The following is a 51098-nucleotide window of genomic DNA, read 5'->3' as shown; positions in this document are numbered from 1 at the left end:
GCGCAGGCAGGGGAAATCAAAGGTAAAAATACCTTTGATTCGCCTGTTCCGGGCAGTTTGCCTGGAAAGAACGGCAGAAATGCCGTTGTTGAGGGACCACGGGCACAGGAGTTGGCCGCTTTCATTTTTTGAACATTTCACCCGGACCTTCCCTGCATTTCCAACCCTTCCCCCAGCCATGTTATACTATGCTGAAAATCGGGTGGCGTGTAAGGCTTGCCCTGGAGTGGGATTCCATTATGCCGAAAGAAAGGTGATATTGTTCATGTGGAGTGTTATTATACTTGCCGTTGTGATTATTATTGCCGGCGGCTTGACTTATGCAGGGTTCTTTTTTTACGGAATCGCAATCAAGCGGGCACCCAAGGAGTTCCTGGCCAAAACCCCTGATCTCAAGGCGGACCCGCCGGTTGCCGGGCCTTCCTGGGGAGAAGGTGCAGACTGGGTATCCCGCCACAGCTTCAGGAAGATTGAGATTACTTCTGACGATGGACTTACACTTCGTGGCTATTATCTGCCGTCGGAGCGCGCCGCAGGGCGGACTGCTATTATAGCCCACGGCTATTCCGGGAAAGGCAAGGATATGGGGGCATGCGCCAAAATCTATTACGAGACCATGGGTTATAATGTGCTGCTTCCCGATGCCCGCGGCCATGGCGACAGCAAAGGGGAGTACATCGGGTTTGGTTGGCCGGAACGCCGGGATTACCTGAGGTGGATTGAGTATCTCCTCGCAGAGAGCGGGCCGGAGGCCCAGATTGTACTGCATGGGGTATCCATGGGAGGAGCCACTGTGATGATGACGTCCGGGGAAGAGCTTCCCCCACAGGTCAAAGCCATCGTAGCCGACTGCGGTTATACCTCTGTCAAAGCGCAGCTGTCTTACCAGCTGTGGCGGATGTACCATCTGCCGAGCTTTCCTTTTGTCCATATGGCGAGCCTCATTACCCGAATCAAGGCAGGGTATTTCTTCGGAGAGGCTTCGGCGCTGAAGCAGGTGCGTAAAGCCCGCGTGCCGATATTGTTCATACATGGCGATGCCGACAAGTTCGTACCATTCTATATGATGGAGGAGCTGTATCAAGCGTGCAGGAGTCCCAAGGATAAGCTTGTGATCCACGGTGCCGGGCACGGCGTAGCTTATGATACGGATAAGGCAGCGTATGTAGGAAAGGTAACTGATTTTGTGACCCGGTACGTCCAAATATAAGAAAGTAAAAGTTTCACATGATACTTTAACCTTATATTTCTTGCTGAAACGGACACCTGAAAGCGATACGGAGTATCGCTGCTTCGGAAGCATATGCTTTTTCAGAGGACGGCGTAGCCGTTTCTACTTGATTGATCCGGAAAAAAGTCCCCTGAAACGTAGACGCGCCCGATATCCGCAAACTGCGGTTACCGGGCGCTAATATGTTCCACACATGGGACTGCATTACTATCTGCCAAATGCAGCGAAGCCATGTCTTCTCCGTATATTTAATCCTCCGCCGTCCGTGAGCAAGACGGGTGTCTTAATTCCTTGTTATTTCCAGCAGCCGTGTGGCGAGAATAATCCTTCCAAAACGACAAAAGCCCTACCTCTCTTTTGTCCTTACGGCTCCGTGGCCGCGCCAGTGTGAATCGGAAAACTATGTTCGAATTTAATCTCATAAAAAGGAAGAGTACTGCAAGAAAACGTAAGATTTTGTGTCCAAAATGCCGATAATAGATAAACGGGCAACGTATCGGCTTGACATCTTCTTGATGGGGATAATATATACAGTAAACAAATGTTCCTTAATCATAGCACGGGATGTAAAGAATTGCAAATAGTATAGCTGAATGGGCAGGCTGGAAACGGGGGATCTGATGAATTTATACGGAGGTTTTTTGAAAAAGCAAATTCGTAACTACATATTCGGCTCCGTAGTTGCCGTGCTTGCAGTGGGGAGTCTGATCCTGCTCTCTTCACTTGAAATAAGCACCATAGAGTACTTTCGGCTGCTGATCATACTGCTGATCTCGTTCGCCATTATGGCTGTCGTGGAAATCAGTGTCTTTATCAGGCAAATCCGGCCGATCCGGACTGCACTTACGGAGCATAGACCCACACTTGCTAAGCTGGAGGAAGCCTACTTACATACTCACCGGCTGCCGAAGCTTGCGGTGCAGCGGATATTGGGTCCGCATTTACTGGGGCTGTCTCTGCCTGCTTCGATTATGACCTTATGGATGATTCGTACGGGATTAATCAGTCTCCCCTACTTCTATCTTGTGCTTGCGGTGGCCGGGGCCATCCTGGTAGCGTGTATGCATGCGTTGATCGAGTTTTTTCTGACCTCCTCGGCAATTATTCCACTGATTAAGAATTTCAGAAACCGGGCCTTGGAATTGCACATGGTTGATTTTTCTCTGGAAGGGCATGTGTTTGTACCGATCCGTCCCAAATTCCTCATTACCTGTATGCTGATCGGCACCTTCCCGCTTGTGCTTTTCATTATGGCAACCCAGATCCGGCTGGAAACACTGGGGGGGAGGGCGGCTGAGAGTATGCGGAGCTACTGGGAATGGGCCGGGCTTGTGCTGCTGATCGGCACCCTTTTTTCTTCTATAGCAGCCTGGCTGCTGACCCGGAGCGTGCAGCATCCAATCAACGAATTATACCGGGCCATGAACAATATCAAGGACGGACGGCTGCTGCAGGTGCAGGACGAATACTCGGATGAATTCTCGAAGCTTGTGGCCGGGTTTAATATGATGGTCCGCGGACTGCAGGCCCGGGAACAGCAGAGCAGACAGCTGCTCGACAGCTATTTCACCACCCTGGCTGTAGCACTGGATGCCCGTGATCCATATACCGCCGGGCACTCGCTGCGGGTTGCCGAATATTCGGTCATTATTGGCCAGCTCGCCGGACTTACAGGACAGCAGCTGGATAATTTGCGCAAATCGGCCCTGCTGCATGATATCGGCAAAATCGGTGTGCGGGACAGCGTGCTCTTCAAGGAGGAGGAGCTCACGGAGGAGGAATTCGACCAGATCAAAAGTCATCCCGTCCTTGGAGAAAATATTCTGCGGCAGATTGAGCCTGAAGAGAAAATGGCGCCTTACCTGGGCGGTGTCCGTTCCCATCACGAACGTTATGACGGCAAGGGATATCCCGACGGCTTGGCCGGAACGGCCATTCCCCTGCATGGCCGGATAATCGCCGTGGCCGATGCCTATGACGCCATGACCTCGGACCGGCCTTACCGCAAAGGAATGGACCATGACCGGGCGCTCGCTATTCTGGAGCAGGGAAGAGGCACCCAGTGGGACCCTGAATTTGCCGGGTTGTTCCTGGCCTACTTCGGAAAAACTGGTAAATCCGATACAGCGGATTATCCGGGCCGGGCAGGATAGCAGGGCAATGGATGCGGGGGATGTAAAGCGGCTTTATCCTTATATTTCTTATTAAAGCGGATGCCATCCAGTTAATATTCGGTATCCGCTTCTGCTTGCGTGCCTATTTTGTGAACTGCTTCCTAAAACCGACAAATCCCGAGCACATTCATTGAAGGATTGCAGGCGGACCGTTATAATTAATAAGTCTGGATTTTAATTAAAAAATAAGGGAGATCATTATGAAACGCGCAGATGTGCTGCTGATTTCCATCGTGCTCATTGCCGCGCTCGCTTTTATCGTGCCGAGATGGCTCTCGAACGATGACAAGGCGGGACCGGATAATAAACTTGTAGCCAATATAACGGTGGATGGCAAGCTGTATAAGACAGTGAAGCTTACAAAAGAGGAACAAACCATTGATATCCGCACGGAGCGTGGTTATAACATTTTGAAGGTGCATGATTACGGGATTGAAATGTACGATGCAGACTGCCCTGACAAGGTATGCCTGGGCTTTGGCCATATTACCCGTCCCAAGCAGACCATTGTGTGCCTGCCGCACCGGGTGTTAGTAGAAATAGCAGGCGCGGTGCCGGGGGAGGATGATATAGATGCCTATGTCCAGTAGTGAATCGGCAACAGCTCTGAAACGGACGGTCATAGTGGCGATTTTTGCCGCAGTAGCTGTAGTGCTCAGTCTGGTGGAGGCACAAATCCCGCTGGTCGGGGTCGGGCTGATGCCTGGGGCCAAGCTTGGTTTCGCTAACATTATGATTTTGACTTGTATTTTCTTTTTACGGGGCCGGGATGCTTTTGTCCTTGTTATTCTGAAGACATTGCTTACCGCATTCCTGCTCGGCACTTTTTCCAGTCTGCTCTTCAGCCTGTTCGGCTCGCTTCTCAGCTTTGTGGTGATGTTCCTGCTGGTGAAATGGGGGGGCAAGAAATTCAGTGTGATCGGAATCAGTATTGCCGGCGGACTGGCCCATAATACCGGGCAGCTGTTCGCGGCAGCCATAGTATTCAAATCCACAAGTATCTTCTATTACCTGCCGGTGCTGCTTATTACCGGGATCGTGACGGGGATTGCCGTCGGCTTTGCGGTCCGCTATCTGGTAGCGTCGCTGTCCAAAATATCGCTGTTTGAAGAGTTTTTGGGCTGAGCCGAATCATCAGCGGAAGGATGACTAACATGAGTGAAGCATATCAAAATGTGGAGGATGCAGAAGAGGTGCAGGCAGTGATCAAGCTGGAGGGTGTATCCTTCGGCTATGATCCGGAGCATCCCATTCTCCATAATATCTCTTTATCCATTCCCCGGGGACAGTGGGTTAGCATAGTTGGGCCCAACGGCTGCGGCAAGTCCACACTGGTCAAGCTGATGAATGCCCTGCTGCCGAAGAGCGGCGGTGAAATCACTATTTGCGGCCATCAGCTGGGTGAGGAAACGATCGGAGCCATCCGGCAATGCATCGGCATGGTATTTCAGAATCCCGATAATCAATTTATCGGGGCGACGGTTGAGGAAGATATATTGTTTGGCCTGGAAGGGCTGTGTTTGTCTTACGCTGAGATGGAGGAACGCCTGCGTGCCTATACCGTGAAGCTGGGGATTGAGGATCTGCTGTCCAAGCATCCGGGCGAGCTGTCAGGCGGACAGAAGCAGCGCGTAGCTATCGCATCTATTCTAGCCATGAAGCCAGGCATCGTCATCTTTGACGAGGCCTCTTCCATGTTGGATGAGGCGAGCCGCGATGAGCTGCTGCGCATTCTGCAGGGGATGCGGGCGGAAGGGCAGTATACCATCCTGATGATTACGCATGATGCTGATGAGATCCTGGCATCGGACCGGGTGCTCGCTCTGCATGGCGGCGGTCTTGCCGCCGATACTACCCCGCAGAAGCTGTTCCGGAATATAGAGCTTTTGGAGAAATGCCATCTGCTGGAGCCTTATCCTTGGCGCCTTGCCCGTGAACTGCAAAGCCGGGGAATCAGGGTGGATGTTCCCGCCAGTGAAAAGGAGCTTATAGATACACTATGGCCATACAACTAGAGCAAGTAAGCTATACTTACGCCGATAATAGTTTATGGAAGCAGACGGCGCTGCATGAGATCACCCTCGGCATTCCCAAAGGTTCATTAACCGGGATCGCAGGTGCGACCGGCTCCGGCAAGTCCACGCTGCTGCAGCTCTTCAATGGCATTCTGAAGCCGACGCAGGGGACGGTGCAGGTGCTGGATGTTACGATGCGCGCCGGTGAGAAGTCGCCGAAGCTGCTCCCGTTGCGCCGGCGGGTCGGCCTGGTCTTTCAATTTCCGGAGCAGCAGATGTTCGAAGATACGGTGGAAAAGGACCTGTGCTTCGGACCGCTCAATTTCGGCATGAGTCCGGAGGAGGCCAAGGAGCGGGCGCGCAAGGCCATGCTCGAAATGGGCCTGGACCTCGGCCTGCTCACGCGTAACCCATTCCGGTTAAGCGGAGGGCAGATGCGCAAGGCGGCCATCGCCTCGGTGCTTGCTATGGACCCGGAGATTGTTGTGCTGGATGAGCCGACCGCCACGCTGGACCCGGTCAGCCGTGCTGAGCTGATCTCCCAATTGGAGCGTCTCTGCCGGGAACAGGGGCGGACGATTATTATCGTAACCCACCGGATGGACGAACTGCTGCCTTATGCCGACCGCTGGATTCTGCTGAAGGACGGGAAGATCGCTTTTCAGGGCAGCGGCGGGGAGCTGGCGGCCGATCCGGACATCCTTGCGCGCTGCGGTCTTGGCGTACCGCATTCTCTCCGGTACTGGCGCGGGATTGCCGGCCGTTTCGGGCTTGCAGGAGAGAAGCCGCGGCTTACGCCTGAGAGCCTTGCCGAGCTGATCGCTTCCCTGCCGGGGGCAGGCACTTCGGGCAGACCGGAAGAAGAGGGGGGATGCCCATGAATGAGCGGCTGCTGCTGGGACGCAGTATTGAGACCGGCTCATGGGTGCATAAGCTGGATGCGCGTTCCAAGCTAACGGGGATGCTGCTGTATGTAGCTGTAATACTGCTGTCGGATTCATGGCCCTCCATGGCGCTGCTGGCTGCGTTTTCGATTGCGGTCATGGCTTCAACGCGTATTCCGCTAAAGTATTTCATCAAGGCGGCCAAGCCTTTGCGTTATTTGATGCTGTTCATCTTCATCGTACAGCTACTATCGGTCAAAGCGGGGGATGTGCTGTGGTCCGCCGGCTCCTTCTCACTGCATGAGGGAGGGCTGCGCCTGGCGGCTTTTTCTGTGATCCGCATGTTGTTTCTGATTACGTTCACTGCGCTGCTTACCTTTACCACAACACCGGGCAAGCTGAATCAGGGACTGGAGGGAATCCTGTCGCCATTCAAGAAATTGGGGCTGTCGCCGGACCGGATTACGCTGATGATCAGCATCGCCCTGCGGTTCATTCCTACGATTCTGGATGAAGCGCAGATTATTATGAAAGCCCAGGCCTCCCGTGGAGCGGACCTGCAGGAGCTGCCTCTCAAAGAGAAAGCACGGATGCTGGTGTCGCTGCTTGTGCCGGTGATCTCCAGCGCCTTCCGGCGGGCTCAGGACCTGGTCTATTCCATGGAAGCCAGAGGCTTCCGCATGGATGCCCCGCGCAGCCGGTATCACCGCCTGAGGTGGGGCGCTGCCGATACTGTTTTTGTCGCTATGTTCGTCATCATGGGAGTTGCAGTTGCATTATTGTAATATTTTAGGGGGAATAGGGAATGGCAAGATTTTTTAACGGTAAAGAAATTGAACTGCTCGCACCTGCGGGAACGTTTGATATTTTCCAAGCAGTAGTAGAGTCGGGCTGTGATGCAGTGTATTTTGGCGGTCCTGTACTTAATATGAGAATGATGCGCAAAGGCTATAATCTATCGCATGAAGAAATTATTGAAGCCCTTGCTATGGCCCATAAACTGGATAAAAAAGTATATATCACCGTAAACAATCTTTTCAGCGAAGACGATGTGGAGGAAGCCAGAGCTTACCTGAAGTTTCTGGACGAGGCCCGTCCGGATGCGTTGATCGTTCAGGATATGGCCGTGCTGGAGCTGATCCGTGAGATGGGGCTTACCGTTCCTGTCCACGCTTCTGTCATGATGAATGTGCACAATCTGGAGATGATTTATGCTCTGCGTGATCTAGGAGTAAGCCGGGTGGTGACCTCGCGGGAAATGGATCTGCAGACGGCCAAGCTGCTGGGTCAGCAAAGCGGCATGGAGCTGGAATACTTCGTTCATGGCGATATGTGTTCTGTACACGGTGCGAACTGCTACTTCAGCTCCCAGGTCTTCGGCATGAGCAGCAACCGGGGCAAATGTATGAAGCCTTGCCGGTGGGATTACCGGATTAAACGTGACGGGTATGTGTTCCCGGCGGAATATCCGCTGGCCGTCAAGGATATGTTCATGTATGAGCATCTTCCGGAGCTGATCGAATCGGGGATTACCTCTTTCAAAATCGAAGGCCGGATGCGCGATAAGGAATTCATGGTCTCGCTGGTAAACAGCTACAGTGACGCGATTGACCGTTATATCGAAGATCCTATCGGCTTTGACCGCACAGTGGACTCCAAGGAGCTGTACAAAAACCGCAAACGTGATTTTTCCACTGCCTACGCTTTTGGCAAACCGGGTCTGGCGAATATTAACCGCCGTTACGAAGGTACAGGCAAGTTCTACAGCACAGGCAAGGTATTCAGTACACCAACAGCCGAACGCGAGCTGTCCGAGTCCCGTGTGCTGGAGCTGCGCGAACGTCTGGCCCAGGCAGGGAAAGCACCGAAAGCAAAACCGGAACTGGCTGTGCGTGTAAACAACATGGCGCAAGCCCGGCTGGTCATCGAAATGGGCGCAGACAGCCTGTATCTGCCAGGAGATGTATTTGAACCGGACCGTCCGTTTACGAAGCAGGATATTAAAGAGCTTGGAGCGGTTAAGGGACAGACCAAGCTGTATCTCGGATTGCCGCGGATGATGAACGAGCTGCATTTTAACCAATATGATCACTTGCTGAACGGAGAACGCCTGCCTATTGACGGGCTGATAATTACCAATCTGGGAGCGATTCGGCGTTACAGAGCTGCGGGTTATCCGATGATCGGCGATGTTAATTTGAATGTCTACAATCACCTTTCTGCAGGGCTCTACGCCGGACTGGGGCTGGAAAAGCTTACGGTATCGCCCGAGATGACGATGGAGCATTTTGCCGCCTTCACTTCACGCTGTGATCTGCCGCTTGAGGTTGTTGTCCACGGGACACCGGCATTGATGTACATGGAGCATGATCTTTACGAAAATACCGAGGTGATGGAGCCTATCGCTGAAGAGGATAACCGCTATGTCAGCAACGATGTGCTGGTGCTCAAAACCGACAAAGGCGAAAATCCGGTCTACCGCGACCAATACGGCCGCTGCCATCTGCTCTTCTCCAAAGAACTCTGCTACTTGCCTATGCTGAAAGAAATGAGCGGACTGGGCATTGCCAGCTTCCGGATCGAAGGTGCCACATACAGCACGGAAGAGCTGCGGACAATCATTGCTGCCTACCAGGCTGCCATAGGCGGTACTGATCAGCAGGAGGATTTACTGGGCGGGCTTACGCCTGTTTATGCAGGTTATACGCTGGGATCTCTGCAGTTTAATTAATATATTTAAATTTTAAAATACTAGGATAGAGCGTATAATAACAATAAGTGGTAGACTGATAAGTTATTTTTTTCACAAGTTATGCCTGAAGGAGAGGGAACCCATCATGAAGCAAGAAGAGACGGTCATCGGAAGAACAGCGGTTGCCGCCAAAAGAAAAGCTTATTTCTATCCCTGCACTGCACATTTTTACCGCGATGCACCGCAGCTTGTACGCGGCAGCATGCAATTTGTCTATGATGAGAACGGCAAGCAATATACGGACTTTTTTGCCGGAGTATCGGTTGTCGCCTGCGGGCATTGCAACCCGGTGATTACGGCGCGTACTATTGCACAGCTTCAGCAGCTCCAGCATACCTCAACGGTCTATCTTACGCAGCCGAATGTGGACTTGGCCGAGCGGCTGGAGGAGGTACTGCCGGGGAAGCTGCGCCGCAGCTTCTTCGTCAACAGCGGGTCCGAGGCCAATGAAGGGGCGCTGCTGCTGGCCAGAATGCACACCGGACGCAAAGGCTTTATCGCTCTGGAGAGCGGTCTGCACGGACGCACCAATCTGACGATGAGCGTAACCGGACTGCAGATGTGGAGAACGGATCAATACCTCGATGAAGCTGTGACGTTTATTGAGCGGCCTTATGATCCTAAGCTTACGCTGGATGAAGCTGCAGCCGTTTCTCTAAAGAGTCTGGAACGGGTGCTTAAGGAGAAGGGCGATACGATTGCAGCCATGATTGTAGAGCCGATTCAAGGGAACGGGGGCATGATTATGCCTGCCCCTGCGTATTTCCGCGAAGTCAAAACGCTGCTGGAGCAGTACGGCGTGCTGCTGATCGACGACGAGATACAGACGGGCTACGGCCGTACGGGTGCGATGTTCGCCATGGAGCATTTTGGCGTGGTGCCGGATATTATCAGCATGGCCAAAGCGCTGGGCAACGGGGTCCCGGTAGCTGCCTTTGCGACAACGGATGAAATTGCGGCGTCCTTGAACCGGCCTTCGGCTTCGACGTTCGGGGGCAACCCTGTATCGGCGGCTACGGCACTTGCGGTACTGGATTATATCCGTGACGAACGTCTGCCGGAGCGTGCGGCTGAGCTTGGTTCGCACCTGAAGAAAGGCCTTGAATCGCTTCAGGAACGTTATCCGGGAATGATCACTGATGTGCGCGGAACCGGACTGATGCTGGGTGCGGAACTGGCGGGTCCGGACGCTGCCGGATCAGCTGAACTGACCGACAATGTGCTCGAAGCGATGAAGGACCGCGGTTATCTGATCGGCAAAAACGGCATAGGCCGCAACGTCCTGGCCTTCCAGCCGCCGCTGGTCATTACCTCTGAAGATGTCGACGGGATGCTTATTGCCTTGAATGAAGTACTGCTGCAAGTTTCCACAGAAAAGGAAGAATAATATGATCTTAAACGCTGTCAAAACCTCTGCGCTTAAGCTGAAAATGTTCAGCGAGCTGGTGATGTTTTCCCACACGCTGTTTTCCTTGCCCTTTGCCATCATCTCGATGGTCTGGGCGGCGGGAGGCTGGCCGTCCGGCCACATGATGCTGTGGGGACTGATTGCTCTAATCGGGGCGCGGAACGGCGCCAACGCCTTCAATCGTCTCGTCGACCGTACCTTTGACGGGAAAAATCCGCGCACCGCGCACCGGCATCTGCCGCAGCAGCTGCTGGCGGAAAAGGAAGTTATCTTTTTCATCATCATCAACTATGCCTTGTTCATTGTCGCCTCCGGCATGCTGAATCTGCTCTGTCTGCTGCTGTCGCCGGTGGCCATCGTCCTGATCTCCAGTTATTCCTATACCAAACGCTTCACGTTCTTAAGCCACCTCTATCTTGGCTTCGTAATTGCTTCGGCGCCGATTGGCGCCTGGTTTGCAGTAACGGGGAATATTGCGTTCACGCCGTTTGTAATCGGGACGGTGGTTATGCTCTGGATCGCCGGCTTTGATATTATCTATGGCACGCAGGATATCGATTTTGACCGCCGGAATGGCCTGTGGTCGATCCCCAGCTTCTTCGGACTGGAAAATGCGCTGCGCATTTCCAAAGGGCTGCACTTCATCATGATCCTGCTGCTGCTGTTCCTGTACCTCTGGCGCGATCTGGGCTGGATGTACCTGGTCGGCATCGGCATCGCCACCCTGCTCTTGATGACGGAGCACCGGATTATTAAGCCGCATAACCGGCGGCTGATGAAGGTGGCTTCCTATAATTTGAATCAGGTGATCAGTATGGTGATATTGCTGTGCACGCTGATTGATTATTTTTATGTTAGCTAGGGTGGGGGAAATCGGTTAGGAGAGGCTCCGCTCCGAGGAATGTTTGGACTTCCGGCCGCTGCCCGTCTGCAGATGTTTTCGATTAGATCGCGGCTTTCCTGGGCTATGTAATGCGTTGTTTGAACTCGGCCCATGCAGGCCCCTGTTCAAAGGTGAAGCATTTGAGAGGAATCCGCTTTACTCGCGGCCCATGGAATAACACAGCTGAAAATCTGCTATATGAGTTGGACTGAGAACTTGAAAGCTTGGGGAACACCATGAAGCTCATCAGGAACTGAAGTTAAGTGGAAAAAGTAAAACTAATCTCGCTGGAATCATGGCTATAGAAGGATATAGTGGGAATTTGTACACCTAATTCATGCCTATTCATCCTATATGACCACTTTCAGCCGAATTAGTGTTACTCTTCATTAAACTCACGGGCAGAATAGTTATAGCAGTCTTCTACCCTTGTTTTCGGTTGGGAGATGTTATAGTTGCAACATCGGCATAGTATCTCTGGGATATAAAGAAACTGAAGTATATTTAGATGAGATGAGGTTATAACAATCGAAAGCAAAGTGCCTTTATTTATCGTAACAGGTGCAAGTGGGTCTGGGAAGACATACGTCATCAAGGAACTGCGGAGGATGATGCCTGATTTTGATATTTTTGACCCTGATAATCTTGTTGAATTTATTGGACACGATTGGGAGAAAATGCGAAATATTTGGCTGAGAGTTGCGCTAAATATCGCTCAAAGTGGACGCATGACTATAATATGCGGAACAATGATGCCTTGGGATATTGAAAAATGTGCAGACGTTCCTTTTTTTAAGCATGTATATTATCTAAACCTACATTGTGATGAAGAAACTCGCGAAAAACGTCTACATCTAAGAGGTTGGCCAGAGGAAGAGATTCAAAACCACATAAACTTTGCAAAACGATTGCTTGAAATTGCTGATGAGGTCTATAACCCACCTATGCCTACTATTGATACAACGGATACTGATGTAACCGAAGTTGCCTCTCAGATAAAAGATTGGGTTCAACAATATGCTTGAAGTAGAGGGAACTTTAGTTAAATAAACCAAAGGGTAGCTTGCGATCTGGCAGCTGCCCTATTTTTCATTTAGCTAAAGGGCAGCATACACTCATGTTCACTGATCCTGACTGGATGCGCCAAGGCGCCGCGAGTGCTCTGATCGAAGACATTGGGCGGCATGCGTGTAGAGGTGACCGCCAACCCGAACGCGATAAGGTTTTACGAATCCGTTGGCATCGTCGCCAGCAGTTTCGCCAACACACAAGGTGGGCCGGCGCCGCGGATGCACCTAGATGTTGAATCAACGGTCGCGTCCGGCAAAATACTGCAGCAAGGTCTCAAGATCGGCATGTGCCGGGTAGCTGGAGAGCCGTTGGATAATTGCGGCAGCCTGATCGAGATAATCCTGGCTGACCTCCTCGGTACGGGCCAGGGCGTCGCTGCGGTTAATCAGAGCCAGCACATGAGCCACCTCTTCCTCTGAAGAGGCAGGGCCAATGGTGCGGATGATTGGCGCCAGTTCAGGGTCCTGCAGGGCAAAAAGTACAGGAAGGGTAACCTGCCCATTGCGGAGGTCGCTCCCGGCAGGCTTGCCAAGCACATCGGCGGACTGAGTGAAGTCAAGCAGATCATCCTGGATTTGAAAAGACATGCCCAGCGCCTCGCCAAAGTTATAGAGCAGGCCCGCGACATCTTCCGGGCTCTCTGTAGAAAGTGCGCCCACCCGCAGGCAGGTGGCCATCAGCATGGCTGTTTTGTTGCGGGACTTCTCCAGGTACTCATCAAAAGTAAGATTATAGTCGTAGGCATGCTCCATTTGCTGATATTCTCCCAGGCACAGCTGGGCTGTAGCCACGGAAGACAAGTCATGGACATAACGGTTTTTGTCACCGGTATATTTGCTGAGCAGCTCAATCACCCGGGCAGACATATAATTCCCGATATGGACTGCGGAGAGCACACCAGTCTTGGTATGCAGGGCAGGAGTGCCCCGCCGCAGTTCGGCATTATCAATAATATCGTCATGAATTAATGAGGCAGCGTGAATAAATTCCGCAGCAGCAGATAATTGAAGCGTTCTCCGTCCTGAGGGCTTGCGTCCAAAACGGCTGCCGACGATGACCATCAGCGGCCGGAGACGTTTTCCCCCGGAGCCGGTCAGCTCCAGAATGCTCTTCGCGAGCTGTGACTTTTTGGGTACGTCTTTATCACGGGCCACAATATTCTGAATTTCATGGTTAATTTCGTCCAGGTCTATATTTAAGGCTTCATGCAGCTTCATCGTTTGGGTTCCCACCTGTCAAATGGCTTTGCTTGTGCGGCTTTGCGGCCTTTGCTCCTGAATCAGGAACTCTTCAATGCCCGCCGCCGGATTTTGATCCGCGAAGTCTCCATTTGACCGCGCGATTTGCATTTTTTTAATCGAAGGCGCCAGGTAAGCAACCAGGTCCAGTTCACGGTATTTCACCGCGAGTTGCAAATAAAAGCTGTACAAATAATCTCCATCCAAAATGTTGCGGGTCAGGTCAGGATGATGTGGGGCACATTCCATATGGCGCTCAGCCGCCACAGTAAGAATGATATAAATACCTAGCAAATGGACTTTGCGGTCATATTCCAGATCATGACGTTCCAGTACCGAGAACAACTGCTCACATTCTGCCGGAGAGAGATGCAACTGAATTCCGGCGATCGGTGACATTTCAGCCTGAAGCAACCGGAAGCTGTCTTCCATTAGTTTTCTGTTCACAAGATTCTCTCCTTCTTGTCGGTTTTGCCGGAAGCAACCATAGCCTTGATTATCCCTACAAAACCCTTTGTTAAAACCAGACCCGGGACGGTTTCAAGAGCCCCTGTCGGCTGAAGAAGTATACTATTAATCTGTTGATCAAGCCTAAACCTTAATAAATAAGGAGAGTAATGTGTCCATGGACACATTACTCTTAAGAACATCATATTCAGCTGCAGCAACATAAAAAACACATAAGTTGCTGATATACTTAATTAAACGGCGTCAGAAACGCTAAACAGCAGGGGGTATCAGTCGGTATATAAATACCAACGCCGCACAAGCGGGATTCGTTTCCAGTGCTTCTTGAGCCAAGGCAGGACATAGTAGTCCAGGCCGAAGACGCTGCCCGATCCGCCGATGCATGCGATAGCTGCTCCAACGTACCAGAGCATTTCTGTCGCTGCCATCTTGGTGGACCATATCATGACTGCCATGGCAATGGTGGCAAGTGAAGAAATGGCAGTGAAGAGACCTACGATAAGCATAATGCCAAAGACGATTTCGGCACAAACCATGCCGATTTGGAACCATTTAGCCAGGAAGGTATAACTTCCGTCATTGTTGTAAAACATCAGATCCATGAACCAGTTCGTAATGTCATACACAAAGCCTGGTACTGGAAGAGCCGATACAGCTTCTTTGGCAGTGGAAACTGCGGAAGCCGCAGACTGTGCATCTACTGTTGTTTTTACAGCATCTACAGCCACACTCGCTGATGAAGCGGCATCCGTAGCGAATGGGGCAGCAGGAATCAGGAAGATCTTGTCCGGATCCACCCAGATCTTTCTGAGTTTATCGATCCCTTCATATAACCACATGCCCCCGAGCAGCATACGGAGCGGAACGAGCCAGAAGTTCGGCGAACGCTTGGAGAAGTAGCCGCCGACAAAGCTCTTGCGGTTCTCCACGTGGAAGAACTCATGCATCATATAAGTCCATACTTTGTTAAAACCTACCACTTGCGACAGGTAGAACATATTGATAAAATGCTTGGACAGCATAGCCATGAAGCCTGTAAGCATGAAGAGCTTGCCTGGAAGACCTACGTTAGCTACACCATAGCGGCTTCCGATGGAGACCATCGTACCGTGGAATCCCGGTTTGTACGCTTTTTTGGCAGTACCGCTGATGTCGGCGGCGATATTGCCGGCAACGAGCGGAGCAGCCTGTTCAGCATTTTCAACCATCTGTGGAACCGGACGGGTTTCGCCTTCAGGAATAAAGAAGATGTTGTCCCCTACAACGTAGACGTTCTTATGGTCAACACTTTCCAGATGTTCATTGGTAACGATGCGTTTGCGTCCCTGCTGCTGTACTTCAAGGCCGCCGACGATTTCGGAGCCTTCGACACCGGCAGTCCAGACAATGGTCTTGGCGTCAACGACATTCTTCTCACCGAGAGCCACACTGCCTTCGCCTACTTCGGTGATTTTGGCACCGGTCACGATTTCGACCTTCAGCTTGCGCAGGCGGGCTTCAGCCTTCTGAATCAGCTTATCCGGCAGGATAGGCAGAATCTTCGGCGCCATATCAGCAACGATCAGCCGCACTTCGGATGGATCAATGAAGAATTCTCTGCACAGCTCATCGCGCTGCTCGGCCATTTCCCCAACCAGCTCGACACCTGTGAAACCGGCACCGATGATGACGAAGGTCAGCATTGCGCGGCGGACAGCAGGGTTCTTTTCTCTGGCAGCTTGGGTGTACATATCGCGGATTTGACGTTTGAGAGCAACCGCGTCATCGTAGGACCAGAACGAGAAGGTGTTTTCTTCAGCTCCGGGAATTCCGAAGAAAGTCGGTTTGCTTCCTGTGCCGATTACCAGGTAATCATAAGCATAGGTTGCCTTGTCGGATTTCAGCTTCTTGTTTTTGAAATCAATATTGCTGATCTCATCCAGAACAACATCCACTTTCAGACCGGCGAAAATTTTCTTCAAGTCAACTTTGATTGAATCCTCAGGCGCACGATTCGCAGATACCTCATGCAGCTCAGTCAAGAGAGTGTGATAAGGATTTCGGTCGATCAGCTTGATTTCTACATCTTTGTTGTTCTTATACTTCTTTGCCAGTTTCTTAGCCGTGAGTACGCCGCCGTAGCCGCCGCCCAAAATGACTATTTTTTTCAAGAGAAACTCACCTCATTCATCTGATTAGCTGCAAAAGGTAAGCGAATATTATTTCGCGCCTTCAAGTGCTTTTTCTGCAAGTGTAAAGTATTCGCCAACGTGGATAGATACACCGGAGATGGCGTCGGTTTTGCCTTCAGCATCCAGCTTAGGGGCAGCGCCTTTGTTTTCAAGGAAATATTTTTCGGCAAGGGCGATTTCTTCGTGCCATTCAGCAGAAGCGCCGCCGGCTTTCATGCCGTATTTGCCATCGATTGAGTATTGCTTCTTGTCGTCTCCTGCAGCATTCACGCCGCTGAAGTTAACCGCAACGATATTGCCATTGGCAACAGTAAGAGCAACAGTGGATTTCCAGCCGGATTCTTTATCCATTTCGCCTTCTGCGGAGTATCCGCCGTCTTTGTAAGGGCCAGCTTGTGCAGGGCCTGCAGCGAGAGCAGCTTGAGCGGCAGTAACAAAGTCACTTACTCCAATAGAAACGCCGGAGATTGCATCCGTTTTACCTTTATCATCCACAACAACTGCTGCCGGATCTTGTTTTTCAACCAGGAAAGCTTCCGCTTTCGCTGCTTGTTCATGCCATTCTGCCTGGCCGCCGCCTTTGGATACCAGTCCGTATTTACCATCTTCAGAAACTTTTTTCTTCAGGTCGCCAGCTGTCTTAGTATTGAAAGCATCCCAATCCGCTTTTGTGATTTTTCCGCCTTCAACAGTCAGCAGGACAAAGGATTCCCAGCCTGTTTCGGCGTCAACTGGTGCTGTTCCGTAATATGTACCATCTTGATACTTGCCTGTTTCAGCAGTGCCGGCATCGGATGCAGCAGGTGCAGTAGTCGCGGCAGGTGCAGTAGTCGCGGCAGGTGCAGTGGATTCAGCAGGAGCATTGGTTGGTGCAGCGTTGTTGTCCTTGTTGTTGCCGCATCCAGCGAGCAAAGTACCCAGTACAAGAGCGCTCGACAAAATTAGAGAAGCTTTTTTCATTTTAGTATGACCTCCAAAGAAATAGTTTAAAATATATATATTAAAATGTAAAACATTTTAATAATTATTGGAAGTGATAAAAATCACTTTATAAATGACATTTGTCACTTTTGAATCGGTCTTAAGTCCCTTTTTGTAGCAGACATATGACATATATCGGCATACATTAGAAAAAAATTTAATCATCTCGTTTCATCTTCGATGGCATTCTAGCACAAGAAAGATATTAGTCATGTGAAAATAATCACTTAAAGATAATGTATTTTATTTACACTTGAATTATATCAAATTTTAAAATATATGGATACCGATTTTAAAAGACTATTATGTGACAAAAAACGACGGCTTGGCCGTTTCTACTCCCAGATGGTATCCGATTCAATTTTGAGGATTGGGGGTAATAGTTTTTTAGACATGAGCCTCTAGTCATACTTCATAAGACACCTAAGGAGATGAGCATGTATGGACAGCAACGTTATCAAAGGAAAGTGGATGCAGCTTAAGGGTGAAGCCAAGAAGCAGTGGGGACAGCTGACAGATGATGATCTGGATGTCATTGACGGCGAGAAGGACAAGCTGGTCGGCAAGCTTCAGGAGCGTTACGGCCATACCAAAGATGATGCGGAAGCGGAATACCGCAATTGGGAACAGTCCATCCGCCACTAATATAAGTAAATACAACCTCGGAACAGGATAGTCACATATGCAGGAAGAGGCGATGTCTATGTATAAATCCCATGTCGTAACCGGCAGAATTATCGAGATACACGCTGACCGGGTACTTACACAGCAGGGAGAGATGTCATGCACCTTTCATCCCCGGTACTATATGCTGCCGGATGTAGAGGCATGGACACCTGAGAAATGTGACTTGAAAGAGGAGCCTGTAATGGTATTGCATGAACAGAGTGGAGGCAGGAGCCCCAAAAGGCGCTGGAGTGATATAAGGCCCTGGTTTCCGCAGCAGAAGAAGAGCGCAAATCGAATCTGATTTGCGCTCTTCTTCTGCTGGAAATGCGCAAAAGAGAAGCATAGGTTCGCGTTTTTTTTCAGAAATCGTTTAAGTATTTCCTCTATAAGGAAGAAAAGTAATCACTTTGTATGTGAATAAGCGAACATATGTGCTATGATGGGGTCGCGCGGCGGCAGCGACATAATCGCCCATTCCACAAGCGTTAACCTAGGAATAGGAGTATTCTATAGGACTGTGATTCCATGTATTGGTCCTACTATTATGGTACTATGATTCATAAGGATTACATTTCTGTAATCATTGAAGGAGTGATGCTATGGAATACCTGAAGATTTTTTGTATGAATACGGCTCTGCTTATTACTGTCGCTTACATGGCGAATTTAATATACAAACATACGATTACGCATGCCCCGAAGCCTGTCAAACAGGTGAGCTGGGTTGTGCTTTCCGTTTTTGCCGGCTGGATCAATATATTTTTTGGATACAGGCTGGATGAGCATGTGATCTTTGATTTGAGATTTTTGCCGCTGATTATTTCCACCATCGCCTTCCCCCAGCCCTTCAGTCTTATCATCATCGGAGTGGGCATAGGTCTTAGCCGTCTGGTCTTCGGAATGAATGAGGCGGCGGTGGCAGGTGTGCTGAATTTATCGATTCTGGGATTCGTCTGTGCCGGGCTCAGCTTCTGGGTGCGCCGCACGCCGGCCACAATCATGGTCAAGGGCCTCATTGTAATTATGGCTGTGAATCTGATGAATGCGGTGAATATCACTGTTTTTGGAGTTATCCCCGACCAGGAGTACATAACGAAGATCCTGCCCGTAACGCTGCCTGCGGGGCTTGTGCTCAGCATGCTGTTTGCACTGATTATCCGTGACTTTCATCTTGATCTGCAGCGCACCGGCCAGCTGGTAAGGGCGAATGAGCTGCTGTCTGCACAGGCCGAGGAGCTGCATAAGAATAAGATTGTACTGGAGGAGCGGGCGAAGCAGCTGATGATGGCCTCCCAGTTCAAATCGGAGTTTCTGGCAAATATGTCGCATGAGCTTAGAACTCCGCTGAACAGCATTATCAATTTGTCACAGATTATTGAAGACAACGATGAGGAGCTCAGCAGGGAGGAAATCACTGAATATGGTGCAATTATCCACCATTCAGGAGATGATCTGCTATCGCTTATTAATGATATTCTTGATCTGTCCAAGGTAGAAGCGGGCAAGCTGGATGTTGTTCACGAGGAACTCAATGTCAGTGAAATCCCGGAAATGCTGGCGCTGCAGTTTACAGTGGAAGCCAAGCAGAAAGGGCTGGATTTCAACATTACGCTGAGTGAGGATGTGCCGCATGTCATTCACTCCGATCCCCAGCGGGTGCAGCAGATTCTCCGCAATCTGCTCTCCAATGCCCTGAAGTTTACTATGAACGGCTTTGTCTCGCTGAATGTCCGGGTGGTGGAAAAGCCGGAGGGGCCGGCCCAGAGGCGCTGGGTGGTCTTTGATGTGCAGGACAGCGGTATCGGCATTGCTGCCGACAAGCACACGGTAATCTTTGAGGCTTTTCAGCAGGCAGACAGCAGCATTAGCCGGACGTATGGAGGAACGGGGCTCGGGCTGTCCATCAGCAGTGACTTGGCCAAGCTCCTGGGCGGTTACATTACACTGTCCAGCAAGGAGGGGCAGGGGAGTCTTTTTTCCCTGTATTTGCCGTTGTGAGTCACTGAAACTTGAGGGTGCGCAGAAATCCAACTTAATTTGTGATTTTGGCTTATTGACAGGAACTTGATGCGGAGTAGAATGAAGCAAAAGCCGCATCGAAGGAGTGTTATCACCCCCATGAACATCATGAGAAACAGACTTGGCGGCGCCCGCCCGAAAGGTCTCCGCAAAGCCTCGGTACATCGCAAGAATCTGCAGATTGCTACGTTTGAGGGGATCCCGTCAACGATATTTCAGGTGCTGCTCCAAGGGCAGTTCCTGACTGGCTTTCTGTTATATTTAGGAGCCAGCTCCAGCCAGATCGGTTTTGTAATAGCACTTACTACATTGGTTAATGTAGCACAGATTGGTGTGGCTTTTCTGATTCAGAAGCTCCCGAGCCGCAAATGGGCTATGGTGACGTTTATCGGCCTGCACAGGGTGCTGTGGAGTTCAACCGGACTGGTACCGTTTATTTTTCCACAAGAACATTGGGTTACTGCATTTATCGTTTTGTATACGATTGCATTTATTGCGAATACGGCGGGTGGCGTACTATGGAGCTCGGTGATCAGCGATCTGGTTCCTGCGCGGGTACGGGGCCGATATTTTGGAATCCGCAATACCTTTCTGAATGCCCTGGGAAGCCTTGTGATGTATGGAGGCGGTTTAGTGCTTGACCGTTATCCCGGCGGGCACGGGTTTCTGATTCTGTATATTGTGGTCTGGATCTTTTCCATATCCAATGTCATCGTGTTTTTCTTCTATCCGGACGTGCCGTTTGAGAAGTCGGAAGAGAAGGATTTTCTGCCGATGCTGAAGAAACCGCTTCATGATACGCTGTTTATGAAATCGACACTGTTTCTGTCCGCATGGCTGCTGCTGCAGAATCTGACGGTGCCGCTCTATTCCTATGTCATGCTGCAGCTGCTGCACATCAATTATGAGACCTTGTCACTGCTGAACGTATCGCAGACGATTTTTATGATGGCAAGCTTCTATGTATGGGGCAACCTGAATGCTAAATACAGCAATAAGCGGCTGCTGCTCTGGACACTGCCGATTATCGCGGTATCCTCACTGCTCTGGGGACTGCTGTCTGTACTGCCCATGCTGCTGGTGCTGTTTGCCGCGCATATTGTGTTCGGCATGGGAGTGGGGGGCTTTAACCAGCTGGCGTTCAACTTCATCATTGGCGATACGCCGAAGAAGGAACGTCCGATGTACATGGCGATGTATGCAGCGCTGACGGGACTTGCTGCGTTTTTTGGACCGCTGATCGGCGGGCAGATCTATGAATGGATACATGAATGGCCGCACTGGACACAGATATACGGGATGCAGCTTATCGTAGGGGCGCTGATGCTGGCTCTTGCCCTGCTGCTGGGCCGGCGCATACTGAAGGACTAATATAGAGGAAGGTCAGGCCTTCCTCTAACTTCGGGAAGGGAGACCGTTCAATGACTAGAATCGCGGTAGTACTTGGGGCCACGGGTCTTGTAGGCAGTGCGCTTACGGAGGATCTGCTGAATGGGGACTGGGCGGAGGTGCGCGTGCTGGTGCGACGCCCGGTGAAGCTCCGGCATCCCAGGCTGAGGCAGGTGATCATCGATTGGGAGCGGCTGGCGGAATATAAGGAACAGTTTGCCGGGGCTTCTGCCGTCTTCTGCTGCCTGGGCACAACCATCAAAAAAGCCGGCTCGCAGGAGAACTTCAAGCGTGTGGATCTGGAGTATCCGCTTGCTGCCGCCGCACTGGCCAGAACATGCGGGGTGAAGCAGTTTTTGGCGGTGTCGTCGATGGGAGCCAATGTCAGGTCGCGGGCTTTCTATTCCCGTACCAAAGGAAAGCTGGAGAACGGGCTTGGTGTCATCGGTTTTCAGGGACTGCATCTGTTCCGTCCCTCGCTGCTGCTCGGAGATCGTGAGGAATCCCGCCCCGGCGAACGGGTGGCTGCCATAGTCATGAAGGCGCTGGACTTTGCGATGGTTGGCAAGGCAGCCAAGTACCGGGCGATTCCGGCGGCTAAGGTTGCCAGGGCGATGATGAATATCGCCCAGGCAGATACGGGGGGCGTGCATATCTACACCAATGAAGTGATTCATGTAATCGGAAAAAGTTGAAGTCCAGGGTTTGCAATAAGCTTGGTGTAGGACGTACAATGGGACATAAATCATACGTACATAGCGGATTCATTGTCTTGTACAGCAAACAGGAGGAGAACATGAGTAAAAAACAGGTAGCAACTGAAAAAGCCCCTGGTGCCATCGGCCCATACAGCCAGGCGGTCATCGCCGGGAACTGGGTGTACACTTCAGGCCAGCTTGGGCTGAACCCGGAAACAGGAGCCTTGGCAGAAGGTGTAGTGGAGCAGGCCCGTCAATCGCTCAGCAATGTTAAGGCAATTCTCGAAGAAGCTGGCGCATCCCTCGAACATGTTGTGAAGACAACGGTATACCTTAAGGATATGAATGATTTTACAGCAGTCAATGAGGTGTACAGCAGCTTCTTCACTGAGCCTTATCCGGCCCGCAGTGCTGTTGAGGTAGCCCGTCTGCCAAAAGACGGCCTCGTGGAGATTGAAGCGGTAGCCCGCAAGAAATAATTCACCGAAGATTGAAATATCCCTGAGCGCCTTCTGTAGGTTAGAAGCGCTCAGGGATTTTTTTGTGAAGGACTGGAATGATGTTGCCCTGTCAGTATCTCTCCGGTTCACTCCCTAAGCTTGATTGTCAGTCCTGGAGCTGAGGCCTACATAGAATATACCCCCTTCGTCCATAAATAAGACCCTTTGTTCCCAAAAAATGACCTGAGGGTCATGAGAATAGCGGATAGCAGTCCGGTCTTGCAGGGTAATATGTATGTAACAAGCCGCAACAGCCGAAGGGGGAAAGCAAACGATGGAGAGCAGTGAAGCGATTCGTCCTGAGAAAATGGGTCCGCTGGTTATGAAAGAGACCTGGAACACACCTGGAAGCTTTGTATCCTGGGAACGCTCCGAGAATATTTACATTATCCGTGGAGAACGCGGAGGCATAGTTTTTGTATTTTTGAATGACGAGATGTTCCGGATGAAGGTGTTCCGGGACAAGGTACCTGATTTGACAACGACCGCAGCGGTGCTCGCCGAGAGCTGTATTCCCCACCTGTTCCCTGTGGAGGAGAATGACGGCCAGCTGACCTTCACGACCAGTGCCATCCGGCTGATCATCGAGAAAACCTCTCTCCTTCTGCGTGTAGAGAACATGGACGGGAAGGTCATCATGCAGCAGAATCTGACGAGCTGGAATCCGCGCGGGGCGAGCCATGCTGAATATGATATGCAGCCGGATTCGCACTTTTATGGACTGGGTGAAAAAGCAAGCTTCCTCGACAAACGCGGGGAACGCTATACCAACTGGAACACTGATGTATTTGCCCCGCATCTGCCGGAAATTGAGGCTCTCTATGAGTCCATTCCGCTGCTGATCCATATGCACGGCTCTCTCTCCTACGGCTTATTCCTGGACAATCCGGGCCGGAGTGATTTTGATATGCGCTCCCACGGGGTGGCGTTCACCATCGGCTGCGCTACCGGGGCTTATGATGTCTATTTTATCAACGGGCCTGAAATGAAGGATGTGGTCAAAAGATACACCTCTCTGACCGGACGGATTGCGCTGCCGCCTAAATGGGCCATTGGCTATCACCAGTCGCGGTACAGCTACATGAACCAGCAGGAAGTGCTTCAACTCGCCCGGACCTTCCGTGAAAAGAATATTCCTTGTGATGTCATTTATTTGGATATCCATTATATGGATGAATATCGCGTGTTCACCTTCGATCCGGTCCATTTCCCCGAGCCTGACAAGATGATTGCCGAGCTGCGCGGGCTGGGGGTACGGATTATTCCGATCGTAGACCCTGGTGTCAAAAAAGACCCCAATTATGAAGTGTACAAGCAAGGGGTGCTGGAAAAACATTTTTGCCGGCGCCTGGAGGGCGATATCTTCTTCGGGGAGGTCTGGCCGGGAATCAGCGCGTTCCCCGATTTCAGTGATGTCCGGACTGCCGAATGGTGGGGGGATCTGCACAAATACTATACGGATCTTGGCATTCAGGGCATCTGGAATGATATGAACGAGCCGGCGGTGTTCAATGAGTCGAAGACCATGGATCTCGATGTAATGCATTTCAACAATGGCCGTCCGGTTACGCATGAGGAATACCACAATCTGTACGGAATGATGATGTCCAAGGCGACATATGAAGGGCTGGCGGAGCATATGGGCGGCGAGCGGCCATTTGTGCTGACACGTGCCGGGTATGCGGGGATTCAGCGGTATGCCGCCGTATGGACCGGGGATAACCGCAGCTTTTGGGAGCATATGGCGATGGCAATGCCCATGGTGCTCAATATGGGGCTGTCGGGTCTCGCGTTCTCGGGGCCGGATATCGGCGGATTCGCCCATCATACGTCTGCCCAGCTGCTGGTGCGCTGGACGCAGATGGGTGTCTTTTTCCCGTATTGCCGCAATCATTCTTCTATCGGGACGCTGCGCCAGGAGCCTTGGTCATTCGGTGAAGAGGTAGAGGGAATTCTGCGGGAGTTCATCGGGCTGCGCTACCGCTGGATGCCGCATCTATATAATCTTTTTCATGAGGCTGAGATGACCGGGCTGCCCGTGATCCGTCCGCTGATCCTGGAATATCCGCGCGATCCGCATGTTACGAATCTATGCGACCAGTTCCTGCTGGGGGAAAACGTGCTGATTGCTCCCGTGTACCGGCCGGATACGGACCATCGTTCTGTTTATCTGCCGGAGGGGCTGTGGATCGACTACTGGGATGGGGAGGTTCACAAAGGCGGACGCCACATTCTGGCCGCTGCTCCGCTGCGCATTATGCCGATGTATGTCAAGGCAGGAACCTTTGTTGCGGAAGGCCCGCTTAAGCAGTATGCGCTGGAGGATACGGCGGAGACGGTGACTTTTCACCTGTATGGTGCGGAGGCGGGAAGCGGCTTCTTTGCTGCCTGTACTCTATACGAGGACGACGGGCACAGCTTCAGCTACAAAAAAGGACATTACTCCGAGATCAGTGTGCATGCAGCTGGAGAAGAAGGGGGATTGCGTCTGGGCTGGACCTATACGGTCCGGGAATATGCTCCGCCCAGAGAAATGCTGCGTTTTGCGCTCTGCTATCCCAACTTTGCTGCAGCTTCTGTAGACGGTCTGCCTGAAATCAGTCTGGAACAGCTGGAAGAGGGCCGGGCCGGCTGGGCGCGCAATGGTAAAAACGGTGCGCTTATTATCCAGGTTAACGATGAGCCTCATGGCGGGGAGCTGCGTATTGGGGCAGCGAAGGCGCAGGAAGAGCTTAGCCGGAAGGAATAATTGGCCAAACTACCCGCCATTTGGCGGTTTTTTGGCATTGAAAGGGTCAATGGAGAACATTCGGCTTGTCCAAGGAGAAATAATTCTTCAAAAAGCAGATAAATCTGCAGAAAAAAATTGCGGAAGGGTTTTTAAATATGGCTCTTTTCGTATAAGATGAAGGGATGAAGAAAAAAAATATGGCAATCCGGAAGTGGGCCATTCAGGCTCACCGGAATGCCTGTAACTATATTTCTTGCGGAGAAGGATGCAGTCCTCCTGATGGGGGCGGACCGGCTCTTTCTGCTTGCTCAAAAAAGAATGGAGATCACCAATGATTAAGCATCTGTATGCAATATGGTTAGGGGACGTATTCTTCTGCTTCTCCGGTGAAACCTCAGAGCCGAAGGTGGACGCGTGGACGCGCGTGGTCAAGCGCTTGGAGCTTCGGAGCGGCTGGCGTCCTTTTGCGGGTGCTGCGCTGCGGCTTACGGAAGTGAAATATCCGGTTGCTGTCCCTGCAGAAGGGAGGACAACGAGACGCGGCCTGCCGGGGCGTACGCTTGAAGGGCTGGCCCTGGCGCCCAAGGACGCTTTTGAGCTGCTGCTCGGCTGGGACGAGCAGCTGTGCCGCAGCCAGGGGCTGGAGCCGGGCGGGGAACTGCGGTATTGGGCTGCCGCCGCCCGCTTCGCGCTGGAGCTTATGGGCACAGGCGGCATTGTGCCTGGGGCGCTGCCGCCGCGCCTGTTGGGCTCGCGCCGCCGCGGAGGAGAGCAGGCAGCGTCTGCTGCCTGGTCACCGGCATTCCGCAAGGAAGCAGACAGGGAGCTGTTCCTGCAGATGGCCGCATCCATGCCGGTGCTGGCGCTGGGAACGCATGTGGCCGAGGAAAGCGATCTGTCCTCCCGTGAGGATGCCGGTGCTTATGTGCTCTACTCCTTTCTGCAGGCTGTGATGACTGCAGAGGTGAAACGGGTGGTTGCGGCGAATGAAGGGAAACTCGCGCCTTACAAGGCGAACTACCGCCGCGGCTACTCCCCGCTCACGGAGCTGTGGTGGAACAGCCTGCTTACGGGCAGCCGTGATATTCCCGTACAAGGGACCCCGGCTGAAGTGGCGGAGCTTCTTGCTGCAGTCAACGCAACCGCCGGCAGCGATGTGCCGCACGCGGAGACTGAAGAGGCGCGCAGCGGACAGCTCAGTCTTGGACTGCGTCTGGAGCCGCCTGCAGATGAGAGCGAAGAATGGCGCTTGTCCTTCTGGGTAGAGAGCCGTGAAGAGGGTGAATTCTGGCTCCCGGCTGCGGCTATCTGGGGCAGCCGGGAACGCGAATTCACCCTCTGGGGCAAGCGGTACCGCAATATCCAGCAGCAGCTGCTGTCTGCGCTGGGCCGGGCAGCCAAGCTGTCCCCGGATATTCAGCGGGCGCTGGCCATGCCGGCCCCCGACGGCGTTGAACTTGCTGCGGAACAGTTATACCTGTTCCTGAAGGAGAGTGTGCAGCCGCTGCGGGAGCGGGGGATCACCGTGCAGATGCCTTCCCGCTGGAGCCGCGAAGGGCGGCGGCGGATCGGCATGAAGATGAAGATGCAGCCGCCGGCAGGCGGAATCGACGGGCCTGCCCAGGCTGCACTGGGCATGGAGCAGCTGATTTCCTTCCGGATCGAGGCTTCGCTTGGCGATTCGGATATCAGTGAGGATGAACTGAGCGCATTGGTAGAGGCGGGCGTGCCTTATGTCCGGTTCCGGGGGGAATGGATTGAGATCGACCCGAAAGAGGTCCGCCAGGTGCTGAGGTATATGAAGCGTAATGAAAGCGGGGAAATGTCCGCAGCCGAATGGATGCGGCTGGAGGCCGAAGATGGCAATGAACGCCTGTGGAAGGGAATGTCGGTCACCGGGATGGAGACCTCCGGTCTGCTGGCTTCGCTTATGCAGGGAGACATGCTGCGGCATCTGCCCATGCGTCCGGTGCCGCCGGATCTGCACGGCACGCTGAGACCGTATCAGGAACGCGGGTTCCAGTGGCTGGCCTCGCTGAGCGGTCTGGGCTTCGGCGTCTGTCTGGCCGATGACATGGGTCTGGGGAAGACTGTGCAGGTGATTACCTGTCTGCTGGACCGCGCGCTGACCGCACCGCCGGAAGAGCAGCGTGAGCCGGTGCTGATTCTCTGTCCGACCTCGCTGCTGGGGAACTGGCAGCGGGAACTGCAGCGCTTCGCGCCTTCCCTGCGGGTGCACATTCACCATGGGGGGCGCCGGGTCCGGGGCGGGGGTTTCGCCCAGCTTGCGGCCAGTCACGAAATTGTCTTAACCACTTATCATCTTGCCGGAAGGGACAGTGAGGATCTGGCGGGTGTGCGGTGGTCGACCGTTGTGCTGGATGAGGCGCAGTACATCAAAAACCACCGTACCAAGCAAGCGCAGAGTGTGATGAAGCTGTCGGCGCCGCACCGGATTGCCATGACAGGAACGCCAGTGGAGAACCGGCTGGGTGAGCTGTGGTCCATCTTTCATTTTCTGAATCCGGGTTACCTGGGCACGTATCATTCGTTCCGCCAGCGCTATGTTTCCGGAGAAGGCGGGGACCGGCTGCGCGAGCTGCACCGTCTCGTATCGCCTTTTCTGCTGCGGCGGCTGAAGAGTGATCCCGATATCTCTAAGGATCTGCCGGAGAAGCTGGAGCTAAAGCAGTATTGCGCGCTCACGGAGACGCAGGCTGCACTGTATCAGGGGGTAGTCAATGAGATGCTTGGCGTGATCGGAGAACGCTCAGGTATGGCCCGCCGGGGATTGGTGCTGTCTTCCTTGACCAAGCTGAAGCAGATCTGTGATCATCCGCAGCTTTTCCGCGGGGATGAAGGACGGGGACAGCGCAGTGAGGCTTCCGGCAAAATGGAAGTGATGTTCGAGGTGCTCGACAGCATTGCCGAGCTGGGGGAATCTGCCTTAATCTTTACCCAGTATGTGGCGATGGGGGAACTTTTGGTCAGCAGACTGGCCAGACGGTACGGCAAAGCCCCGCTTTTTTTGCACGGTGGAGTTCCCAAACGGGAGCGGGATGAAATGGTTCATGCTTTTCAAGAGGGTGAAGGCCCGGCCTTTTTCGTGCTTTCGCTCAAAGCCGGAGGCGTGGGTCTTAACCTGACGCGGGCCAACCATGTGCTGCATTATGACCGCTGGTGGAATCCGGCGGTGGAGAATCAGGCGACCGACCGGGCGTTTCGGATCGGCCAGCACAAAAATGTGCAGGTGCATAAGCTGATCTGCCAGGGAACGCTGGAAGAGCGGATCGACGAGCTGATCGAACGCAAAAAAAACCTCTCGGAGCAGGTCGTCGGCTCCGGCGAAAACTGGCTGACCGAAATGTCCAATCATGAGCTGAAGGAACTGATTGAGCTGCAGGGACAGGATTGGATGTAGCGGGAACGAAAATGGTGAAGGAGGAGTCCGCAATGAGCGAAGGGCTTGAGCTGCGGCTGGAAATTCAGCCCGGCATCGTAAAAGTGAAGGGTCTCCGGGGATCTGGCCCTGCACCCGAGGCGCAGGGTGTGCAAAAAGCGGCGGCTGCGGTTCAGGAAGCAGCACCGGCTGTGCTCACCTTGGAGATTCCGCCTTGGCCGGCTGCACGCAAACGGGCGGTACTGCTGGAGCTTGCCGCGCATCCGGGGGATCTGTATGAACTGCTGCAAGGGCAACTAAGCGCCAGGCTTGCCGGGCTGGGTCTGCTGCCTGACGGGGCAGAGCTTGCCTCTGCGGCCTATGAGCAGGGGAGCGGAGCAGCAGAGCGGGTGGAGCTGCAGAAGCTGCTGAAGCAGCGGCTGACCGAGGAACCTCTGCTGGCCCTGTCGCTGCGCGGCCTGGACAAGGAGGAGCTGCTGGCTGGCGTATTTGGCCTGTGGGCCGAGCCGGGCAGCGAAGAGGAGGATGACGCCAAGCCGGATGCATCCGGTGCCTTGGCAGCGGAGCTTGCCCGGCTGGAGCGCAAAGGGCCTGCGGTGTCCTCCGGCGAATGGCTGGCCGAGGCTGCTGCCGAAGGCTCGCTCCACCAGCCGGGTCCGCTGTTCCATGAGATCGCAGCCCGGCCGTTTCCGGTGTCCCCGGTGGTTGCGGAGCCTACCGAGGATTGGGCGTCTCTCCTGCCGCAGACCCCCAAGGCCGCCGAAGGGCTGGCGCTGATCATGCGGGAAGTGGCTGAAGCGGCTGCCCGCAGGGCAGCTGGCTTGAAAAAGATGTGAAATGAACAAAAGCCGTATCTTACCGGATGCGGCTTTTTTTGCTGTTTGGAAACTAAGGCAATGTGGAAAATTGCAGTTACAGAAAACAGGGTGCTAGACAAGCATAGTCGGGCATATGGGCGAAATGAGAGGTAAAAGTGCCTTTGAATTCGGCGAAAGTGGGCATATGGGCGAAATGAGAGGTAAAAGTACCTTTGAATTCGGCAAAAGTGGGCTGATGGGTGGAATGAGAGGTAAAAGTACCTTTGAACTTGGCGAAAGTGGGCTGATGGGTGAAATGAGAGGTAAAAGTGCCTTTGAATTCGGCGATAGTGGGTAGATGGGGCGGAATGAGAGGTAAAAGTGCCTTTGAATTCGGCAAAAGTGGGCGGATGGGTGAAATGAGAGGTAAAAGTACCTTTGAATTCGGCGAAAGTGGGTGGATGGGTGGAATGAGAGGTAAAAGTGCCTTTGAATTTGGCGAAAGTAGGCTGATGGGTGAAATGAGAGGTAAAAGTACCTTATCGTTTGCTCTATTAAACCTAAAGGCAGCCGATGCACAGGGAACACCTGTGCATCGGCTGCCTTTGTGACAGAATAAGAGCGTTATTCCTCTGAGGGTCTCTCCGCCAGCTCCAGAATCTCCCGGCGCAGGCGGAGCATCTTCTGATCCAGTTCGTCGGCGGCACGTGCTGCTTCCTTTAATTCCTCGGCCACATGTGAAGGGAGCTGCTTATCGAATTTATAATATAGTATATGCTCCATACTGGCCCAGAAATCCATCGCAAGCGTGCGCAGCTGAATTTCGGCCTTCACCCAGCGGGTGCCTTCCAGCAGCACCAGCGGCATAGCCACAATGAGATGCAGGCTTTGATAGCCATTAGGCTTGGGATGGGCGATGTAATCCTTGATCTCGAGCACCCGTATGTCTTCACGTGCACACAGATGATCGACCAGACGGTAGATATCCTTCACAAAAGCACAGACGATGCGCATGCCCGCGATATCATGAATGTGCTGCTCCATATTATCCAGTGTGAATTCATGCCCTTTGCGCTCCATCTTATGGAGAATGCTCTTGGGGTCCTTGATCCGTGACTTGATATGCTCGATCGGACTGTAGCCGTCGCGCGCCTGCCACTCTGTTTTGAGGATATCGATTTTATTCTCAAGCTCATTCAGCGCATGGCGGTAGAGTGCTGGAAGTGCTGTGAAGTTTTCGATCTGCTTAGCAAATTCCTCGCTCACTTGCCACTTCTGCAAATCCTTGACATGTACCTGCAACTGATTCAGCGTAACCTGTGTACTATCATTTTCTTCCACTGAGACTCTCCCGGTTTTCATTATTTGTGACTGGTTCCTGATTTTATTTTAACCCATGAACCGCCCCGGAAGCAAAATAAGACCCGGGCCCTCTGGCTGTGTGCAAGAGAGTCCGGGGCCTGATAATTGAAGAAAAGCAGCCCGTGGCTAGTTTTTTACAGAAACATTTTGACGCCCGCCGCGTATTAGCACACATAAAGCTTCAGGCGGCCGCGTAATTATTTGTTGGTAGGCGAGCCCCCATCATAACCTTTATCCTCATAGCCCGTATTGGACAGCTTCGGCAAAACATTCAGCTGCTCAATTGTCTGACGGGTCTCTTCGGAGCCGTAGCGGTGCAAATATTGAAATAGCCGGATCGTCTGATCGTCAAACTGGTCGATGGCTTCATCATGGTCGGCAGACTTATAGGGTACAAAAGCGCGGCGGAAGGCATATTCATCCTCTTTGGCCAAATCCTTGAGGATATCCTCCAGCCCTGTCAGCTCCCCGGGAGTGAGCAGCACCTCGTATTCGCCCGAGTCATTGCGTACATCCTGAATGAGGCCGTGATTCACGGACACGAAATATCGTTTTTTGTCATGCCTTTGCAAGTGTAATCCCTCCATCATCCGGTAAGGTTCGCCACGGTTTATTTTAAAAATATAAGAATTTATATGCTTCACGCAATAAATTACCCTTATATTTCCCGCTGAAACGGTACCGTCCTGTAAAAGGACGATGAAGCCGTTTCCGCTTACTATTATACACAGAACGACAAATAATGAATCTAATCGAGACATTTGGTATGATAGAAGCACAATTCCGCTTCTGCAAGGAGCATTAAGGGGTAACTACACTATACTGAGGCTGCGAGTCAGCCCTGTTCTCACTCTGGAGAAGGAGGAACTAGAATGAATTTTTTGCAACGGCTTAAGGACGGTGCCAGCCGGGTGAGTGAAAAAGCACAAAGCTCGGTGGAAATCGGCAAGCTGAATGGTCAAATTTCCGATATCGAACGCGAGATGGAAATTGAATTTATGAAAATGGGCAAGCTTTTCTATGAAGGCTACCGTTCAAGGGATATGTCGGTGGCGGAAGGCAAGATGGTGGAACTCTCGCGGGGCTGCTTCAAGTATCAGGAGCAGATCGATGAGCTGCGCGCCCGGATTGCTGAGCTTAAGAATGAACGGCTCTGCGCCTGTGGGCATGTAGTCGCTCTGGATGCGAATTTCTGCCCGTACTGCGGACGCAAGCTGGAGGAGGTCTCCCGGAGAAAAGAAGCGGCAGCAGTGAACGTACATACCGTTCATGAGCATGAAGAGGAAGAGGATGAATTCTACGGCGAGGACGAACTGACCGAGGCTGAAAAAGAACTGGCCTTGAGACACGAGCACCGTGCTGTCTATACCGAGGTGCTACCTGAAGAGGAGGAGCTGCCTCTGGAGAACTATGCCGGAAATGCCCAGGCTGAGGAGCGCAGCCGCCGCGAAGCTGATCAACTGGAGCGGGAACGCGAACGGCAGCTTGAGCTGGACCGGCGGATCCGGGACTGGAAGGCCAGTGAACCGGAGGAAGCGGCTGTCAGTGAGGGCGGCGGTGTGCGCGATATCGTAAAATGCCAAATTTGCCGGGCAGATCTGCCGAAGGGCTCGATGTGGTGTCCACGCTGCGGTTCGGAGCAAATATAGACAGGAGTCACAGACAGCTTAGGGGGACAACATAGATGGAACAGTTGCTGCTGCATCTGCGCAATTTGGGTTTCACAGAGATGGAATCTAAAATCATGGTCGAGCTGGCCACCAAAGGCCAGGCTTCGGGCTACGAAGTCGCCAAACAGCTCGGAGTATCAAGATCCAACGTATATGCGGCGCTGCAGCGCCTGACTCAGCAAGGATATGTTAGATGCGGTGAAGGGGAACCGGCGCGCTACAGCGTGCTGAACCCGGAGGAGCTGGCGACAATGATTTCCGGCAGAGTCCAGGCTTCGCTGGCATATATGGAAAGTGAAATGCCCCGCGGCGGACCGGTCAGCCCGTCCTTCTATAATGTGGAAGGCGACCGCAATGTGCTGGGGGCGCTGGTCCGCCAGCTGAATCTGGCGCGGCAGGAAATCGTGGTTGATGTATGGCGGGAGGAGGCCTCGCTGCTGCGCAATGAGCTGGAACAGGCAGAAATGCGCGGAGTGAGGCTGCTGTGGGCTTTTGACGGCGGCAATGCGGCAACGGCTCCCTATCCGGCTTGGCCGCCTTTGGGCGGAGAATTGCCGAGAAGCGGGGGGCGCAAGTTTTCGTTTGTCATAGACCGGTGCTGGTGCATGCTGGGCATGCGTTATGAAGATGGAACCGCACAGGCGGTGGTCACGGAGCATCCGGTGCTGGTGGAGCTTTTGCTGAACCACTTTACGCAGGAAATGGTGCTTTTTGAGCTGGAGGAAGATATGGGAACAGAGCTTACCAAACGTTATGGCGAGCGCTACAGCCGTATTTACAGTAAATATGTGCTGCATGACCAGAATGGGGAAGAATCAGAGGAACCAGACGAGCAAGCTGCGGGGCAACTGCGGCCGGAGGACGATGCCGATTAGGAACGCCAAGGCGGAGCTGATATTAGCTTAGGGAGGTGAAGAGCATGGAGTGTATCGTTCATTTTGAAGTGGATCATACCGAAGGCGTCAAGCCATTGCGCGGCCTGTTGTTTCTGGATGAGGGTCAGACCCCCGGTGAGCAGGAGCTGATTGACATGTTTAAGGATATGAAATTTGCGGTGCGGCTGGATGACCGGGAGAAGCTGATTTTTAAACCGGTGAATCCCGGAGAGACCTATTCGCAGATCCGCATTACGGGCTTTGACAGCGGTAAACCGGACAGCAAAGAGGATCATGAGCTGAAATCGCTGGTTGGTAACCTGCTGCCGCAGAAGCCCACTGGACTGTAAGTAAGGGATGCCGGGTCCATGGGATGGGAGAAGGAGGAGCACAGATGGAGTTGTTGAGACAAAAGGTGATCCGTGAAGGCATTGTTCTCGGACAGGGCGTGCTCAAGGTGGATTCTTTTCTGAATCACCAGATGGACCCGTTTCTGATGCGTGAGGTTGGCCGCGAGTTTACCCGCCGTTTTGCCGGGGAGGAGGTCACGAAAGTGCTGACCATCGAATCCTCAGGGATTGCCCCCGGCATCATGACCGCGCTGGAGCTGGAAGTGCCGCTGATTTTTGCCCGCAAGCAGAAATCGCTAACCCTGACAGAAGATATTTTCGTAGAAAAGGTCTACTCGTTTACGAAAAAAGAAAGCAATGAAATTACCGTTTCCAAAAAATTCATTGCACCCGGCGAGCGTGTATTGATCGTGGACGATTTTCTGGCTAACGGCGAGGCTGCTTTCGGGCTGGCCCGGATCGTCGAACAGGCGGGCGGAACCGTAGCCGGAATCGGCATTGTGATTGAAAAGGCGTTCCAGCCCGGCAGCCGGCTGCTCAAGGAAGCAGGCTACCGTGTGGAGTCGCTGGTACGGATCGCTTCGCTGGACGAAGGGGTTATATCCTTTGTCGGGGAGGAAGCAGAGCTTGCGGACTGAGGCTATGCAGCGCGTGCACCGGCATACACGGGCCCGGCTTTTCCCTGTGCGGAAGCCCTGGATCACCCACTACACCATATTGCTAAAAAATAAACGAACCTGACCGCCACACTATTGTGGAGATCGGGTTCGTTTGTTTGCTAATAGGGGATGTGCGGGATGTTGGCCGCCGCCAGCCTTGTCGGGGCAGGTGTGGCAGGGCATCGCCACACAGCCCTGCCACAGCTCCCGCTGAGCACTGCTGCACCGTCTTCAGGAGCGTCGCGCGTCCCTAGCCGCTCGCGGAGCAGGGCCCGGCTGCGCCCTGCGCGCTGGCGAGCGGCGTGAGCACGCGCAGCGCGCCCGGTTCGCAGCGCACGGCCATCGGCGCCGTGCCGAGGCTCTCGCCGTCGCCGATGGCCTGGCGCGGCGCCGCGAAGCGGACGGCTGCGCTGCGTCCGCTCAGCATGGTCACGAAGGGCAGCCGCGTATGCTTGCCCTTCACGACCGTGGGGAGCAGCCGCAGCAGCTGTCCGCGGCTGAGCCCGTGCACGACGCAGACGTCGAGCAGGCCGTCATCGGCCTTCGCCTGCGGACAGATCAGGAGCCCGCCGCCGTAGCTGGGCAGGTTGCAGACCGAGACAAGCCAGGCGTTCTCGAAGGCCTGCTCTTTCCCGTCGCAGGTGACGCTCACGCGGCAGGGCCTGAAGGTCATCAGCGTATGCAGAATGCCGATGAGGTAGGCCAGCCGGCCGGCCCCGATAGCGTTGCACAGCCGCTTGTACCGGCTGCGGTTCACATTGACGGCCACCTGGGCGTCAAAACCGCTGGCCACGGCGGTCAGCGTCAGGCCGTCCGCGCCTGACAGCAGGTCCGCTTCCAGGCAGCGGTCCTGCAGCGCGGCGTCCAGCGCAGCCCCTGCAGCCAGCGGGATGCCGAAGCCGCGGGCAGTGTCATTGCCGGAGCCGGCGGGAATCACCGCCAGCGCCACGCCTCTGCGCCGCAGTGCGCCCAGCACGCTGTGGATCGTGCCGTCGCCGCCGATCACGATGGCGGCGCGCCAGTCCTCGCGCCGGGCCAGCGCGTGCAGCACCTGGGACTCGGCGCTGTCCGCGCTTTGCGTGAACAGCGCTTCGTAAGCGGTGCCGCGGGCCTGAAGCATCGCTTCCACGGCATGCCAGGTACGCCCTCCGGCCCCTCCGCCGGAGCGGGGATTTATGATCAATAGATACATGTATGTTCCTCCAGCCAGCAGATGAATATGTCCAAATATAAGAATTTATAGGTTTCACGCTACATATTATCCTTATATTTCTCACTGAAACGGTCCTTATTAGAGGACGGCTAAACGTTTCTGCTTGTGATTCCATTGTACGGAGGAGCGTGGCAAAAGGGAATCTTTTTTAACAGGACAATAACAACCGGCAAGGCTCCATAAAGCCTATTAGCGGCAGGGCTACAACTGGCGGGACTGGCGCTCAGCGATATCTCCCGCCCAGGGCAGCCTATACCACCTTCCGCCCAGTGCGTGGTAGATCATAAGCAGCCATACAGCGAATGAGCACAGGGAGATTAGGGAGGCGGCCAGTGGACCCAGCAGCGGAATGAATCCGCACAGCACATGGGCAACCATCAGCGCACCGAAGGCAATCAGTGACTGCAGCGCATGGAAAAGGACGAAACGGCTGCGCTTTTCGAGGGCAAGAAAAACAATCCCGCCAATAAAAGGGAAAAAGTAACAAAGGGCAGCGGCGATATGATCCGGTATTCCGGTGGAAGATCTGATAGGGGACAAGGGCTCACTCTCCTTGGGCTTGGTGGAAGAAAGCAGATTGCCATATTTCTGCTTCCCTACAATTCTATGAGTGATAGCTACAAAGTATGTGGTTCCAGGCTTCCAGAGCTAAACGGATTGCCGTTAACCGCCGATGTAACTAATAGGCCCACACCAGAGGGGATGGAAAGCTCCACAGGGGACTTTTGTCAACGTGCTGATATTTTTGCCAGTCCTGGGCATTCTAACATTATAAACAACAGTCCAGCCAGTCCTGAGAATCTCTGCTGTGCAATGAGTGTTCGCCACCCTAACCTGCCGTGGAAGGTAAAATGTATAAAATAATTCACTTCGCACATTTTACATGGAAAGGTGGAACTTGGACGGGAATATGATACAATATAAGGATAAGGCCCGAAAGGAGTGATTCAGCAAGTGGCTCTTCGGGTACAAAAGTGTCTAAGGGGTCCCAATGGATAGGACGTCCTTATTCTCAGCCCAAATCACGACGAACCTGCTTCACCGGCGAGACGGAATTCCTTACACCGGAATATTGTATTGGCGGATAATGCAAGCCACGTATGTGTATGGTTTCTAAACTTGCTTTTCAAGGTTACGGCGAACTTTTCATCATGCATTCTCTACAACGGAGCATTCATTTTCAATGTTTTGGGAGGGAACTGATCATGGCAAGTAAAGGTCATAACGAAGTCAAGGAAAGTCTGCGGGAAATGACACGAATTTTCCGGCCCAAAGATCCCAAGAAATTTGTAAAGGAGTACGTCCGGAAGTATCGGATTACGGGAGGCTACGAAGAGGAGCTGACCATGGTCGTGGAGCATGAGCTGGTGAGAATGAACTCATCCGTCTCCTAAACAACAGACAGGAACCGGTGCTTGCTGATTTTTGGAACAACATCAATCTGAGTAATTACATCCATGAGGATTCTCATAAACCGTGCCCAGGCGGCTTGCTGCCGGAAGCGGTTTTTTTTGTTTGTCTGCAGCCTCCGGACGGCTAATCTCCTCAAAATAGTCAAATGAATTAATATACAAAATTAGATATGTATGCGCTTTATTCATTATAGCAGACTTGCAGGTATTTGTGAAAGCGTTCTTAAATCCAGTAAGGACAAGACTTTAGTCTCCAGAAAAACAATTGTGAATTTGTTGTGAACGATTGACAAAACACCCCTTCAAACTTATATTAATAGTGATTGTTATAATTGACAGGATAATACTCTAATCTACGAAATCGGGAAAAGCGGGGTAGATCAATGATGAAAACGTGGCAGGCTGGAAAGCGGCTTCTTCCCATGACCGCAGCGCTTGGACTCATTCTTGCCGGATGCGGGCGGGAGGACCTATCGGTGCTTCGTCCTCAAGGGCCGGCTGCAGAAAGCTCGTTCGATCTGATGAAGCTGTCGATCACTATCATGATTGTTGTACTGCTGATCGTCTTTTCCATTGCAGCCTATGTACTGGTCCGCTTCCGGCGCAAACCGGATCAGAGAGAAATGCCCGAGCAGGTGGAAGGCAGCTTCAAGCTGGAAGTGCTCTGGACAGTCATTCCGCTGATACTGGTAGTTGTGCTGGCGGTTCCTACGGTAAAGGCCGTGTTTGCCGCCGGGAATGATCACTCGAACGACAAAAATGCAATTAAGGTCAAAGTGACCGGACACCAATATTGGTGGGAATTCCAGTATACCGATTACGGTGTAACGACTGCACAGGATCTGGTGATTCCTGCCGGGAAGGATATCGCTTTTGAGCTGAGCACGAAGGATGTGCTGCATTCCTTCTGGGTCCCCTCGCTCTCCGGTAAAATGGATACCAACCCTGATGGAACAACGAACCGGTTCAGTTTCAGTGCGCCAAATGAAGGCGTTTACCGGGGCAAATGTGCAGAGCTCTGCGGTCCCTCCCACGGCTTCATGGAGTTCAAGGTGAAATCCGTCAGCGAAGCGGAGTTTGAGAAATGGGTCAATTCCATGAAATCTCCGGCTGTGCTGCCTGAAGATCCGGCTCTGGCCGAGAAATTCAAATCCCAGTGTCTGACCTGCCATGCCATGGGGGATATGCCGGATATGTCGAGTGCGCCCAATCTGACCGGAATCGGCTCACGGGAATCGGTGGCTGGAATCCTGCTGAACGACGATACAGGGGTTGACGGAGCGCCGGTGCTGGAGAATCTCAAAACCTGGCTGCATGATACCCAAGGCGTCAAACCCGGCAACAAGATGCCCGACCCCAAGAAGGATATGAACTTAAGTGATGAAGAAATCGATGGAATTGCCGAGTTTTTGGCCGGCTATACGCTGGACTAGAGCTTACATTCTGCAATGGAAGCAGCATAATCGAAAAGGGGGTACGAACCTTGGCTCAAGCAGCGCAGTCCCTGAATCCATCACCGCCTTTGAGACATGACCACAGCGTGAAACGCCATACCGGACTGATGGACTGGATTACCACCGTCGATCATAAAAAGATTGCGATTTTGTACCTGTGGGCTGGAGGCTTGTTTTTTGGCATCGGCGGTCTTGAGGCCATTCTGATCCGTATCCAGCTGATCAAGCCGATGAATACCTTTCTGGATGCCCAGACCTTCAACGAACTGATCACCATGCACGGCACAACCATGATCTTCCTTGGCGTCATGCCGGTGATCTTCGCACTGATGAACGCGGTGATTCCGCTGCAGATCGGTGCGCGCGATGTCGCCTTTCCTTTTCTGAATGCGCTGGGCTTCTGGACCTTCCTGTTCGGGGGCGTTCTGCTCAATCTCAGCTGGATCATGGGCGGTGCTCCAGATGCGGGCTGGACCTCTTATACGCCTTTGTCCACCACCCAGTACAGCGGCACACATGGCGTGGATTTTTATACCATTGGGCTGCAGATAGCCGGTCTGGGGACGCTGATCGGGGGCATTAACTTTCTGGCTACCATCATTACGATGCGCGCGCCGGGCATGTCCTTCATGCGGATGCCGATGTTCGTCTGGGCCAGCTTCATTACTTCTGCGATTATCCTGTTTGCTTTTCCCGCCATTACAGTAGGGCTTGTGCTGCTGACGTTCGACCGGATTCTCGAAGCTAATTTCTTCGATACCTCGGCAGGCGGGAACTCAGTGCTCTGGCAGCATATTTTCTGGATCTTCGGTCATCCCGAGGTATACATTCTGATTCTTCCGGCCTTCGGCATCATCTCGGAAGTCATTCCGACCTTTGCGCGCAAGCGTCTGTTCGGCTACAGCTCGATGGTATTTGCCACGATCCTGATCGCCTTCCTGGGCTTCATGGTCTGGGCGCATCATATGTTCACCACCGGCCTGGGCCCGGTAGCGAACGCCCTGTTCTCGGTATCCACCATGCTGATTGCCGTACCAACCGGGATCAAAATCTTCAACTGGCTGTTCACCATGTGGGGCGGTCAGGTACGGTTTACTACCCCTAACCTGTTCGCGGTCGGCTTTATTCCCACTTTTACGATGGGTGGCGTAACCGGGGTCATGCTGGCCTCTGCGCCTGCTGATTTCCAGTTTCATGATACGTATTTTGTTGTTGCGCATTTCCATTACGTCATTGTAGGCGGTCTGGTGCTCGGCTTGTTTGCCGGGCTGCATTACTGGTGGCCGAAGATGTTCGGGCGGATGCTGAACGAAACCTTGGGCAAATGGACCTTCTGGACCTTCATAATCGGCTTCCATCTCACCTTCTTCGTGCAGCATTTCCTGGGACTGATGGGGATGCAGCGCCGCGTATTCACCTATCTGCCGAACCAGCAGTTTGATCTGCTGAATCTCATTAGTACGATCGGGGCGGGATTGATGGGTGTGGGGATGCTTATTTTTCTCACGAATATCTTCCTCACTTCGCGAAAACCGGCAGATGCGCCGGATGATCCTTGGGAAGACGGCCGCACGCTGGAGTGGACGATTTCCTCGCCGCCGCCGGAGTACAATTTCAAACAGACTCCGCTGGTGCGCGGACTGGATGCGTTCTGGAAGGAAAAAACCTCGGGCCATAAAACTATGACTCCTGCTGAGCCGGTCGGTCCGATTCATATGCCCTCGGCAACGATACTGCCGTTCCTGATGTCAGTCGGCATCTTTATTGCCGGACTGGGCTTCATGTTCAGCCGTGATGACTTCGGGAATGCGTTCATGGGCTTTATGTTCAACAATTATCTTGTTACAGCCATCGGGCTGGTGATTACCTTCGGGTCGATGCTGCTGCGGTCGCTCTATGATGATCACGGCTGGCATATCGGGCCTGAAGAGCTGGAAGGACGGTGAGCGGACATGACAACGGCACATGCTGAAGGTGCAGCGGGTAACCTTCCGCACGAACCTGAAAAGGCAACCCTGGAAGGACGCAACAAGGTGCTGGCCTTCTGGCTGTTCCTCGGCGGGGAGTCCGTTTTGTTCGGAACCCTATTCGCCACCTTCCTGGCGCTGCGCAACCAGACCAATGAAGGCCCGTCGGCGAACGAGCTTTTCCACCTGCCGCTGGTGGCGGCTGCAACATTCCTCTTGCTTGTCAGCAGTCTGACCAGTGTGTTCGCCATTCAGGCTATGCACAGGGGGAAGGTGGCGGTGCTTCGCAACTGGCTGCTGGTTACGGTATTTCTGGGGTTATGCTTTCTGGTGCTGGAAATCTACGAGTTCAGCGTATATGTAAGACATGAGGAGTTCGGTATGACCACCAGTGCCTTCAGTTCGGCGTTTTACACACTGGTTGGCTTTCACGGCGCGCATGTGGCTTTTGGCATCCTCTGGATTTCCGTGCTGATCGGACAACTGGCCCGCAAGGGGCTTACGGTCGTAACCGCGCCCAAAATTTATGTTTCGGCCATGTACTGGCATTTTATTGATGTGGTATGGGTCTTTATCTTCACCGTCGTATACCTGCTCGGAAAGGTGGGGTAACCATGGCGACAGAACAGCATCCCGCTTCAAACGGTCCAGTAAAGCACCGCCACCGGCAGGAGGGGCCGCAGCGGCATATTGTGGTATTTGTCTTCTCTGTCGTTCTGACGCTGATTGCCTTTGCGGCTGTAGCCGCCGGGGGCGTTAATGCCACATTTGCCGTGATCCTGCTGCTGGTGATGGCAGTGCTTCAGGTATTCCTGCAAATGGGCTTCTGGATGCATCTCAAGGACAAAGGGCACCTGCTGCCCATTATATTCATGCTGGGCGGCTTTTTTATCGCTGGAACCTGTATTGTGATGGCGCTCTACTGGGTATGGTGGGATTAGCGTTTGCAACGGGGCGGCGGGCGATGCCGCCTTTTTTGCGTGAGGGGAGCGGCTTGCTGCTAAATGCTCCAATAGGGGAGCCGTATGCGGGCAGGCAGCTCTATGCAGGGGGTTAACCAACTAAATTGCTTGTGGAACAAGTATACTTAATTGCAGCGTTTCAGGCGAAAGTCGAGTGTTAGTGGAACAAGTATCCTTAATTTCGCTGAAAAGTACGGATGGACGCAGTTTTGGCTGAATTAGTTATACAAATTCCACTTAGCAGTGCCAGCAGCGGGTTTGCATCAAGATTAGTGGTGCAAATTCCACTTGGCAATCACGGCTTGAGGGAAGGCCGCGCTAGTGTCAGCCGATCGGGAGCACCGCCCGCGCCCGGCCCCACCATCGCGCAGCACCGCCCGCGCCCGGCCCCGCCATCGCGCAGCACCGCCCGCGCCCGGCCCCACCATCGCGCAGCACCGCCGCGCCCGGCCCGGCCAGTCTTGGCCCCGCCAAGCCAGCCGATCTTTACGCAGTAGAGCTGTCCTATCAATCATCCCGTGCGAGGAGGCTTGGTTATCATGCTGGGATTATCCTACTTTAGCTTTGCCGAGCTGTGGAGTCCGCTGTTTCTGGCAGTCATGCTGCTGCTCACAGCCGGTTATTTTGTGCTGATAGGCCCGCTTTCCGGACGTTTCCAGGGTTCATCCCAGGTTCCGCTGTGGCGGCGGCTTTCATTCATCTTCGGCATGCTGGCCCTATATCTGGCCCAAGGCGGGCCGCTGAGTTTGCTGGGGCATATTTTGTTCTCTTTTCATATGGCGAGCATGGCCTTCTCCTACCTGGTTGCGGTCCCGCTGATTATGCTGGGCATGCCTGACTGGTGCTGGCGGGCCCTGTTGAAGAGGTATCTCCGCCCGCTGCGGCGTGTATCCTTTCTGGCTCAGCCTGTAGTGGCGGCGCTGCTGTTCAACGGATTATTTTCGCTCTATCATATCCCTGTAATCCATGATTATGTGATGCTGCATTTTGCGGTGCACCGGCTGTATTATGCTGTACTGTTCCTGACCTCCGCGCTGATGTGGTGGAATCTGATCAACCCGCTGCCGGAGCTGCGCAGCATAAACGGACTGGGCCAGATCGGGTTTATTTTTTTGAACATGGTGCTGCTCACGCCGGCTTGCGGGCTGATTATTTTTGCGGGGAAACCGCTCTATGCCACTTATAGTGATCCGCAGACCTGGGCGCGGGCGATGGGGTACTGTGTGTCCGGAAGTCCTGCGGAGCTGCTGCAGGCTTTTGGCGGCCCGGCGTTCTTCGGCTGGCTCTCCCCTAAGGTAGATCAGCAGGTGGGCGGGATCGCCATGAAGTTCATTCAGGAATTTATTTTTGCCTCGATGCTTGCTTATGTGTTCTATCATTGGTATAAAAAAGAGAACGGGCAAGACGATGCGGAGATTTCCGGGCCTTCTTCCGAGCTGGAGGAGCGTGTTTTGACCCGGGTATAGCCGGATGAACACCGAGGAGGATAATCATGGATATTTTTACAGTGTTTCCAACGATCAGCACATCTTTCATCGTGATCAGTGCGGTGCTGGTGGCTATTGGCTGGAGACTAATCATCAAGGGCAGACGCGAGGCGCACAAGAAGACGATGATTGCTGCCGCTGTTGCTGCTGTGCTGTTTTTCATCGTATATATGTCAAGAACAGTGTTTGTAGGCAATACTTCGTGGGGCGGTCCTGAGGATCTGTCGCTGCTGTATCACATTTTTCTGATTTTCCATATCGTGCTGGCAACGGTGGCAGCCGTATTCGGGATTACCACGCTGACCCTCGGCTTCAAGGCCAAGTACGCCAAGCACCGGAAATGGGGCAGAGTGACGTCTGTGATCTGGTTCATAACAGCCATTACAGGAGTTGCGGTGTATGTGCTGCTGTACATATTTTATCCGGGCGGACATACGAAGCCGGTGTGGGAAGTTATTTTGGGTGCCTGATCCAAGCCTGATGTGTTATAAAAAAGACCTGTGAGACCCGTTCCGCTTTGGAGCGTTTGGTCCCACGGGTCCTTTTTTTGCTGAAAGCTTCTATGTGCCCCGTCAGAACTGTATGCTGAAGCCGTTAAATGTATGAAGGCCTGTCCCGAATTTGACCAGATTGTTCTCACGCAACATTTGTACCGCATGCTGCACCTCGCACAGAATCTCCGGCTCAAGCCCCAATGTGTTATGCGATCCGAAAATCTTCCGTACCCCTTCTAGCTCCGCAATCCTCTCTAAAGAGCCGACTAAAACTACAGGGCTGGTAGATGGGTAGAAAGCATAGACCGGTGTGCCGTCATACAGAAGATCGCCGGTGAACAAATAGCCGTTCATTTCATCAAAAAAGGCAAGATGCCCCGGAGAATGGCCGGGGGTATGATACACGACTACTGCTCTGCCGCCCAGTTCAACAGTGTCTCCGTCCTGCAATAACCCTGTGGGCTCACCCTGATAGGGCTGATAGGTCTGCGGATCAAAGCCCTCCGGCACAGGCTGGCTGATATCCCTGCCGATATCCCGGCGGATCTGCTCAAGCGATAAGCCCTTGATGCCATGGACAAGCCAATCCAGATCTCCCTCATGCACAAAAATCCGCTCATATTCCCCATGGCTGCCGATGTGGTCTGTATGTACATGTGTGGTCAGCACATCGATCGGGAGAGTCGTTAACTGATCTGTGATGGTCCTGATGTTGCCGATTCCCAGCCCGGTGTCAATTAATGCGGCCCGGTCTTGTCCCAGCAGGAGGAAGGAATGGACCTTCTCCCAGTGTCCATACTCACTGATGGCGAAGGTGGTCTCATCGATTTGTTGTACGGTAAACCAGGGATCGTTAATCATATGAACCTCCAGTGCGTTTAGACTATGGCTTCAAAAGCAGTGAAGTCTTTGTTTCTATTAGCGTAGCATAAGGGCAAGGGTTCCCCAAGTCCCGGTTATCGTCCCGCTTTATAAATCTAGGCGGCAAACTGCTTCTCTTTTTAAGGGTTCAAGAAGAAAACGGGACTAAACTTTTGGTTGACATTGGAAATCACAGGTCATATACTGTGTATATAGATATACACAGTAAGCACACAGCAAAGCACACTATGTTTTAAACCATAAAGTGAGGTTAAAGTTCATGACAACTATAAAAGATGCTTGGGTTATTGTCCGGGGCGATTTCCGGGCCGACAAGCTGAAGCTGCTGCGGGTGCTGATTTTTGCGATCCTATTTACGGGCTATATGTCCATATTTAGCGAAATGATTATAGGTGATGTCCTGGAGTCGGGGGACGGTAAGGTACTGGCAGATTTCCTGCTGCTCTCAATGACGCCAATGCTTGGCTTCACCTTCTCCCGGCGTACAATGAAGTATTTAAGTGAGGACTCGTATACCCGGATGCTCGCTTATATGCGCAGTCTCCCGGTCCCGGCTGCTGTGGTTCTGTGCAAAAGAAAACTGCACACAGTGTTCTCCTTCACCCTGAACGGTGTGCTCTATTTCGGCCTCATTTATGCCATCAGCGGACAGATCCGAAGCGAATTGTCTGTCCCTGCTTATCTTGCTTTTGCACTAACCTGGGTCGGGTTCGCACTTATGATGACCGGGCTCTACATTTTCATTGAATTAATGGTTAGTGGTAAAACGTATTGCTGGCTTCTCCTGCTTATTATGCTCCTAAGCCTTGGCATGGCGCTGCTGGTATGGGAGGCGGGAGGGAACCTGTTCCTGTACAGCATCCGGTATGCGAAGGAATGGGGCTTCGCTTCCCCGCTGATGTGGGCGACTCTGCTGCTTGGCACTGTATCCGTGCAGCTGTTTTCCAAATGGACCATTTACCGGCTGAAGAGCCGTGATCTCGTATGAAGGGGCTGAATAGCAAGGAGGCACGCCGGCTTGCCGGAGTGTGGAAGGCGGGTGTGAATCATGTGGATACCGATACAAATTAATGAAAACAGCGCCGAGCCGCTGTACCACCAGATCGAAACCCAGCTTAAATCGCTGATTATCAGCGGAGTGATCACCGAAGGGACACTCCTTCCCTCCATCCGGGAATTTGCCGGTGAACTGAAATGCAGTGTGATCACCGTGCGCCGTGTCTATCAGGATCTGGAGAACGAGGGTCTGCTGCGGACTAGGCAGGGTACAGGCACCTTTGTCTCCCATGTAGGTGAAGGGGCGATGGAGGGATACAAAAAGGAGGCGATCCGCAAGGCGCTGGAAAATGCAGTGGATGTCGGTCTGTCGGTACAATGCTCGAAAGCGGAGCTGACGGAGCTCTTCACGGAAATTGTGAAGCACAAATATGGAGCAAAGACTTGAAAGGTGGCGTCATTCAATGGTACAGCAGGCCATAGAACTGCGTAACGTAAGCAAGAAGCGGCGAAAGGGCAAGACCATAGGCCCGCTTGATCTGAACCTCCCGCAAGGCTATATTACGGCACTGGTGGGCCAGAATGGCTCCGGCAAAAGCACAATGCTGCATATGCTTCTGCAGTTGACCTTCCCCGATGAAGGCGAAATCCGCTGGTTCGAGAGTCCCTATGCCGACGGGCTGCCGCTCGCGCTTCGCCAGCGCATTGCCTATGTGCCGGAAACCCCACAGGCTGAGGAGAAATACTGGAATGCCGCAGAGGCTGCCGAATTCCGGCGCCACTGGTATCCGGCTTGGGATCAGGGTTACTTCGAGGAGCTGCTGGCGAAGTTTGAAGTGCCGCAGGATGCCAAGCTGGGCAAAATGTCCAAGGGCGAGCGCCGCAAGTTCGAGATTGCCGCTGCACTGGCGGCCCGTCCGCAGCTGCTGCTGCTGGATGAGCCCTCCTCAGGGCTGGACCCTTTTGCCTGGAAGGCGATGATTGAGACACTGCGCAAATATATGGAAGAGACCAGCGCTACAGTGGTGATTTCGACCCATATTGTGGAGGAGGTGCGGCGGCTCGCGGATTATATTGTGCTGATGCATCACGGGCAGCTGCTCGGGATGGCCGAAAAGGACAGCTTATTTGGCTCCTGGAGCGAGATTTGGGTCCAGGTGGAGAATGAGGAAGAACTGGGGGAGCTTGCACAAGAGCTGCCGGGAGCCTTGCATTTTGCCATAGAGACGCCGGGTGTTGCCTCATTTATTACCCCGCAGGCACAGCAGAATGAGAAACGTGTCCAGGATTTGGGCGTAAAGGTTATCAAGAGCCGGATTTTGGAGCTGGATGAGATCCTGAGCTTATGGACACAGGGGCACCGCCCGACACTGATTGACCAGGAGAGAGGAGATTAGAAGAATGGAAGCTTTGAAGCTGGAACAAGTTGTGAAGCAGTATGGAGACAAGACCGCAGTAAATGGAATCAGTCTGAAGGTGGGGCCAGGGGAGATTTATGGACTGCTCGGTGCCAATGGTGCCGGCAAAACTACGACCATGCGTATGGTGCTGGGACTGATCTATCCCGATGGAGGAAAGATTCTGTATAACGGTAAACCGTTCAGCGATGAGCTGCAGCATATGATGGGATATCTCCCGGAGGAACGGGGGCTGTACCCGAAGGTTAAAGTCAGCGACCAGATTATCTATCTTGCCCGGCTGCGCGGCATGTCAGCCGGTGATGCGGAGAAAAGCCTCCGCTTCTGGCTGGAACGTTTTGACGTTCCGGAGTATTACAACAAGAAGATCGAAGAGCTCTCCAAGGGCAACCAGCAGAAGATGGGCTTTATCGCCGCAGTTGTCCATAAGCCGCAAATTCTGATCCTGGATGAGGCGTTCAGTGGTCTTGACCCCGTCAATGTGGAGCTGCTTAAGGATACCGTAAAAGAATTGCGTGACCAGGGCACCAGCATTCTGTTTTCCACCCACCGGATGGAGCATGTGGAAGAGCTGTGCCGCAATATTACAATTCTCGACCGTTCCAATACGGTCGTGCAAGGCGACATTCGTGAGATCAAGAAGGGTTATCCGCGTGAAGAAGTCGCGCTGCGGACCGTCGGCGAATTGAGCGGATTGGACAAGATTCCAGGGGTAAGCGCGGTGCAGAAGCAGGAGCGGGGGTATCTGCTCTCCATCAGCGAGATCGGTGCAGCGCAGCGTATCCTGCAACACGCGATGGCAGCCGGTGAAGTTGAACATTTTGAAATCAAGGAACCAACCTTGAACCAAATCTTTATCAGAGCGGTGGGTGAATCTAATGAATAAAATGGGGACAATTATCAGCTTTACCTTCAAAAACAAAGTAAGAACCAAATCCTTCCTGATTACAACCTTGATTCTGATTTTGCTGATCAGCATAGGCATGAATATTCCATACTTCATCAAGGTGTTCCAAGGGGATGATGGAGCCAAAGACACACAGATCGGTGTTGTAGCTGAACAGGGTAACCGTGCCGCTGAGCTCCTGCTGTCGTACGCGCCGCCGGCGACTGCAGCTGCAGATGAAGATGAAGATACGGACACCGTGGCTTTTAAGGCCTTTGCCTCGGCGGATGACGCTGCCCTGAAGCAGGGACTGGATGACGAGAAAATCGAAGGCTACCTTACTTTTGATGCCAAGGGCAGTGAAGGTGTCCCTCCGGTCACCTATCACAGCAAGGACGGAGAACTGGACAAAGACCTGAAGACTTATCTCCAGGGTGCACTGCAGCAGATCAATACGCAGCTGATTGCCGGCGATAAATTGACTCAGGAGCAGGTAGCAGCAATGTTTGCACCGGTGTCCATTGGAACCCAGCAGCTCAGTACGGATGGAAAGGACGGAGCAGCAACGGATGAATCGAAGCCGGTTATCAATTACGTTATCGTCTATGTGCTTCTGATCCTGTTCTTCATGTCCATTACCATGACCGGGAATATGATTGCGGCAGAGGTAACCTCGGAGAAAAGCTCGCGCATCATGGAGATTCTGATCACCAGCGCTTCGCCGCTAACGCAAATGTTCGGCAAGGTCATCGGGATCTTCCTGGTCGGCCTGATGCAAATTGCCATTATCTCGGCAAGTATCGCCATCAATCTGATGCTTCCGCATAACGCCAGCATATTAACTGATTTTGACCTGGATCTTGGACAATTGAATTATGGCATCCTGGTATATGGTTTTATCCTTTATGTGCTGGGATACTTCCTGTATGCCTTAATGTATGCTGCTGTAGGCTCCATTGTAAGCCGCACTGAGGACTTGGGCCAGGCATTGATGCCGGTAATGATGTGTACCTTTGTAGCCTTCTACATTCCGTTGTTTAGCATCTCTGCTCCGGACACGATGCTAATCAAGGTGGCAAGCTTTGTGCCTATCACCTCACCGCTCAGCATGGTGCTGCGGATTGGGGTAGGGGAGGTTGCCTTCTGGGAAATTGCCGTCTCGCTTGTGATTCTGCTGGCAACCACATTCGGGCTGGGCTGGCTCGCCGCCAAGATCTACCGGACCGGGGTCCTGATGTACGGCAAACGCCCAAGCATTAAGGAGATCAGAAAAGCGATGAAGGCTTATAAGATTTAAGGGAAGCAATGCTGGTGTGAGTAACCCTTCAGACTAACGGGAGCAATCCGATGGATTTCACAAGGGACTCTAACTGGAATAGGTATTGCCGGCATCGATAAGATATATTTATATGTTCGTGAAAAATAAGATTGCTTCAAAAACAGCTCCGATGAATCAGTTTTCTGCATCGGGGCTGTTTGTATTGTAAGAGAAAATAACTTAAAGATATTCTGACTTTAAATGACAAAAAATCCCATAAATAATCATATAAAATATGTTACTTATTTACTATTTACATAAAATTTAGTTGAAGTTATCCTACTAATAGGAAAAAATTAACATTTTGGGAATTGCAACTTGGTTCCGATGTGCTTAAGGAGGGATGAAAGAACAATAAGTGTACCAATGTATGTATCTCATCCTAGTCGGCTCAAGACTCTGTTGTAAAAATTTGAAATTAGAGGAGCGAGAACTGTGAAAGCAATGAAAAAACTATTTGCTGGATTGATGATGTTTACTCTGATTTTTGGTGTATCCTTTGTGGGATCGGCATTTGCCAGCGGTGATGAGGTTAAACTTATTGACTCGGATGTCAGTGTTATGTATAAAAATGGATATGTCGGATTCAGCGGAAATATTGATGTTGCTAATCTGGGACCCGTAAAAAATGTCACTGTTCATTACACCACAGATAACACAAATTGGTATGATACGACTGCGGCGTATGTAGGGCCGGCGGATGCAAACCGTGAGAAATGGCATTTCGGCATTTCCAGAACTGGTTCTTCAACAGATCATTTAGAATTGAAGGATCTGAAATTCATAAAATTTGCAATTAAATACGAAGTGAATAATCAGATCTATTGGGATAACAATGGGGGAGCGAATTATTACAATGAAGTCAATAGTTCATATCCTGTGAGTTCCGTGATTTTGGGAGCACCCAATGTGCTTAACGACAAAAGTACGCTAAGCAATGGTGAATTTAGCGGATATATCTTTGTGAAAAACCTGAATCCGACGAAAACCGTAAAAGTAGTGTACACAACAGATAACTGGGCAACGACACATGAGGCATTCGCTACTTACGGTGGCTCCGTGAATAATTTCAAGAGTGTTGAATCCTGGAACTACAGTATCAATGTTCCGGATGCCACAAATGTTAAATATGCGATTTCGTATACAACTGGCGGGCAAACGTATTGGGATAATAACTATGGCCATAATTACGAGGTCAACTAATTCATTATAAAGTGCAGTTAATAGAGGATCACAGGCGGATAATTCCGCTTTGTGATCCTTTTCTCTGTGGGGACCGTTTCCAAAAGTCGAAACCAGTTCTTCTATTCGAGTTTAAGACAATTTTTAGGTGCGTAGGAAAGCTCCCTATCTTCAGCATCATCAGTCACCGGATTTCAACTGCTAAAGGCGGTTCCAATCAAGAAATGCTTACGACAACAGCAGCTGGAAGTCCAAACATTCCCCGCAGTTACGACCATACCCCACAATGTTAAACTAAAGTTCAACTTATGTAATCGTCCTTAGTGGGAAAAAGAATCATTAATCGGGCCCATTCGGCATATGGAGTAACCTATGTGGGAAAAATGAAAGTAGAATAAAAAGTGGACACCCGTTAAGAGAGTATGAATAATGAACTTAACGAGGAGGTGCTCACATGGGTGAACAACGGCAACGGTACAATGAAAAATTCAAAAGAGAAGCGGTCAAGTATATTCAGGAACAGACGAAGACGGTGGTGGAGATTGGTGAGGAGCTGGGCATCTCCCCTGGCGTACTGCACAACTGGCTGGCAAAGTATCGGGAGTTCGGGAATGAACCTGTAAACAGTGCGGAAAAGGTTCGTGAACTCGAGCAGCGACTGTTGGAACAAGAAAAAGAATTACAGGCAAGGGCGCAGCGAATTGCAGACGTCGAAGAGGAGCTCGCCATCGTAAAAAAAGCTGTGCACATCTTCAGCAAACCAAAGAACTAAGATTTCAGTTCATCGAAGATCATCGCTCCGAGTTTCGAATGGAGAAGATGTGCAGCGTTCTTGAAGTGTCCCGGAGCGGGTACTACAAATGGCGAAGCGCTACCTCGAGTCCTCAAGCCGAGCGTAAGGCGCTGGTGCTCCAGCGGATCATCTATCATTTCAAGGATAACCGGCGACGTTATGGTAGCCCCAAAATCACCGAACTTCTGCTGAAAGAAGGGTTCACCATCAGCGAGCGGACGGTAGGAAAGTACATGCAAG

General features: G+C 52.4%; 50 protein-coding genes. 41 read left to right on the top strand and 9 right to left on the bottom strand.

Features of this window, described 5'->3' with window-relative positions; translation table 11 throughout:
- The first annotated feature begins 265 nt into the window (after positions 1 to 265).
- The 11 genes from BLQ82_RS05090 to BLQ82_RS05040 all read left to right on the top strand — a co-directional run bounded on the left by BLQ82_RS05090 (position 266) and on the right by BLQ82_RS05040 (position 12372).
- Positions 266 to 1210: an alpha/beta hydrolase gene (locus tag BLQ82_RS05090; RefSeq protein ID WP_062525196.1), complete on the top strand. Its 945-nt coding sequence runs from the start codon at positions 266 to 268 to the stop codon at positions 1208 to 1210.
- A gap of 662 nt (positions 1211 to 1872) precedes the next feature.
- Complete coding sequence (locus tag BLQ82_RS05085) at positions 1873 to 3384, top strand: HD-GYP domain-containing protein (protein WP_244280701.1); 1512 nt, start codon at positions 1873 to 1875, stop codon at positions 3382 to 3384.
- A gap of 221 nt (positions 3385 to 3605) precedes the next feature.
- Complete coding sequence (locus BLQ82_RS05080) at positions 3606 to 3995, top strand: NusG domain II-containing protein (protein WP_062525198.1); 390 nt, start codon at positions 3606 to 3608, stop codon at positions 3993 to 3995.
- Positions 3979 to 4530: a Gx transporter family protein gene (locus BLQ82_RS05075; RefSeq protein ID WP_062525200.1), complete on the top strand. Its 552-nt coding sequence runs from the start codon at positions 3979 to 3981 to the stop codon at positions 4528 to 4530. Before BLQ82_RS05080 ends, BLQ82_RS05075 begins: the two co-directional genes overlap by 17 nt.
- Positions 4531 to 4559: 29 nt before the next feature.
- Positions 4560 to 5420, top strand: a complete 861-nt coding sequence (locus BLQ82_RS05070; protein ID WP_062525202.1) for an ATP-binding cassette domain-containing protein — start codon at positions 4560 to 4562, stop codon at positions 5418 to 5420.
- Positions 5405 to 6301: an energy-coupling factor transporter ATPase gene (locus tag BLQ82_RS05065; RefSeq protein WP_062525204.1), complete on the top strand. Its 897-nt coding sequence runs from the start codon at positions 5405 to 5407 to the stop codon at positions 6299 to 6301. The genes BLQ82_RS05070 and BLQ82_RS05065 overlap by 16 nt, the downstream gene beginning before the upstream one ends.
- Positions 6298 to 7089, top strand: coding sequence for an energy-coupling factor transporter transmembrane component T family protein (locus BLQ82_RS05060; RefSeq protein ID WP_062525205.1), 792 nt, complete (start codon positions 6298 to 6300; stop codon positions 7087 to 7089). Before BLQ82_RS05065 ends, BLQ82_RS05060 begins: the two co-directional genes overlap by 4 nt.
- 20 nt (positions 7090 to 7109) lie before the next feature.
- Complete coding sequence (locus BLQ82_RS05055; protein ID WP_062525207.1) at positions 7110 to 9035, top strand: peptidase U32 family protein; 1926 nt, start codon at positions 7110 to 7112, stop codon at positions 9033 to 9035.
- Positions 9036 to 9141: 106 nt separating this feature from the next.
- On the top strand, positions 9142 to 10443 hold the full coding sequence (locus BLQ82_RS05050; RefSeq protein ID WP_062525209.1) for an aspartate aminotransferase family protein: 1302 nt from the start codon (positions 9142 to 9144) through the stop codon (positions 10441 to 10443).
- A gap of 1 nt (position 10444) precedes the next feature.
- Positions 10445 to 11326, top strand: coding sequence for a UbiA-like polyprenyltransferase (locus tag BLQ82_RS05045; protein WP_062525210.1), 882 nt, complete (start codon positions 10445 to 10447; stop codon positions 11324 to 11326).
- Between the two features lie 560 nt (positions 11327 to 11886).
- Positions 11887 to 12372, top strand: coding sequence for an AAA family ATPase (locus BLQ82_RS05040; protein WP_280140353.1), 486 nt, complete (start codon positions 11887 to 11889; stop codon positions 12370 to 12372).
- Between the two features lie 282 nt (positions 12373 to 12654).
- Here BLQ82_RS05040 and BLQ82_RS05035 read toward each other — a convergent pair whose 3' ends face one another.
- The 4 genes from BLQ82_RS05035 to BLQ82_RS05015 all read right to left on the bottom strand — a co-directional run bounded on the left by BLQ82_RS05035 (position 12655) and on the right by BLQ82_RS05015 (position 17255).
- Positions 12655 to 13635 (bottom strand): polyprenyl synthetase family protein, encoded by a 981-nt coding sequence (locus BLQ82_RS05035; protein WP_062525214.1) that lies wholly within the window; start codon positions 13633 to 13635, stop codon positions 12655 to 12657.
- Between the two features lie 18 nt (positions 13636 to 13653).
- Positions 13654 to 14103 carry a hypothetical protein gene (locus BLQ82_RS05030; protein WP_062525216.1) on the bottom strand — a complete coding sequence of 150 codons (450 nt, stop codon included), beginning with the start codon at positions 14101 to 14103 and terminating at the stop codon, positions 13654 to 13656.
- Between the two features lie 290 nt (positions 14104 to 14393).
- Positions 14394 to 16274 (bottom strand): FAD-dependent oxidoreductase, encoded by a 1881-nt coding sequence (locus BLQ82_RS05020; protein ID WP_062525220.1) that lies wholly within the window; start codon positions 16272 to 16274, stop codon positions 14394 to 14396.
- Between the two features lie 48 nt (positions 16275 to 16322).
- Complete coding sequence (locus BLQ82_RS05015; RefSeq protein WP_062525222.1) at positions 16323 to 17255, bottom strand: FMN-binding protein; 933 nt, start codon at positions 17253 to 17255, stop codon at positions 16323 to 16325.
- Between the two features lie 462 nt (positions 17256 to 17717).
- Here BLQ82_RS05015 and BLQ82_RS05010 point away from each other — a divergent pair, with 462 nt between their 5' ends.
- From BLQ82_RS05010 to BLQ82_RS04960, 11 genes are all read left to right on the top strand, one after another.
- The gene (locus BLQ82_RS05010) at positions 17718 to 17921 is read left to right on the top strand and encodes a CsbD family protein (RefSeq protein WP_062525224.1); all 204 of its coding nucleotides are present in this window, start codon (positions 17718 to 17720) and stop codon (positions 17919 to 17921) included.
- A 52-nt stretch (positions 17922 to 17973) separates the two neighbouring features.
- Positions 17974 to 18246, top strand: a complete 273-nt coding sequence (locus tag BLQ82_RS05005) for a hypothetical protein (protein ID WP_143013345.1) — start codon at positions 17974 to 17976, stop codon at positions 18244 to 18246.
- Between the two features lie 298 nt (positions 18247 to 18544).
- Positions 18545 to 19942 carry a sensor histidine kinase gene (locus BLQ82_RS05000; protein ID WP_062525228.1) on the top strand — a complete coding sequence of 466 codons (1398 nt, stop codon included), beginning with the start codon at positions 18545 to 18547 and terminating at the stop codon, positions 19940 to 19942.
- A 120-nt stretch (positions 19943 to 20062) separates the two neighbouring features.
- Positions 20063 to 21334, top strand: a complete 1272-nt coding sequence (locus tag BLQ82_RS04995; protein ID WP_062525231.1) for an MFS transporter — start codon at positions 20063 to 20065, stop codon at positions 21332 to 21334.
- Positions 21335 to 21384: 50 nt separating this feature from the next.
- Positions 21385 to 22047: an oxidoreductase gene (locus BLQ82_RS04990; RefSeq protein ID WP_062525233.1), complete on the top strand. Its 663-nt coding sequence runs from the start codon at positions 21385 to 21387 to the stop codon at positions 22045 to 22047.
- A gap of 101 nt (positions 22048 to 22148) precedes the next feature.
- On the top strand, positions 22149 to 22529 hold the full coding sequence (locus tag BLQ82_RS04985; protein ID WP_062525234.1) for a RidA family protein: 381 nt from the start codon (positions 22149 to 22151) through the stop codon (positions 22527 to 22529).
- Positions 22530 to 22824: 295 nt separating this feature from the next.
- Entirely contained in the window at positions 22825 to 25299 is a 2475-nt protein-coding gene (locus BLQ82_RS04980) for a glycoside hydrolase family 31 protein (RefSeq protein ID WP_062525236.1), read from the top strand.
- Positions 25300 to 25612: 313 nt separating this feature from the next.
- Positions 25613 to 28702, top strand: a complete 3090-nt coding sequence (locus tag BLQ82_RS04975) for a DEAD/DEAH box helicase (protein ID WP_074647879.1) — start codon at positions 25613 to 25615, stop codon at positions 28700 to 28702.
- Between the two features lie 32 nt (positions 28703 to 28734).
- Complete coding sequence (locus BLQ82_RS04970; protein ID WP_062525240.1) at positions 28735 to 29517, top strand: hypothetical protein; 783 nt, start codon at positions 28735 to 28737, stop codon at positions 29515 to 29517.
- 115 nt (positions 29518 to 29632) lie between these two features.
- Entirely contained in the window at positions 29633 to 29836 is a 204-nt protein-coding gene (locus BLQ82_RS04965; protein WP_062525242.1) for a hypothetical protein, read from the top strand.
- Between the two features lie 10 nt (positions 29837 to 29846).
- On the top strand, positions 29847 to 30089 hold the full coding sequence (locus BLQ82_RS04960; RefSeq protein WP_062525244.1) for a hypothetical protein: 243 nt from the start codon (positions 29847 to 29849) through the stop codon (positions 30087 to 30089).
- Between the two features lie 13 nt (positions 30090 to 30102).
- Here the strand turns inward: BLQ82_RS04960 and BLQ82_RS04955 are convergent, their stop codons facing one another.
- Together BLQ82_RS04955 and BLQ82_RS04950 are read right to left on the bottom strand one after the other, a co-directional pair.
- Positions 30103 to 30819 carry a GTP pyrophosphokinase gene (locus BLQ82_RS04955; protein ID WP_025708135.1) on the bottom strand — a complete coding sequence of 239 codons (717 nt, stop codon included), beginning with the start codon at positions 30817 to 30819 and terminating at the stop codon, positions 30103 to 30105.
- A gap of 218 nt (positions 30820 to 31037) precedes the next feature.
- Positions 31038 to 31412 (bottom strand): hypothetical protein, encoded by a 375-nt coding sequence (locus BLQ82_RS04950; RefSeq protein WP_244280699.1) that lies wholly within the window; start codon positions 31410 to 31412, stop codon positions 31038 to 31040.
- A gap of 300 nt (positions 31413 to 31712) precedes the next feature.
- On the opposite strand from BLQ82_RS04950, the gene BLQ82_RS04945 reads away from it, so the two are divergent.
- Genes BLQ82_RS04945 through BLQ82_RS04930 form a run of 4 tightly spaced genes read left to right on the top strand, consistent with a single transcriptional unit; the run spans position 31713 to position 34373 of the window.
- Positions 31713 to 32489 carry a zinc ribbon domain-containing protein gene (locus BLQ82_RS04945; protein WP_062525246.1) on the top strand — a complete coding sequence of 259 codons (777 nt, stop codon included), beginning with the start codon at positions 31713 to 31715 and terminating at the stop codon, positions 32487 to 32489.
- Between the two features lie 35 nt (positions 32490 to 32524).
- Positions 32525 to 33385 carry a TrmB family transcriptional regulator gene (locus BLQ82_RS04940; RefSeq protein ID WP_062525248.1) on the top strand — a complete coding sequence of 287 codons (861 nt, stop codon included), beginning with the start codon at positions 32525 to 32527 and terminating at the stop codon, positions 33383 to 33385.
- A gap of 44 nt (positions 33386 to 33429) precedes the next feature.
- Entirely contained in the window at positions 33430 to 33735 is a 306-nt protein-coding gene (locus tag BLQ82_RS04935) for a hypothetical protein (RefSeq protein WP_062525250.1), read from the top strand.
- Between the two features lie 44 nt (positions 33736 to 33779).
- Positions 33780 to 34373, top strand: coding sequence for a xanthine phosphoribosyltransferase (locus BLQ82_RS04930; RefSeq protein ID WP_062525252.1), 594 nt, complete (start codon positions 33780 to 33782; stop codon positions 34371 to 34373).
- Between the two features lie 271 nt (positions 34374 to 34644).
- Here the strand turns inward: BLQ82_RS04930 and BLQ82_RS04925 are convergent, their stop codons facing one another.
- Entirely contained in the window at positions 34645 to 35586 is a 942-nt protein-coding gene (locus BLQ82_RS04925) for a diacylglycerol/lipid kinase family protein (RefSeq protein WP_074647876.1), read from the bottom strand.
- Between the two features lie 222 nt (positions 35587 to 35808).
- The gene (locus tag BLQ82_RS04920) at positions 35809 to 36147 is read right to left on the bottom strand and encodes a DUF4870 domain-containing protein (RefSeq protein WP_062525256.1); all 339 of its coding nucleotides are present in this window, start codon (positions 36145 to 36147) and stop codon (positions 35809 to 35811) included.
- A gap of 665 nt (positions 36148 to 36812) precedes the next feature.
- Here BLQ82_RS04920 and BLQ82_RS04915 point away from each other — a divergent pair.
- From BLQ82_RS04915 to BLQ82_RS04885, 7 genes are all read left to right on the top strand, one after another.
- On the top strand, positions 36813 to 37001 hold the full coding sequence (locus BLQ82_RS04915; RefSeq protein ID WP_019913840.1) for a hypothetical protein: 189 nt from the start codon (positions 36813 to 36815) through the stop codon (positions 36999 to 37001).
- A 401-nt stretch (positions 37002 to 37402) separates the two neighbouring features.
- Positions 37403 to 38452, top strand: a complete 1050-nt coding sequence (gene coxB / locus BLQ82_RS04910) for a cytochrome c oxidase subunit II (RefSeq protein WP_062525258.1) — start codon at positions 37403 to 37405, stop codon at positions 38450 to 38452.
- Positions 38453 to 38580: 128 nt separating this feature from the next.
- Positions 38581 to 40419, top strand: coding sequence for a cytochrome c oxidase subunit I (ctaD, locus tag BLQ82_RS04905; protein ID WP_062525331.1), 1839 nt, complete (start codon positions 38581 to 38583; stop codon positions 40417 to 40419).
- Positions 40420 to 40425: 6 nt separating this feature from the next.
- Complete coding sequence (locus BLQ82_RS04900) at positions 40426 to 41052, top strand: cytochrome (ubi)quinol oxidase subunit III (protein ID WP_062525260.1); 627 nt, start codon at positions 40426 to 40428, stop codon at positions 41050 to 41052.
- Between the two features lie 2 nt (positions 41053 to 41054).
- Complete coding sequence (locus tag BLQ82_RS04895) at positions 41055 to 41381, top strand: cytochrome C oxidase subunit IV family protein (protein WP_062525262.1); 327 nt, start codon at positions 41055 to 41057, stop codon at positions 41379 to 41381.
- Positions 41382 to 41941: 560 nt separating this feature from the next.
- Positions 41942 to 42868, top strand: coding sequence for a cytochrome c oxidase assembly factor CtaG (ctaG, locus tag BLQ82_RS04890; protein WP_062525264.1), 927 nt, complete (start codon positions 41942 to 41944; stop codon positions 42866 to 42868).
- A gap of 26 nt (positions 42869 to 42894) precedes the next feature.
- Positions 42895 to 43359, top strand: coding sequence for a DUF420 domain-containing protein (locus BLQ82_RS04885; RefSeq protein ID WP_062525267.1), 465 nt, complete (start codon positions 42895 to 42897; stop codon positions 43357 to 43359).
- A 102-nt stretch (positions 43360 to 43461) separates the two neighbouring features.
- Here BLQ82_RS04885 and BLQ82_RS04880 read toward each other — a convergent pair whose 3' ends face one another.
- Complete coding sequence (locus BLQ82_RS04880) at positions 43462 to 44244, bottom strand: MBL fold metallo-hydrolase (RefSeq protein WP_062525269.1); 783 nt, start codon at positions 44242 to 44244, stop codon at positions 43462 to 43464.
- A 280-nt stretch (positions 44245 to 44524) separates the two neighbouring features.
- On the opposite strand from BLQ82_RS04880, the gene BLQ82_RS04875 reads away from it, so the two are divergent.
- From BLQ82_RS04875 to BLQ82_RS04840, 8 genes are all read left to right on the top strand, one after another.
- Entirely contained in the window at positions 44525 to 45253 is a 729-nt protein-coding gene (locus tag BLQ82_RS04875; protein WP_062525271.1) for a hypothetical protein, read from the top strand.
- Between the two features lie 60 nt (positions 45254 to 45313).
- On the top strand, positions 45314 to 45709 hold the full coding sequence (locus BLQ82_RS04870; RefSeq protein WP_062525273.1) for a GntR family transcriptional regulator: 396 nt from the start codon (positions 45314 to 45316) through the stop codon (positions 45707 to 45709).
- Positions 45710 to 45725: 16 nt separating this feature from the next.
- On the top strand, positions 45726 to 46658 hold the full coding sequence (locus BLQ82_RS04865) for an ABC transporter ATP-binding protein (protein ID WP_074647873.1): 933 nt from the start codon (positions 45726 to 45728) through the stop codon (positions 46656 to 46658).
- A 4-nt stretch (positions 46659 to 46662) separates the two neighbouring features.
- The gene (locus BLQ82_RS04860; RefSeq protein WP_062525275.1) at positions 46663 to 47565 is read left to right on the top strand and encodes an ABC transporter ATP-binding protein; all 903 of its coding nucleotides are present in this window, start codon (positions 46663 to 46665) and stop codon (positions 47563 to 47565) included.
- Positions 47558 to 48862 carry an ABC transporter permease gene (locus BLQ82_RS04855; RefSeq protein ID WP_062525276.1) on the top strand — a complete coding sequence of 435 codons (1305 nt, stop codon included), beginning with the start codon at positions 47558 to 47560 and terminating at the stop codon, positions 48860 to 48862. Before BLQ82_RS04860 ends, BLQ82_RS04855 begins: the two co-directional genes overlap by 8 nt.
- Positions 48863 to 49327: 465 nt before the next feature.
- Positions 49328 to 50086 carry a carbohydrate-binding protein gene (locus BLQ82_RS04850; protein WP_244280714.1) on the top strand — a complete coding sequence of 253 codons (759 nt, stop codon included), beginning with the start codon at positions 49328 to 49330 and terminating at the stop codon, positions 50084 to 50086.
- Positions 50087 to 50519: 433 nt separating this feature from the next.
- The gene (locus BLQ82_RS04845; protein WP_074647870.1) at positions 50520 to 50837 is read left to right on the top strand and encodes a transposase; all 318 of its coding nucleotides are present in this window, start codon (positions 50520 to 50522) and stop codon (positions 50835 to 50837) included.
- 47 nt (positions 50838 to 50884) lie between these two features.
- The coding region (locus BLQ82_RS04840) for an IS3 family transposase (protein WP_208861943.1) at positions 50885 to 51098 on the top strand (214 nt) is incomplete at its 3' end.

The sequence above is a fragment of the Paenibacillus jilunlii genome, from assembly GCF_900102965.1.
Classification (GTDB): Bacteria; Bacillota; Bacilli; order Paenibacillales; family Paenibacillaceae; genus Paenibacillus_AQ; species Paenibacillus_AQ jilunlii.
The sequence above is the reverse complement of the archived record's forward strand: the minus strand, read 5'-3'. Positions and strand labels throughout refer to the sequence as shown.

Coding starts and splice junctions, on each gene's coding strand:
- BLQ82_RS04860 (WP_062525275.1), top strand. CDS start 46,663: ATGGAAGCTTTGAAGCTGGAACAAGTTGTGAAGCAGTATGGAGACAAG.
- BLQ82_RS04925 (WP_074647876.1), bottom strand. CDS start 35,586: ATGTATCTATTGATCATAAATCCCCGCTCCGGCGGAGGGGCCGGAGGG.
- BLQ82_RS04995 (WP_062525231.1), top strand. CDS start 20,063: ATGAACATCATGAGAAACAGACTTGGCGGCGCCCGCCCGAAAGGTCTC.
- BLQ82_RS04855 (WP_062525276.1), top strand. CDS start 47,558: ATGAATAAAATGGGGACAATTATCAGCTTTACCTTCAAAAACAAAGTA.
- BLQ82_RS05005 (WP_143013345.1), top strand. CDS start 17,974: ATGTCTATGTATAAATCCCATGTCGTAACCGGCAGAATTATCGAGATA.
- BLQ82_RS04875 (WP_062525271.1), top strand. CDS start 44,525: ATGACAACTATAAAAGATGCTTGGGTTATTGTCCGGGGCGATTTCCGG.
- ctaG (WP_062525264.1), top strand. CDS start 41,942: ATGCTGGGATTATCCTACTTTAGCTTTGCCGAGCTGTGGAGTCCGCTG.
- BLQ82_RS04945 (WP_062525246.1), top strand. CDS start 31,713: ATGAATTTTTTGCAACGGCTTAAGGACGGTGCCAGCCGGGTGAGTGAA.
- BLQ82_RS04990 (WP_062525233.1), top strand. CDS start 21,385: ATGACTAGAATCGCGGTAGTACTTGGGGCCACGGGTCTTGTAGGCAGT.
- BLQ82_RS04870 (WP_062525273.1), top strand. CDS start 45,314: ATGTGGATACCGATACAAATTAATGAAAACAGCGCCGAGCCGCTGTAC.
- BLQ82_RS04935 (WP_062525250.1), top strand. CDS start 33,430: ATGGAGTGTATCGTTCATTTTGAAGTGGATCATACCGAAGGCGTCAAG.
- BLQ82_RS04845 (WP_074647870.1), top strand. CDS start 50,520: ATGGGTGAACAACGGCAACGGTACAATGAAAAATTCAAAAGAGAAGCG.
- BLQ82_RS04960 (WP_062525244.1), top strand. CDS start 29,847: ATGAGAGGTAAAAGTGCCTTTGAATTCGGCAAAAGTGGGCGGATGGGT.
- BLQ82_RS05045 (WP_062525210.1), top strand. CDS start 10,445: ATGATCTTAAACGCTGTCAAAACCTCTGCGCTTAAGCTGAAAATGTTC.
- BLQ82_RS04865 (WP_074647873.1), top strand. CDS start 45,726: ATGGTACAGCAGGCCATAGAACTGCGTAACGTAAGCAAGAAGCGGCGA.
- BLQ82_RS05050 (WP_062525209.1), top strand. CDS start 9,142: ATGAAGCAAGAAGAGACGGTCATCGGAAGAACAGCGGTTGCCGCCAAA.
- BLQ82_RS05010 (WP_062525224.1), top strand. CDS start 17,718: ATGGACAGCAACGTTATCAAAGGAAAGTGGATGCAGCTTAAGGGTGAA.
- coxB (WP_062525258.1), top strand. CDS start 37,403: ATGATGAAAACGTGGCAGGCTGGAAAGCGGCTTCTTCCCATGACCGCA.
- BLQ82_RS05075 (WP_062525200.1), top strand. CDS start 3,979: ATGCCTATGTCCAGTAGTGAATCGGCAACAGCTCTGAAACGGACGGTC.
- BLQ82_RS04985 (WP_062525234.1), top strand. CDS start 22,149: ATGAGTAAAAAACAGGTAGCAACTGAAAAAGCCCCTGGTGCCATCGGC.
- BLQ82_RS05000 (WP_062525228.1), top strand. CDS start 18,545: ATGGAATACCTGAAGATTTTTTGTATGAATACGGCTCTGCTTATTACT.
- BLQ82_RS04880 (WP_062525269.1), bottom strand. CDS start 44,244: ATGATTAACGATCCCTGGTTTACCGTACAACAAATCGATGAGACCACC.
- BLQ82_RS04980 (WP_062525236.1), top strand. CDS start 22,825: ATGGAGAGCAGTGAAGCGATTCGTCCTGAGAAAATGGGTCCGCTGGTT.
- BLQ82_RS04940 (WP_062525248.1), top strand. CDS start 32,525: ATGGAACAGTTGCTGCTGCATCTGCGCAATTTGGGTTTCACAGAGATG.
- BLQ82_RS04900 (WP_062525260.1), top strand. CDS start 40,426: ATGACAACGGCACATGCTGAAGGTGCAGCGGGTAACCTTCCGCACGAA.
- BLQ82_RS04930 (WP_062525252.1), top strand. CDS start 33,780: ATGGAGTTGTTGAGACAAAAGGTGATCCGTGAAGGCATTGTTCTCGGA.
- BLQ82_RS04895 (WP_062525262.1), top strand. CDS start 41,055: ATGGCGACAGAACAGCATCCCGCTTCAAACGGTCCAGTAAAGCACCGC.
- BLQ82_RS04965 (WP_062525242.1), top strand. CDS start 29,633: ATGGGCGAAATGAGAGGTAAAAGTGCCTTTGAATTCGGCGAAAGTGGG.
- BLQ82_RS04970 (WP_062525240.1), top strand. CDS start 28,735: ATGAGCGAAGGGCTTGAGCTGCGGCTGGAAATTCAGCCCGGCATCGTA.
- ctaD (WP_062525331.1), top strand. CDS start 38,581: ATGGACTGGATTACCACCGTCGATCATAAAAAGATTGCGATTTTGTAC.
- BLQ82_RS05055 (WP_062525207.1), top strand. CDS start 7,110: ATGGCAAGATTTTTTAACGGTAAAGAAATTGAACTGCTCGCACCTGCG.
- BLQ82_RS05070 (WP_062525202.1), top strand. CDS start 4,560: ATGAGTGAAGCATATCAAAATGTGGAGGATGCAGAAGAGGTGCAGGCA.
- BLQ82_RS05015 (WP_062525222.1), bottom strand. CDS start 17,255: ATGAAAAAAGCTTCTCTAATTTTGTCGAGCGCTCTTGTACTGGGTACT.
- BLQ82_RS04975 (WP_074647879.1), top strand. CDS start 25,613: ATGATTAAGCATCTGTATGCAATATGGTTAGGGGACGTATTCTTCTGC.
- BLQ82_RS04885 (WP_062525267.1), top strand. CDS start 42,895: ATGGATATTTTTACAGTGTTTCCAACGATCAGCACATCTTTCATCGTG.
- BLQ82_RS05065 (WP_062525204.1), top strand. CDS start 5,405: ATGGCCATACAACTAGAGCAAGTAAGCTATACTTACGCCGATAATAGT.
- BLQ82_RS05060 (WP_062525205.1), top strand. CDS start 6,298: ATGAATGAGCGGCTGCTGCTGGGACGCAGTATTGAGACCGGCTCATGG.
- BLQ82_RS05035 (WP_062525214.1), bottom strand. CDS start 13,635: ATGAAGCTGCATGAAGCCTTAAATATAGACCTGGACGAAATTAACCAT.
- BLQ82_RS05080 (WP_062525198.1), top strand. CDS start 3,606: ATGAAACGCGCAGATGTGCTGCTGATTTCCATCGTGCTCATTGCCGCG.
- BLQ82_RS04915 (WP_019913840.1), top strand. CDS start 36,813: ATGGCAAGTAAAGGTCATAACGAAGTCAAGGAAAGTCTGCGGGAAATG.
- BLQ82_RS05090 (WP_062525196.1), top strand. CDS start 266: ATGTGGAGTGTTATTATACTTGCCGTTGTGATTATTATTGCCGGCGGC.
- BLQ82_RS04850 (WP_244280714.1), top strand. CDS start 49,328: ATGAAAAAACTATTTGCTGGATTGATGATGTTTACTCTGATTTTTGGT.